58 protein-coding genes and 8 pseudogenes (1 of these 66 running past the window's edge) are annotated in these 57,671 nt (G+C 42.3%); 50 read left to right on the top strand and 16 right to left on the bottom strand.

The genetic code is table 11. The annotated features are described in order from the left end of the window. Window positions 1-487, bottom strand: partial view of a sugar-binding transcriptional regulator gene (locus tag ACQ76X_RS28035; protein WP_438497076.1) — the 5' portion only. 476 nt of this gene lie to the left of the window's left edge; only the first 487 of its 963 coding nucleotides appear in the window; its start codon is at window positions 485-487; its stop codon lies off the left edge, out of view. Window positions 488-1,253: 766 nt separating this feature from the next. Here ACQ76X_RS28035 and ACQ76X_RS28030 point away from each other — a divergent pair. The 15 genes and pseudogenes from ACQ76X_RS28030 to ACQ76X_RS27960 form a co-directional block, all read left to right on the top strand. Beyond that, window positions 1,254-2,198 carry a pentapeptide repeat-containing protein gene (locus ACQ76X_RS28030; RefSeq protein WP_438497075.1) on the top strand — a complete coding sequence of 315 codons (945 nt, stop codon included), beginning with the start codon at window positions 1,254-1,256 and terminating at the stop codon, window positions 2,196-2,198. Then, window positions 2,195-2,725 (top strand): hypothetical protein, encoded by a 531-nt coding sequence (locus ACQ76X_RS28025; RefSeq protein WP_438497074.1) that lies wholly within the window; start codon window positions 2,195-2,197, stop codon window positions 2,723-2,725. Before ACQ76X_RS28030 ends, ACQ76X_RS28025 begins: the two co-directional genes overlap by 4 nt. A 5-nt stretch (window positions 2,726-2,730) precedes the next feature. Next, window positions 2,731-3,147 (top strand): DUF4280 domain-containing protein, encoded by a 417-nt coding sequence (locus tag ACQ76X_RS28020; protein WP_438497073.1) that lies wholly within the window; start codon window positions 2,731-2,733, stop codon window positions 3,145-3,147. 35 nt (window positions 3,148-3,182) lie between these two features. Further along, window positions 3,183-6,242 (top strand): contractile injection system protein, VgrG/Pvc8 family, encoded by a 3,060-nt coding sequence (locus ACQ76X_RS28015; protein WP_438497072.1) that lies wholly within the window; start codon window positions 3,183-3,185, stop codon window positions 6,240-6,242. Continuing rightward, window positions 6,242-6,574 (top strand): hypothetical protein, encoded by a 333-nt coding sequence (locus ACQ76X_RS28010; protein ID WP_438497070.1) that lies wholly within the window; start codon window positions 6,242-6,244, stop codon window positions 6,572-6,574. The genes ACQ76X_RS28015 and ACQ76X_RS28010 overlap by 1 nt, the downstream gene beginning before the upstream one ends. 634 nt (window positions 6,575-7,208) lie before the next feature. Beyond that, complete coding sequence (locus ACQ76X_RS28005) at window positions 7,209-7,349, top strand: hypothetical protein (RefSeq protein WP_438497069.1); 141 nt, start codon at window positions 7,209-7,211, stop codon at window positions 7,347-7,349. Then, window positions 7,337-7,510 (top strand): hypothetical protein, encoded by a 174-nt coding sequence (locus ACQ76X_RS28000; RefSeq protein WP_438497068.1) that lies wholly within the window; start codon window positions 7,337-7,339, stop codon window positions 7,508-7,510. The genes ACQ76X_RS28005 and ACQ76X_RS28000 overlap by 13 nt, the downstream gene beginning before the upstream one ends. Window positions 7,511-7,817: 307 nt before the next feature. Beyond that, window positions 7,818-8,342, top strand: a complete 525-nt coding sequence (locus ACQ76X_RS27995; protein ID WP_438497067.1) for a hypothetical protein — start codon at window positions 7,818-7,820, stop codon at window positions 8,340-8,342. 790 nt (window positions 8,343-9,132) lie between these two features. Beyond that, complete coding sequence (locus tag ACQ76X_RS27990) at window positions 9,133-9,432, top strand: hypothetical protein (RefSeq protein ID WP_438497066.1); 300 nt, start codon at window positions 9,133-9,135, stop codon at window positions 9,430-9,432. Window positions 9,433-9,527: 95 nt separating this feature from the next. Continuing rightward, window positions 9,528-10,046, top strand: coding sequence for an immunity 42 family protein (locus tag ACQ76X_RS27985; RefSeq protein WP_342479902.1), 519 nt, complete (start codon window positions 9,528-9,530; stop codon window positions 10,044-10,046). A 133-nt stretch (window positions 10,047-10,179) separates the two neighbouring features. Further along, window positions 10,180-10,647 (top strand): annotated as a pseudogene (locus tag ACQ76X_RS27980) (adhesin); the annotation flags it as partial. Between the two features lie 5 nt (window positions 10,648-10,652). Next, the gene (locus tag ACQ76X_RS27975) at window positions 10,653-11,177 is read left to right on the top strand and encodes a hypothetical protein (protein ID WP_438497065.1); all 525 of its coding nucleotides are present in this window, start codon (window positions 10,653-10,655) and stop codon (window positions 11,175-11,177) included. A 495-nt stretch (window positions 11,178-11,672) separates the two neighbouring features. Further along, complete coding sequence (locus tag ACQ76X_RS27970) at window positions 11,673-11,813, top strand: hypothetical protein (RefSeq protein WP_438497064.1); 141 nt, start codon at window positions 11,673-11,675, stop codon at window positions 11,811-11,813. Window positions 11,814-11,835: 22 nt separating this feature from the next. Next, window positions 11,836-12,330 carry a hypothetical protein gene (locus ACQ76X_RS27965; protein WP_438497063.1) on the top strand — a complete coding sequence of 165 codons (495 nt, stop codon included), beginning with the start codon at window positions 11,836-11,838 and terminating at the stop codon, window positions 12,328-12,330. Between the two features lie 768 nt (window positions 12,331-13,098). Beyond that, window positions 13,099-13,239, top strand: a pseudogene (locus ACQ76X_RS27960) (MazG nucleotide pyrophosphohydrolase domain-containing protein); the annotation flags it as partial. Between the two features lie 10 nt (window positions 13,240-13,249). Here ACQ76X_RS27960 and ACQ76X_RS27955 read toward each other — a convergent pair. Continuing rightward, on the bottom strand, window positions 13,250-13,909 hold the full coding sequence (locus ACQ76X_RS27955; protein ID WP_438497062.1) for a helix-turn-helix transcriptional regulator: 660 nt from the start codon (window positions 13,907-13,909) through the stop codon (window positions 13,250-13,252). A 168-nt stretch (window positions 13,910-14,077) separates the two neighbouring features. On the opposite strand from ACQ76X_RS27955, the gene ACQ76X_RS27950 reads away from it, so the two are divergent. The 11 genes and pseudogenes from ACQ76X_RS27950 to ACQ76X_RS27900 all read left to right on the top strand — a co-directional run. Continuing rightward, window positions 14,078-15,484, top strand: coding sequence for an MFS transporter (locus ACQ76X_RS27950; RefSeq protein ID WP_438497061.1), 1,407 nt, complete (start codon window positions 14,078-14,080; stop codon window positions 15,482-15,484). Then, the gene (locus ACQ76X_RS27945) at window positions 15,462-15,773 is read left to right on the top strand and encodes a winged helix-turn-helix transcriptional regulator (protein WP_438497060.1); all 312 of its coding nucleotides are present in this window, start codon (window positions 15,462-15,464) and stop codon (window positions 15,771-15,773) included. The genes ACQ76X_RS27950 and ACQ76X_RS27945 overlap by 23 nt, the downstream gene beginning before the upstream one ends. 63 nt (window positions 15,774-15,836) lie before the next feature. Next, window positions 15,837-16,196 carry a HesB/IscA family protein gene (locus ACQ76X_RS27940; protein ID WP_438497059.1) on the top strand — a complete coding sequence of 120 codons (360 nt, stop codon included), beginning with the start codon at window positions 15,837-15,839 and terminating at the stop codon, window positions 16,194-16,196. Between the two features lie 23 nt (window positions 16,197-16,219). After that, complete coding sequence (locus ACQ76X_RS27935) at window positions 16,220-16,507, top strand: hypothetical protein (protein WP_438497058.1); 288 nt, start codon at window positions 16,220-16,222, stop codon at window positions 16,505-16,507. A 236-nt stretch (window positions 16,508-16,743) separates the two neighbouring features. Next, on the top strand, window positions 16,744-18,108 hold the full coding sequence (locus ACQ76X_RS27930) for an MFS transporter (RefSeq protein ID WP_438497105.1): 1,365 nt from the start codon (window positions 16,744-16,746) through the stop codon (window positions 18,106-18,108). Between the two features lie 69 nt (window positions 18,109-18,177). Next, the gene (locus ACQ76X_RS27925; protein ID WP_438497057.1) at window positions 18,178-19,407 is read left to right on the top strand and encodes a macrolide family glycosyltransferase; all 1,230 of its coding nucleotides are present in this window, start codon (window positions 18,178-18,180) and stop codon (window positions 19,405-19,407) included. A 762-nt stretch (window positions 19,408-20,169) separates the two neighbouring features. Further along, the gene (locus tag ACQ76X_RS27920) at window positions 20,170-20,760 is read left to right on the top strand and encodes a DUF3737 family protein (RefSeq protein WP_438497056.1); all 591 of its coding nucleotides are present in this window, start codon (window positions 20,170-20,172) and stop codon (window positions 20,758-20,760) included. A 13-nt stretch (window positions 20,761-20,773) separates the two neighbouring features. Beyond that, complete coding sequence (locus ACQ76X_RS27915) at window positions 20,774-21,991, top strand: MalY/PatB family protein (RefSeq protein WP_438497055.1); 1,218 nt, start codon at window positions 20,774-20,776, stop codon at window positions 21,989-21,991. Continuing rightward, a complete protein-coding gene (locus ACQ76X_RS27910; protein ID WP_438497054.1) occupies window positions 21,988-22,266 on the top strand; it encodes a hypothetical protein in 279 nt (92 codons plus the stop codon). The genes ACQ76X_RS27915 and ACQ76X_RS27910 overlap by 4 nt, the downstream gene beginning before the upstream one ends. Continuing rightward, window positions 22,259-22,702: pseudogene (locus ACQ76X_RS27905) on the top strand (MBL fold metallo-hydrolase); the annotation flags it as partial. The gene ACQ76X_RS27910 and the pseudogene ACQ76X_RS27905, both read left to right, overlap by 8 nt. Before the next feature lie 209 nt (window positions 22,703-22,911). Further along, a pseudogene (locus ACQ76X_RS27900) lies at window positions 22,912-23,224 on the top strand (IS5/IS1182 family transposase); the annotation flags it as partial. Window positions 23,225-23,303: 79 nt separating this feature from the next. On the opposite strand, the gene ACQ76X_RS27895 reads toward ACQ76X_RS27900, so the two are convergent. Together ACQ76X_RS27895 and ACQ76X_RS27890 are read right to left on the bottom strand one after the other, a co-directional pair. Further along, on the bottom strand, window positions 23,304-24,476 hold the full coding sequence (locus tag ACQ76X_RS27895) for an MFS transporter (protein WP_438497053.1): 1,173 nt from the start codon (window positions 24,474-24,476) through the stop codon (window positions 23,304-23,306). Between the two features lie 805 nt (window positions 24,477-25,281). After that, a pseudogene (locus ACQ76X_RS27890) lies at window positions 25,282-25,371 on the bottom strand (Lrp/AsnC family transcriptional regulator); the annotation flags it as partial. A gap of 58 nt (window positions 25,372-25,429) precedes the next feature. Here ACQ76X_RS27890 and ACQ76X_RS27885 point away from each other — a divergent pair. Beyond that, window positions 25,430-26,632 carry an MFS transporter gene (locus tag ACQ76X_RS27885; RefSeq protein WP_438497052.1) on the top strand — a complete coding sequence of 401 codons (1,203 nt, stop codon included), beginning with the start codon at window positions 25,430-25,432 and terminating at the stop codon, window positions 26,630-26,632. 126 nt (window positions 26,633-26,758) lie between these two features. Here ACQ76X_RS27885 and ACQ76X_RS27880 read toward each other — a convergent pair whose 3' ends face one another. Continuing rightward, window positions 26,759-26,986, bottom strand: coding sequence for an aldo/keto reductase (locus ACQ76X_RS27880; protein ID WP_438497051.1), 228 nt, complete (start codon window positions 26,984-26,986; stop codon window positions 26,759-26,761). A 44-nt stretch (window positions 26,987-27,030) separates the two neighbouring features. Here ACQ76X_RS27880 and ACQ76X_RS27875 point away from each other — a divergent pair, with 44 nt between their 5' ends. After that, window positions 27,031-28,155, top strand: a complete 1,125-nt coding sequence (locus ACQ76X_RS27875) for an IS4 family transposase (protein ID WP_438497050.1) — start codon at window positions 27,031-27,033, stop codon at window positions 28,153-28,155. 37 nt (window positions 28,156-28,192) lie between these two features. On the opposite strand, the pseudogene ACQ76X_RS27870 reads toward ACQ76X_RS27875, so the two are convergent. The 3 genes and pseudogenes from ACQ76X_RS27870 to ACQ76X_RS27860 all read right to left on the bottom strand — a co-directional run. Further along, window positions 28,193-28,820 (bottom strand): annotated as a pseudogene (locus tag ACQ76X_RS27870) (aldo/keto reductase); the annotation flags it as partial. After that, window positions 28,757-28,984: a hypothetical protein gene (locus tag ACQ76X_RS27865; protein WP_438497106.1), complete on the bottom strand. Its 228-nt coding sequence runs from the start codon at window positions 28,982-28,984 to the stop codon at window positions 28,757-28,759. The pseudogene ACQ76X_RS27870 and the gene ACQ76X_RS27865, both read right to left, overlap by 64 nt. A 512-nt stretch (window positions 28,985-29,496) precedes the next feature. Then, window positions 29,497-30,177, bottom strand: coding sequence for a GntR family transcriptional regulator (locus tag ACQ76X_RS27860; RefSeq protein WP_438497048.1), 681 nt, complete (start codon window positions 30,175-30,177; stop codon window positions 29,497-29,499). A 205-nt stretch (window positions 30,178-30,382) separates the two neighbouring features. Here ACQ76X_RS27860 and ACQ76X_RS27855 point away from each other — a divergent pair, with 205 nt between their 5' ends. The 11 genes from ACQ76X_RS27855 to ACQ76X_RS27805 all read left to right on the top strand — a co-directional run bounded on the left by ACQ76X_RS27855 (window position 30,383) and on the right by ACQ76X_RS27805 (window position 36,353). Then, window positions 30,383-30,829 carry an OsmC family protein gene (locus tag ACQ76X_RS27855; protein WP_438497047.1) on the top strand — a complete coding sequence of 149 codons (447 nt, stop codon included), beginning with the start codon at window positions 30,383-30,385 and terminating at the stop codon, window positions 30,827-30,829. Between the two features lie 77 nt (window positions 30,830-30,906). Then, a complete protein-coding gene (trxA, locus tag ACQ76X_RS27850) occupies window positions 30,907-31,227 on the top strand; it encodes a thioredoxin (RefSeq protein ID WP_438497046.1) in 321 nt (106 codons plus the stop codon). Between the two features lie 122 nt (window positions 31,228-31,349). Beyond that, window positions 31,350-31,928, top strand: a complete 579-nt coding sequence (locus ACQ76X_RS27845; RefSeq protein WP_438497045.1) for a hypothetical protein — start codon at window positions 31,350-31,352, stop codon at window positions 31,926-31,928. Between the two features lie 12 nt (window positions 31,929-31,940). Beyond that, complete coding sequence (locus tag ACQ76X_RS27840; protein WP_438497104.1) at window positions 31,941-32,576, top strand: methyl-accepting chemotaxis protein; 636 nt, start codon at window positions 31,941-31,943, stop codon at window positions 32,574-32,576. 46 nt (window positions 32,577-32,622) lie between these two features. Then, window positions 32,623-33,192, top strand: coding sequence for a class I SAM-dependent methyltransferase (locus ACQ76X_RS27835; protein ID WP_438497044.1), 570 nt, complete (start codon window positions 32,623-32,625; stop codon window positions 33,190-33,192). Window positions 33,193-33,379: 187 nt separating this feature from the next. Next, window positions 33,380-33,982, top strand: coding sequence for a hypothetical protein (locus ACQ76X_RS27830; protein WP_438497043.1), 603 nt, complete (start codon window positions 33,380-33,382; stop codon window positions 33,980-33,982). Further along, window positions 33,975-34,697: a cytochrome c biogenesis CcdA family protein gene (locus ACQ76X_RS27825; RefSeq protein WP_438497042.1), complete on the top strand. Its 723-nt coding sequence runs from the start codon at window positions 33,975-33,977 to the stop codon at window positions 34,695-34,697. The genes ACQ76X_RS27830 and ACQ76X_RS27825 overlap by 8 nt, the downstream gene beginning before the upstream one ends. An 18-nt stretch (window positions 34,698-34,715) precedes the next feature. Continuing rightward, on the top strand, window positions 34,716-35,273 hold the full coding sequence (locus ACQ76X_RS27820; RefSeq protein WP_438497040.1) for a TlpA family protein disulfide reductase: 558 nt from the start codon (window positions 34,716-34,718) through the stop codon (window positions 35,271-35,273). Beyond that, window positions 35,252-35,518, top strand: coding sequence for a rhodanese-like domain-containing protein (locus ACQ76X_RS27815; RefSeq protein ID WP_438497103.1), 267 nt, complete (start codon window positions 35,252-35,254; stop codon window positions 35,516-35,518). The genes ACQ76X_RS27820 and ACQ76X_RS27815 overlap by 22 nt, the downstream gene beginning before the upstream one ends. A 52-nt stretch (window positions 35,519-35,570) precedes the next feature. Further along, window positions 35,571-35,960, top strand: coding sequence for a rhodanese-like domain-containing protein (locus tag ACQ76X_RS27810; protein ID WP_438497039.1), 390 nt, complete (start codon window positions 35,571-35,573; stop codon window positions 35,958-35,960). A gap of 57 nt (window positions 35,961-36,017) precedes the next feature. Beyond that, window positions 36,018-36,353, top strand: coding sequence for a thioredoxin family protein (locus ACQ76X_RS27805; protein ID WP_438497038.1), 336 nt, complete (start codon window positions 36,018-36,020; stop codon window positions 36,351-36,353). 136 nt (window positions 36,354-36,489) lie between these two features. Here ACQ76X_RS27805 and ACQ76X_RS27800 read toward each other — a convergent pair whose 3' ends face one another. Beyond that, window positions 36,490-37,251 (bottom strand): MBL fold metallo-hydrolase, encoded by a 762-nt coding sequence (locus ACQ76X_RS27800; protein ID WP_438497037.1) that lies wholly within the window; start codon window positions 37,249-37,251, stop codon window positions 36,490-36,492. 164 nt (window positions 37,252-37,415) lie between these two features. On the opposite strand from ACQ76X_RS27800, the gene ACQ76X_RS27795 reads away from it, so the two are divergent. Further along, window positions 37,416-37,826, top strand: a complete 411-nt coding sequence (locus ACQ76X_RS27795; RefSeq protein WP_438497036.1) for an Lrp/AsnC family transcriptional regulator — start codon at window positions 37,416-37,418, stop codon at window positions 37,824-37,826. A gap of 732 nt (window positions 37,827-38,558) precedes the next feature. Here ACQ76X_RS27795 and ACQ76X_RS27790 read toward each other — a convergent pair. Next, the gene (locus tag ACQ76X_RS27790) at window positions 38,559-39,524 is read right to left on the bottom strand and encodes a LacI family DNA-binding transcriptional regulator (protein WP_438497035.1); all 966 of its coding nucleotides are present in this window, start codon (window positions 39,522-39,524) and stop codon (window positions 38,559-38,561) included. A gap of 160 nt (window positions 39,525-39,684) precedes the next feature. On the opposite strand from ACQ76X_RS27790, the gene ACQ76X_RS27785 reads away from it, so the two are divergent. From ACQ76X_RS27785 to ACQ76X_RS27765, 5 genes and pseudogenes are all read left to right on the top strand, one after another. Continuing rightward, window positions 39,685-41,007, top strand: a complete 1,323-nt coding sequence (locus tag ACQ76X_RS27785) for a 6-phospho-beta-glucosidase (protein WP_438497034.1) — start codon at window positions 39,685-39,687, stop codon at window positions 41,005-41,007. A gap of 181 nt (window positions 41,008-41,188) precedes the next feature. Then, window positions 41,189-41,458 (top strand): annotated as a pseudogene (locus ACQ76X_RS27780) (transposase); the annotation flags it as partial. A 337-nt stretch (window positions 41,459-41,795) separates the two neighbouring features. Next, the gene (gene licT, locus ACQ76X_RS27775) at window positions 41,796-42,638 is read left to right on the top strand and encodes a BglG family transcription antiterminator LicT (protein WP_438497033.1); all 843 of its coding nucleotides are present in this window, start codon (window positions 41,796-41,798) and stop codon (window positions 42,636-42,638) included. A gap of 109 nt (window positions 42,639-42,747) precedes the next feature. Further along, complete coding sequence (locus ACQ76X_RS27770; RefSeq protein WP_438497032.1) at window positions 42,748-44,652, top strand: beta-glucoside-specific PTS transporter subunit IIABC; 1,905 nt, start codon at window positions 42,748-42,750, stop codon at window positions 44,650-44,652. Between the two features lie 42 nt (window positions 44,653-44,694). Next, entirely contained in the window at window positions 44,695-46,125 is a 1,431-nt protein-coding gene (locus tag ACQ76X_RS27765) for a 6-phospho-beta-glucosidase (protein WP_438497031.1), read from the top strand. A gap of 176 nt (window positions 46,126-46,301) precedes the next feature. Here ACQ76X_RS27765 and ACQ76X_RS27760 read toward each other — a convergent pair whose 3' ends face one another. Beyond that, on the bottom strand, window positions 46,302-46,643 hold the full coding sequence (locus tag ACQ76X_RS27760) for a winged helix-turn-helix transcriptional regulator (protein WP_438497030.1): 342 nt from the start codon (window positions 46,641-46,643) through the stop codon (window positions 46,302-46,304). A 138-nt stretch (window positions 46,644-46,781) separates the two neighbouring features. Between ACQ76X_RS27760 and ACQ76X_RS27755 the strand changes: the two genes are divergently transcribed. The 3 genes from ACQ76X_RS27755 to lepA all read left to right on the top strand — a co-directional run bounded on the left by ACQ76X_RS27755 (window position 46,782) and on the right by lepA (window position 50,204). Beyond that, window positions 46,782-47,684 (top strand): SDR family oxidoreductase, encoded by a 903-nt coding sequence (locus ACQ76X_RS27755; RefSeq protein WP_438497029.1) that lies wholly within the window; start codon window positions 46,782-46,784, stop codon window positions 47,682-47,684. A 118-nt stretch (window positions 47,685-47,802) separates the two neighbouring features. Beyond that, the gene (locus ACQ76X_RS27750) at window positions 47,803-47,925 is read left to right on the top strand and encodes a hypothetical protein (RefSeq protein WP_438497028.1); all 123 of its coding nucleotides are present in this window, start codon (window positions 47,803-47,805) and stop codon (window positions 47,923-47,925) included. 467 nt (window positions 47,926-48,392) lie between these two features. Further along, a complete protein-coding gene (lepA, locus tag ACQ76X_RS27745; RefSeq protein ID WP_438497027.1) occupies window positions 48,393-50,204 on the top strand; it encodes a translation elongation factor 4 in 1,812 nt (603 codons plus the stop codon). Between the two features lie 352 nt (window positions 50,205-50,556). Here the strand turns inward: lepA and ACQ76X_RS27740 are convergent, their stop codons facing one another. From ACQ76X_RS27740 to ACQ76X_RS27730, 3 genes are all read right to left on the bottom strand, one after another. After that, the gene (locus tag ACQ76X_RS27740) at window positions 50,557-53,037 is read right to left on the bottom strand and encodes an FAD-dependent oxidoreductase (RefSeq protein WP_438497026.1); all 2,481 of its coding nucleotides are present in this window, start codon (window positions 53,035-53,037) and stop codon (window positions 50,557-50,559) included. Continuing rightward, complete coding sequence (locus ACQ76X_RS27735) at window positions 53,034-53,327, bottom strand: ArsR/SmtB family transcription factor (RefSeq protein ID WP_438497025.1); 294 nt, start codon at window positions 53,325-53,327, stop codon at window positions 53,034-53,036. The genes ACQ76X_RS27740 and ACQ76X_RS27735 overlap by 4 nt, the downstream gene beginning before the upstream one ends. Window positions 53,328-53,685: 358 nt before the next feature. After that, window positions 53,686-54,057 carry a GntR family transcriptional regulator gene (locus ACQ76X_RS27730; RefSeq protein WP_438497024.1) on the bottom strand — a complete coding sequence of 124 codons (372 nt, stop codon included), beginning with the start codon at window positions 54,055-54,057 and terminating at the stop codon, window positions 53,686-53,688. A gap of 147 nt (window positions 54,058-54,204) precedes the next feature. Between ACQ76X_RS27730 and ACQ76X_RS27725 the strand changes: the two genes are divergently transcribed. Further along, entirely contained in the window at window positions 54,205-54,645 is a 441-nt protein-coding gene (locus tag ACQ76X_RS27725; protein ID WP_438497023.1) for an OsmC family protein, read from the top strand. A 57-nt stretch (window positions 54,646-54,702) separates the two neighbouring features. Further along, window positions 54,703-55,038: a thioredoxin family protein gene (locus tag ACQ76X_RS27720; protein ID WP_438497022.1), complete on the top strand. Its 336-nt coding sequence runs from the start codon at window positions 54,703-54,705 to the stop codon at window positions 55,036-55,038. A gap of 646 nt (window positions 55,039-55,684) precedes the next feature. Here the strand turns inward: ACQ76X_RS27720 and ACQ76X_RS27715 are convergent. After that, window positions 55,685-56,364: pseudogene (locus tag ACQ76X_RS27715) on the bottom strand (transposase family protein); the annotation flags it as partial. A 703-nt stretch (window positions 56,365-57,067) separates the two neighbouring features. Further along, window positions 57,068-57,610 (bottom strand): cysteine hydrolase family protein, encoded by a 543-nt coding sequence (locus ACQ76X_RS27710; protein ID WP_438497020.1) that lies wholly within the window; start codon window positions 57,608-57,610, stop codon window positions 57,068-57,070. Between the last annotated feature and the right edge of the window lie 61 nt (window positions 57,611-57,671).

Here is a 57,671-nt window from a genome sequence, read left to right as displayed (position 1 = left end):
TTGCGATGCTGTAGACGATAGCATTGACATGATACTTGGTCTCCATGTCACCAGGGCCGCCGACAAGAGGTACAAAATGTGCGGATCTCTGCGGACAATCGTTAAACTCTCCGATAAGGCTGCCCATTGTTCTTCCCCAGGCAAACCCGACCACATCTTCGTCTTTAATCAACTTGCTCAGCAGTTCAGCACCGGCTTTGGCCACAGATTTAATTTTGTCGTTACCGGACATGCTCTCCCTGGATGCGACGATAATCACCTCCTGCAGACCAAATAACTGCTTGAGGCGGTTCTCCATTTCGGAATGGGTACTGTCCTCATCTATAATGTTGATCTGTACGATTCCCTCATCCCGTGCCTTTTTGAGCAGACGGCTGATGGAGGTACGGTAGATCCCCAGACGTTTGGAAATATCACTCTGGGTTAAATCCTCCAGGTAATACATCTTCGCGACCTGAACCAATAATTTCTTCTCTGCTTCATTCATTTGATTAGCCTCACTCTCGTGTACCCTTGCACAAATGTGCTTATTCATTTAATCAAATGTGCATTAACTTGGATTTAGTATACGCTTACAGTTAATTCCCGTCAATATCATTGCCATAATTTTTTGCGATTTTTCGAACCAATTTCTGCAGATGAGCATTCTATATTATTTCTTGATTCCAAAAATGAATGAGAGAAGCAATTGAGAATGCTCATGACAGGCTGTCTAAAAGAACGACTTCAATATTCAATATTAAATTAATGCAGCGTGTCTAATACGTCGGATAGTACAGTTGTGCTACACATAAAACTTAATGATGTGAATGGACAGGAAATTGATAGCTATCTAATTGAGAAATATGCTCCGAACCTGAAGAAACATTATGAGAAATACTGGAACATGATGAAGGACCCTAACGATGGTCTAAACATGCCGAGAATCGTACAGAAGGCAAGGGAAATATAGAAGAGAGGCCAGCTGCCAATTCCCAGCATCATCGGGGCAAGCGCCGGAACGATCGACTGGGGCTTTGGAAACACAACACAAAAATCAAATTATCCAAAAGGCTTATTAGCAAATCTCAAAAGATAAAAGATTAATTTGTGCATTATGGAGAATAGCTGATAGTAAAGAGAATACTTTTGAGCTAATGGAATGAGTGGTTTATAAGCTTGTCACAGACTTCTGAGTAATAAGCAAAAATCTTTACAAGCAGTGGCTGGAAGAACATCCTGTCTATTGGGTGGAGGCAGCAGACGACTTATGGGTGCTTGATCCCAAGCCGGTACAGTCCGTGTACGATGCAAGTTGGGTCTATGGCTATTGGACGGAATTGCGGGGGCATCTCCTAGCCGAGGCACAAGCACAGCAAGTCGCTTTATCCGAGCTTGTGCTGGAGCAGATGATGCTGGGAGCAGCGGTGCATATCCATGCCATGTTGGTCAGTTTGATTCGTCTTGCACTGAAACGGGCGGCAGTTCTGCCGGAGTTTCAGCAGTTGGATCGTGGAGAGACGTTCGAGATTCGTGTCGGGGAATACATGGACTGGAGCGTGTGCGTGTACAAAGAAGAAGACAGATTGCTGGATTCAAGCCTGGTTAGAGACTGGCTGGAGGAAGAACAGGAGCATGCCTACAGCTATCAGGCGCTGACCGGCGTCCAACTGCCGGGTGGAAATTACAGCCATTTCGATTTCCGGTATACCGCTTTTCGCCAGATCGGAATGGAAGGCAGCCGTTTGCATGCTTGTATATTAGTCGGAACGGTTTGGCAGGAAAGTCAGCTTGATGAAACCGACTTCACCTATAGCTTGATCAACGGAGCGGATTTTAGTGGCTGTTCCATGCAAGGAGCGGTATTGGAGGGAGTGATGGGCAATGCCGGGTTCGGTGAGGAGGATTGGGACGGGGAGCCACTTGGTTATGCGGGAGTGAATTTTACAGGTACAAACTTGCAGAAGGCTTCTTTTAGAGGAGCGCAACTTCAAGGCGCTGTCTTTGAGGCAGCCGTGTTGCACAAAGCGTCCTTTGTCGGGACCAATCTCACAAATGCTTGTTTTGTGGGGGCTGATTTGACAGGTGCATCTTTTGCCGGGGCTATGGTGACAAGTGCTGATTTCACAGGAGCGAAGCTGCAAGGGGTGAGCTTTACGGATGGGCAGCGCAGCGATTCGAGGGGAATCCCCTTTGGTGAAGGGAAGTGGCTGCCATGAGAATCTTTCGGTTAACAGTGGATGAACGCGTCAAACATCGGGTCGAGCCTGCTTCCTTAACCAAATTGCAATTGGATGCCCTCTGGGGGGCCGGGGCTCAGGCGGAGGATGAAACCCCTCTTTTTTTAGCTGTACATATGGATCAACGAACGGTATACCCGGATTTTCTGGAGTTTCCTTTGCCGTTGGTGTCCGACCGGATGAGAGCACTATTGGCACAATATATGCCGGGACTCGCATGGAAATCTGCCATATTAAGCGATATCCGGCAAGCCAGACAAGACGCATATTGGGTGCTTCGCCCTCCGGTGGTCGAGTGTCTTTCCCCACAAACATTGTGGTACCCCAATGGTACATTAAAGCATTTGGTGCTGAGACACGGGGACATTCAAGCGCCTGTTTTCCGAATTTCCGGATTGATGGAGCCTTACATATACATCCAGTTGGCGGTAGCAGAAAGCCTGTTGCGCCGGTCTTTTACAGGCATTGGGGTGCAAAGAGTCGAGATGGAAGTCAAGGAGAGGTGAAGAAGGTGAAGGAAGCTCAAGTACAGCCGGGAACGGGGTCCAAACAAAAATATGTAGTTGCAGGCGCAATTCTAAGCTGTAGCTATGGTACACAGCCCACTCGTTTGAAACGGCCGTTCAGCCATGGCGTCTACGTCAAAAACAAAGCGCAAATGAATATCGGAGACTACGTGCCGGGAGTGAACATCCAGTCGTTCGGAAATTGCTTCAGTCCGCTAAATCCGGCGGTGCAGGCCAGCCAAATGGTGGACATCTACGGCGTAAAAAAAGCCCCGTGTATGCCTGTGCTCACGATGTCGTGGCTGAACGGGAAAAGCGACATGATGATCGAAGGCCAGCCCGCATTGATGCAAAACTGCACCCATCAGTGTCTGTACTGCGGTCATATCCGGATTGAAAATGACGGGCAGGAGTTGGATTGACAGCTAGGTTGTTGTGGAAAGGAGAATGAAACCTCATGAGTCTACTGTCAGCTGGGATCGGGTATGAAAGCCTGCGCTTCGAGGGTCCCTTTCAGCCTCAGCTTATCGAGCGACTGCAAATCACAAGAATGATCAACGATCATGCGTATCTGCAGATCAGAGGCGTGCTCCCCGAGGAGCAGGGAGCGAAGTGTATCGGCAAGACCATGGACCAGGAGCCGATAGTCATTCACCAGTTGGATGAGCAGGGACAGTCCGTAAGACGGCTGTTCCATGGGATCGTTATGCGCTTGTCGGTTCATTGCACACGGGGCGTGTATACGTTTGAACTGGAGGCAGCTTCGCATTCGTATCAGATGGATAGTAAGGTGAAAAAGCGTTCCTATCAGGATATCCACCGCACTTATGATGATCTGGTCACCACGCTGGTGCGCAAGTACAGGTACGGAGATGCCATTGATACTGTAAGCAATCATACCAAGCTGGACGCTTTTGTTTTACAATATGAAGAGACGGATTGGGCGTTTTTAAAGCGCCTCGCTTCCCGCTTCGGTTCCGTACTGGTGCCGGAGGTGACCGCAGCCTCGCCCAAGCTTTTTTTCGGCCTGCCGGAAGGCAAACTGCATAAGGTGGAACGGGCTGGGTCTTACCGGGTACGGAAAACATTCCATGAGCTGGACACGGGACAACCGGGAGAACATGCGGGGCCGTATGTAACGTATAGAATCGAAAGCCTGCAATACTATGCGCTGGGCGACCGGCTTACGTTACCCGTCGGATCAAGGAAAGAGCTTGCTGTCATTTCAGCAGTGACACGGCTGGAGGCCGGCTTGCTGCGCACCCGTTATGATCTCCAGCCCGAGCAGGATATCCGGTATGCCCGCTATGGGAACGATAAGGCCGTCGGGATTATGCTGACAGGAAAGGTGCTGAAAGTCCAGCAGGATTACGTACAGCTCCAACTGGATATGGATCCTCAGCAGGACCCGGCTAAAGCCTGTTGGTTCCCGGTGGCCACCCGGTATGTGGCGGAGGGACATACCGGGTGGTACAATATGCCGGAAATCGGGGAGCAGGTGGAGCTGTATTTGCCCACGAATCGTGAGCAGGAAGCCTATGTGACCGATTCACTGCGCCAACATCGCCATACCAATGGACAACCCGATGTGAAAATGTGGAGACATGCACAAGGAAGCGGCGTAGAGATGTCTGGGCAAGAACTGACCCTGTCCACCGCTGGTGAATGTTCGATCACCCTGCATGAAGCTGGCATCACCTTCAGCAGTCCGGGAAATGTGCAGATTCAAGGGGCTAACATCAAGCTGGATGCAGGGGAGGAACTGTCGCTCCAAGCGGGAACGGCGCTGTATCTGAAGGGCGGGGCCAGCAGCATGATCCTGGATGGCGAAACAGATATCCAGGCCCCGGTGATTGATCAGGAAGGTACGGTGAAGGCCCCGGTATTCGTGGCCGACCTCCCTCCTGTACCGGAGCCGCCGCTGATGAGTATCCAGGCGTACGAGGCCGCCCAAGCCGCAGCCCAGGCTTCATCAAGCAGCCCGGCCGAGGCTCCTGCGGCGAAGATCACAAGCCCGGCAGCGCAACAACAAGCGGAGGCCTTGCTGGGAACGGTGTCCAAGCTGTTAGGGGCGATTCCGGCAGTGGCCCGGGTAGCGGGTGTCTTCCTGAACGCTTTCGGAGGTCCTGCGGGCAAGGCAGCAGGTATGATTATGCAAGCCACTGCAGCGATTCCTGTTCGGAGCACGGGAACGAGTCGAGCCGGGGGCGGAGCCGCTGGAGGGGGTCTGCATCCGCTGAAATATTTGGCGAGTCTGGCGCTGAAAGGGTTGATCAGCCAGTACGAACTTGAGCAGGGAAAGCAAGACTACTATAGCAAGTGGATCCTGGGAAACGTGTTTACGAGTGCGCGGAAGTTAGCGCATTCGGGCGGCCCGTTAGAGCTCGTTCAAAACCTGCTGGCAGAATCGAAGGCGATGTATCTTGCCTATCATCAAGTACCCGCAGACCTGAGGCAACGCTGGTGGGGCAATTACAAGAGCTATCTCGCTCAGCAGCCACAGCCAGAGACAGAGAAACCTAAACCTAAGTCCTGGTGGGAAAAAATGTTTGAGCAATACGGAGAAAATGAGATTCTTACTGCAGAAGCCAAGCGAGAATCGGCGCAACTTCAAATGGAATTGGCATGGGATGCTGCCCAGGGGGCCAATGAAACCATTAGGGTAAACCAATCGTTGGGTTTGTATAAGCAACGCGATTATCATCCCAACCATCCGATCGCGGGCAAGGTGGGGGAAATCGCAGGCAACGTGGTCAGTTCGTTGCAAGGAATCGGGGAATTTATCGTCGGCGCTGGAGGAGAATTATTATCCGTGGCTGTATCGTCTACGGGCGTATTAACGCCTTTCGGCGTACTTACAGGTGTAGCATCCACCGGCCTTATGTCTCATGGAGGGGTGTTGGCCTACAACGGAGCCTCCAACCTGGGAGAAAGCTCTGCAGAGCTTTGGCAAATGATAAAGGGGGAAGGGAAGCCTCCTAAGTCTTCAAGTGCGAAGCCGGAGAAGCCGCCTAAGGCTGAGGAGACGGGTGAAGTTCTCCAGTCCAAATCAAGCAAGCCAAAAGAGAAGCCGCTCGAAGCTGAGGGGACGGGAAAAGTTGAGCCAATAAAAGAAGTTGAAATTGTTGATAACACTGGAAAACCGATCGGCGAATTAGATGAAATTGACTTGAAAAATGGTGTTTTCTATGAGGATAAAGCAGCGAAAGGGCTTGATGTCATCAATCCTAGAACTGGCTTACCTACTCAAACACCTCAGCAATTTACGGATAAACAAATATTGGGCAAAACAAGAAAAAGAATTAATAATATTGCAGAAGCTACAGCTACACGAGCTACTAAAAATGGGACTCCAGCTGTACCTTCATTGGATGAAATTAAGGGAATTCGAAAATTCGTATTTAGATTAGATGGAGATACCCCTGAATTAAGACAAGCTGCAGAGAATAGCTTGGAACAATTAAGAAAAGAATTTCCTGATTACACTTTTGATGCATTGTTTGGAGGGAAAAAGTAATGTCAATTAGTGTGATGGTTTTAGAGGCAAAGGATGAGTTCGAAGAGAAGTTTTTCATCCCTGTGGCTACTGAGTCTTTCTTTCAAGAATGTTGGGAGCCAGCAATTGAAGAATTAGCATTAAAATGGACTAAAGCTTTTCCTGTTGGGATCGATTTAATTGAAGAAGATTTTCCATCTGTTTTAGAAGAATTATTTAAAATAAAAGAATGGGCTAAGGGGCATCTACCCGAGGAAAAGAAAATAAAAATTATTGAAAGAATTGAATTGATTGAGACTGAAGTGCCTATCATTTTTAATTATAGAGAAGGAGTAGTGATTTTTATCGGTTAGTATGTTGGTATGTTATATCTTTACAGCCCCACCAATAAGATCATACAATACAATCAACAACCCAAAGACTAAACAATTAACAAACACTTGATAAACTTTCAAAGCTCTTTCCAAATTGTTTTTGAGTAGGAATGAGCTTTTTTGCGTACAGAAAAATAAACGAAGGAGCTGAATGACATGACAAAACAAGTAGAAGTAATAGAGGAAAAGGGAGGCTTAATTGAACAGGCATAAGCAGAGTACGAGGCTATTGTGGAAGCAGTAAGAAGCTATTGTCAACAAGCACGAGATTTACGGAATCAAGCAGACGAACTGAGACGTTCAAGTAGTATCGATCCGCACATAGCGACAGAAGTAAAACATTTAGTAGAACTTTGACCAGTTGTCTAACGAAAAAGACGGACATCCAAGGTTGGAAGCCATCCGCCGTTTAGATGAATTACAGCGTGAAGCATCTGGATTAAGGGAGACTGTACAGCACAACAAAAATGTATTAGCCCGTTAACAGATAGAACTGGAAGAAACAGAAGAGAAGCTATGTTAATGCTAAAACGAGCAAAGGAACAAATACAGGAAACGAAGTTGCTATTGGAATTACAACGAACACAGTTGAGCGAACTGAAGGGGAGCAGCTTTGAGTAGGAAGATAACAAAAGGAATTGCACCATTAGAGGAGATTGCTCAGTCGACAAACGAAGATGGATTTATAGAGATTGTGGATGATGCGGATATTGTTGAACTGGTGATGATGGAGGACTACGAATGGAACAACTAAGACCGAAAGCATTAGAAGTCCGTCATCAGTATGAAAGAGAGTACAGACGGAAGTGGCGACAAAAACCTGAAACCAAAGAAAAGCAAAAAGAGTACGAGCGTAGTTACTGGGAGCGCAAGCACGACAATCCAAAGAATAACATGTGCAGCAACGCCTCTTAGGTAGAGCACCAATTTAAATATATAACCAAGATTGTTAAAACCGAATGAAGAAGCATACGAGCATGTAGTGAAAACACTAGAGAATGTCCATGCGCAGCAAAAAATAAATAGATAAACAGCTTGGAGGCAAAATTTGAATTGGTAGGAAAGGGTACGATAAACAGAGACTCGGGAATACTTAATATATATAGAGGAAAAATTTGACGGTAGTAACAAAACCAAATGGTGAATGGCTTACACTACTTGAGCAAGGTAAGGCAATCGATTTGAATATAGTGTTTATACCATAAAAATGGAGGTCTAAGAAATGTTAGAGAATATTAAAGAACTAATAAGAAATAATATAGATGAGATTCATTTAACTGGTGTTGTACACATAGAGGAAAATGGAAGTGCTGAATTCATTTCTAATACGAATTTTTTATTTTTGGAGTTTGCTGACCAGTTTATTCAGTTTGAAGCAATAGATGGTTACGGGAAGCTCCATATTACAATTGTGAGTTCTCTTAGATATGAAACTGATATTGAAGATGTGATTCCTAGTAGAGCTAAGATTGGTGACGTTATATTTACCAACCCTTTAGCAGAAAATCACGTGGATAGTATAGTTTTTTTTAACTTAGAGAATATGGAAAATGCACTGATATGTGATGTTTTACATATCAAATTAATAAATGGGCAGGATTTATTTATAGATCCTCAATTTACGGGAATTAATATAGGTGGTCTAGAACAAAAACAATTCTGGGAAGAAAATTTTGTGAAAAGGGTTTTACCACGGGTCGGGGTGTATCCAGAAGAAACTTACATTAAAAATGTTAACAGTAAATAGAACGGGCTTAATACGTTTTTTTTGTGTAACGCATATTACTATGGTTTTGAGGAATGGGCAGAAGGCTTCGTGCCTTTCAACGTTTTCATGGTGGGGGCTACCCAGTATTGAATAAACCCAGCATCAACTAATAACACATATAACCCATGTAATACTTGAATAAAAGATTTCGCCATTATGGTTGTACGCACATCAATGCTTTAATTTCATAACCTAAATATTACTATTCCTACACATCAAACAGGTCAATTATCGTCAGATACCACCATAATTGACCTGTTTTTTGTTATCTTCGTTTTCTTGTGTTTTTTCAAATTTACTCGCAACTGCAGAATAGGCCGCCCCGATAGGGAGGATGAAATAGCAATAATCGCATCTTTTAGGGTAGATACCGCCACTACTAAGAGTAAGTGCGGCTAAAACGAAGGATTTTTCATATCGTCCGCAACTTAAAAGAACATTTCAGTGATTGTTACAACCAAGAAAGAATTCTGCTGACGAGCAGTTAACAAGAACAGGCAAGGATATGTTTTAGGCTAGCCGCCTTCCTGACTTCATAGCCGCTGTACGGCGGTGTAATCAAAACATAGAAGGCAGGGATTTAAATGACAGCAAGAACGAATGACTTCTTTTTGATTCAAAACCGCCAATCCTCTGACGGGTACATGGACAAGGTAAGTCAAGAGAGCGAGTTGACATCACTCCACAAGGGATTTACCAAAGTACCGCATAAAATCCATCGTTGTTACGGCTTGATTTGGATCTCGTTACGATTCAAAGGTATTATTACGTGCGATGGAATATCGAGACGGGATATCGATACTTCAAGGAACTGCTCGGCTTTGACCAGTACCAATTGCTTTCTCTTCGCGGCATTGAACGCTTTTGGGCGATCCAGTTCTTGACGCAGAATTTCTTGGAGTGTCAGTGGCAAGAGTGGATGACCCCAACCTCCAAGCTCACGCTGGGTGATGTAGTGCGCCGCATTCGAGAAGAGCATTTCGGGCAAATGATCGTCTATGTGTATCAACAAGCCCTGGAAAAGAAGCCTCTTTTCGACATCCTCCAGTTATTTCGGTTGTCTGCCTAAAGCGTCTAATACCCTAACACACTACAACTCTGTCCATTTCAGGATCTTTCAGGTCGATTTTGCAAGACTCAAGTAAAGTAAAGGAGTAGCCCATCATGTTAATAGGGGATTCAAATAAATTTGCCATTCAGTTTGACCTTAATGCAGACTATGGTGGTTTTTGGATGTTCGGTAAGTTTTGCTATTGGATAGGTGGAATTCGTATTGGCGATTATGAGTCGGGTACATCATTACGAGATGTATTATTTTCACTTGAGTCCTTGGTTAAAGATAATAGCAATCGTTCCAATGAAAAACTATTTAATTTAGATGCTAAGGAGTGTTTCAATAGACTCAATGAAGCCCTGTATGGCGATTCTAACCAATATGACAGCATTTCTATCGAAGAGTCTTGGGCTCGGTTTAACGTCTGTCCGCTCTTGGATATTTTCAACGATTGGAAGATATTCTTAGTAGAGTACAAAGGTAGTGCACGTTTTTTAATAAGGAATTTGAACTCAGTAAAAAAAACAGATGACATTTTAGAATATATTGTTCAGGTGAGAGAATTTGAAACTGAATTATACAAAACTTATGAATTATTAAGCGAAATTTATGAAAACGAGATTAAATAGTACCAACATTATCTTGAAGAGGCTCAGGTATTTTCAAGGTTTCCTTTTGGTGGGGAGTAACCCATTATTCAACCAATAATACACTTAATTCATGTAATAGCATTACAAAAATTTATTCAATTCATTTGTGCGCACAGTGATGTATCTGCAAGGCGGCGCCAGCAGCATGATCCTCCAGGCCCCGGTGATTGATCAGGAAGGTACGGTGAAGGCCCCTGTTTTTGTGGCGGACCTCCCTCCTGTACCGGAGCCGCCGCTGATGAGTATCCAGGCGTACGAGGCCGCCCAAGCCGAAGCCCAGGCTTCATCGAGCAGCCCGGCCGAGGCTCCTGCGGCGAAGATCACAAGCCCGGCAGCGCAGCAACAAGCGGAGGCCTTGCTGGGAACGGTGTCCAAGCTGTTAGGGGCGATTCCGGCAGTGGCCCGGGTTGCAGGTGTCTTCCTGAACGCTTTCGGAGGTCCTGCGGGCAAGGCAGCAGGTATGATTATGCAGGCCACTGCAGCGATTCCTGTCCGGAGCACGGGAACGAGTCGAGCCGGGGGCGGAGCCGCTGGAGGGGGGCTGCATCCGCTGAAATATTTGGCGAGTTGGAGGTTAAAATAAACATGATATTAAATATTACTAATGAAAAATTTGAGTTCGTATATTTGGGTGAGTCCACAATAAACATTGACTATTCATCAATGTCTTCTACTAAATTAGCACTAGATGTATGGGGGGGAACTCTACCTATTAGTGTATTTGGTTTAGAAGCGTATGGATTAACTGAAAACACCAAACCATTCGATGATGATATTTACGTATCGGGCTACTCTAGGCTCACATTTCATGATGTTACTGGTGGAAACATAGAAGTCGAACTATTTAGTAAGGAACCCCCTTACACCAAACTAAGCTGGCCAGATAATAGCTTAATGAAAATAAACAAAACTTGGGGTGAAGTATATCAGGAAGATGAAAGAAATATTTATGAAGTAGAGGGAACTTTGGCATGGCCTTATGGTAGATGTGACTTGTCTATAGTAACAAGATCGAATGTATATATTGAATTAAATAGTGCTAATTTTATACCTGTCAAAGAATATCTGCTTAACACAAAAAAGTACGGATGGAGTAGAGTTTTCACTTAATATTCATGTCGGAAGAAGACTTTTAGTATAAACTTGCTTACAACCCTAACAAAAAGATCGTACAATATAACCAACAAACCAAACACTAACTAATTCAAACACTTGTTAAACTTTCAAAAGCTCATTCCCACTTGAACTATAAGTAGGAATGAGCTTTTTTGCAAGGCTCAGCAGGCCAATAACCCATGCAGCCAAATGCTCTTAGGTAGTACACCCACTCAAACGTACAACCAAGGACAATTTACAACAGCAGGCACGAAACACGAGGCAACCAAATACGAACTTCACAGGGAGGTATGAAGCCATGATGAATCATAAACCAATGACAGTACAGCGCACAGTAGTGACAGGAGAGAGAACGGCACTCAATTCGAAAGTAAGACAACATGGCATAACGGTAAAACAGAAAGAATTGATGTTGAAAATCCAAATCCCGGCCAAAGAGATGGACAAATTCATTATCATGAGCCTAATAATACTAAGTGGTATCTTGATGTGGAAAATAAAGAGTTTTATAATCAAAAAACTGGTGAAAAGGCACCTAGTAAAATACATAAACTTCTTAAAGATAAAGATGTTCAAAAGGCTATAGATAAAGGCCTTAAGTTTTTAGGGGAAGATAATATATTTAAATAAAATTTTGGGAGTGTAATAAAATATGGAGTATAACAACAGAAATATGTCTGATTTAAAAAGGGATTTATTCAGAAATTTAATCAGTATAACAAACAAAAACCTTTTTCAGTTGGAAAAGATAATATATCCCAAAATAGTAGAGGTTCGAGAGTGTTTTATTCTTGATATAGAGGGAGAATTAAAAATTGAAAACATAAATTGGGAAAGGGTAATGAAGTTTCATAAAGATAAAACAGGTTATGAGGCATCCTGTAATGAACTCCGTGTTAATGACTACATTAAGGATATTGATATGACAAGGGATAATATTCTTATTTGTGCACTTCAGATAATGGAGGGGTGGGAAAATCAGTTGGGAAAACGTTTCCCTGGTAATAAATTCCTTATAGTTTTGAGTTACGATGACCAATATGCTACTTTACGCTTTTATAAAGAAAGACCCGAAGAGAAAAATTGGTTAAGTCATAATTTAGAAGGATATAAAGATCAAGCGATTATGGTAAAAGAAGTCTTGTGAAATCAAATGTAGTATTAAGTTCAAGCAACAGGTGTTCTGAGTAAATAAAGTAGTAGACTGAGCATGGACTTGGTGATGACCGGCTGCGTTCGCTGCTGACGGTACTCAGCCGGAAAAACAACTAAGAGCATGAGCTGAAGCTTTTCATGCAGCTCGACGTAGGAGCCGCGTGGTCTGCTCCTGCAGTCTCCGGATAGCTAATCGAGCACCATTGTGTCACTGAACTGCAACCGCCCGGGACCGTCAGATAGGTATCAGTAAAAGCCTGTGAATCACCAGCTTGCCTTGTCAGAAGTACACGCAACAGTATGGGTATGACTTTGTGCGTTATTGTTTTGAAGTATTTAAAATGCAGAACTTGTTGTTTGTGTTGTCCTATGTCGGAAGACAAGAACATAGTCCCATAAGCGCCCGCGCCCAGCGCGGGTTTTCTGTTTTATGGGATCAAGTTCTTGTCCTTTGCCCGGGACAAGAACTTGATCCCGTTGCCGAAAGTGGACAAGAACATGGTACTATTGCCGATGCGCGACCTTGGAAGCCTGCAAGCAACCCCAGGCCAATCAGGAGGTTTAATGAGTGATTGCCACTAAAGAGCATTGCTGCGACGGGAGATTATTATGTTATCGTGTCGAAGGACAAGAACAAACCTGCACTGAATGTTCTGTATCTCTTAGACACCCTCCAATTGTTTGGCCTCTATATAACGTTGAATCTATTTTAAACTCAAAGGGGATTACGACCCAAGGATAAAAAAACCATTTACTTTTTGTGTACAGGAAACATTACAAGAATCGCAACTGGTCAGACTTAGATATATTTGTCCGTATTGGATTTCTTGCTGAGGAAACCGGAGAAGTAGCTCATGCAATTCGTGCATTAGAGATTGGTAGGAACCGTCCAGATGAGGTTGCTCTTTTTGTCACGGCTTATTTTGCCTAACGGTGTAGATGCAGTTTCTTCCTCCCTTTAAAATGTACTCCCCCCGTTCAATGTGAACATTATTCCCTAGAACCGTTTTAAATAAATGTAACTCATTCTTGCATAACCCGCTACATACAGCAGCAGCTTCACAGATCGGACAATGTTTCTCGATGAATAAGAGACTGCCATCATCCTGCGCCTTAACCTCGGCCATATAACCTTCATTGGTTCGAATCTCGGCCAGTTTCTCCAATTTCTCTCTAACATTCGATGCAGCGCCAAGATGCTGAAGATATTGTTCTTGCATATTTTTATTTCGAACATCCAGCAGCTTGTCCAGCCCTTCATTACCAAAAGCTTCTTTCATCGAATTGATGAGACTGATGGATAAATCCGAATATCCGCTTGGGAAAAAACGATTAGCCGCGGGAGTTAATATCCATAGCTTGGTGGGTCGGCCCATGGGACGCGCCTCTTCCACATTCGTAACTAATCCTTCTTCTTTCAGCGCATTCAAATGTTGGCGAATAGCCATTCCAGACAGCGAAAATTGAGAGGAGAGTGTCACAACATCCAATCCCCCCCGCTCCTTTAACAGATTAATGATCGCTCTTCGGGTACTGGTGGAGACATCCTTTTTGATTTGATTCCGGCTCATGGTGCACCTCCTTCTTGAAGCAACTGAATCTACATCACTCCCTACATTTTAAATAAAAATGTTGACAAAGTCAAAGGCGGACTGTAGCTTAGACATTATAAACAAAAATGTTTACTAAGTATCCGGATACGATGTATACATACCAAACTTTCTTGGAGGTCACCATTCATGTCGTCTAATCATCAAAGTATATTCAGCCCGCGTTATTTTGCACTATCCATAGGGATTATCCTGTCAGTGATGGCCGTTGGATTCGAAGGTCTATCCGTAACCACCATTGCTCCTTCGATTGCCGGAGACTTGAACGGTCTTAGCCTGTTCGGGTGGATATTCAGTACGTATCTGCTTGCGCAGATTATCGGAACGCTGGTCGTCGGTCGAATCATAGATAAAAGAGGACCTGCAGCACCATTCACTTATGCGCTTTTGTTGTTTATCGCAGGACTGGTCGCTGCCGCAACAGCAGGCGATATGTATATCATGATAGGATCACGGGCCCTGCAGGGCTTGGGTGCCGGAGCTATGATGACTTGTGTGTATACGGCCATATCCTTAAGTTACCCGGATGAGTTACGTGCCAAAATACTTGGAGCATTTGGTACAGCCTATGTTCTTCCGTCCATGCTCGGTCCATATGTGGCAGGTCTTATAGCAGATCAGTGGTCCTGGCGGTTTGTTTTCTGGGGGATCTTACCTGTGCTGGTTGTTTCAGCATTGCTTAGTTTACCTGCTTTCAGGAAATTGAAGGTGCAGAAGACGGGAGGGGCTAGCGGATCTTCATCCACTTGGATGGCGTTACTCTTAACGATGGGTACGGGTCTTTTCCTGGTTGGTCTAAGTATGCTTCCGGGTATTATGGGATTTGTATTCGTCGTGATTGGCCTCGCATGTATGATATTACAGCTCCGACAATTGCTGCCGAAGGGAACGCTTACGCTGCAAAGAGGTATGCCAGCGATTCTGGCAACACGCGGGTTGTTCTTCGCTGCCTATACCAGCACACAGAATTTCTTGGTATTGGCTCTAATTGATGTGAAAGGAATTACACCTTCTCAGGCCGGTTTAATCGTAGCGAGTGCTGCATTAAGCTGGTGTATCATTGCGTATCTGCAAGGACGATGGGATGCGGCAGATCAGGGCCGTGGACGTCATATGAGAATTATTCTGGGGGTATTTCTGCTTGCTATAGGGATTGCCATCGTCTTTTGGATACCGGTTGTTTCTGTTGCGGTTGCAGTTATGGGTCAGATCATCGCCGGAGTCGGTATTGGATTGGCGCATCCGGTTAGCGGTGTTGTAGCATTTTCCCAAACAGGGGGAGGCGGCGTGGGCCAAACCTCGGCAAATCTGCAATTTGCGGATTCTTTTACACCCGGTGTAGTTATCGGGATTGGGGGTTCCATCCTTGTCGTGTGTCAGGCTGGCGGAATGTCACTGCAATCCGGCTTAATTGTAGCCATGGGCTTCCATCTCTTGTTGATCGTCATAAGTATGATTGCTAGCACTCGGATCTCACCTCAATCCATCAGGAAGGCTGATTCTAAGAAAGAGGGTGCAAATATCATTGTCCACTGAGGATACGGAGAAACTTCTTATAGCCTATGACATCATCGGGTCTAAATGGACTATCCATATCTTATTCACTCTATCTTATGGTCCGAAGAAATTTAGCGAAATGACCCGGAGTATCCCTTCCATTACGCAAAGAATCCTTTCCCAACGTTTAAAGGAGCTTCAACATCATAATCTGGTCAACAGAAGCAGTCTGAAACGCCCTACACAAACCATCTATGAACTTACACCAAAGGGAGTTGCTCTCGCTACATTCATACCCTGTTTAATGGACTGGGGTACCAAAAACTAAATGAATGAAGTGTGCATAGACCAGTCCTGAAGAAATTATTAAGCTTTTATAGGAGGAATGAAGATGAACATTGAGATCAGTGATGTAGCATCAGAGAAAATCGCCGAAATCTTATTAAGCGCAAATACCCGACATTCTTTTCTTAGAGTAGGCGTTGAAGAAGGGGGATGCAGTGGATTATCTTATACCCTTGTCTTGGACGAGCAGCAAACAGAGGAGGATATGGTATTCAATAAAGATAAATTCAGTATATTAGTTCACACGAAGAGTATTCCATATATTGATGGTCTTGAAATTGACTATGAAGAAAGCGGTATGATAGGCGGGTTCACCATGAATAACCCTAATGCAAAAGTTTCATGTGGATGTGGGGCCAGTTTTAGAATGGCCAACTATCGGGGTGAAGTTAAAAAATGTGATTAAACTGCAGGAAGGAGAGAAGAGGAATGATATCGTTTGAAGTATCTGAAAAAGCTATTGATTCTTTTAAGGATGAATGGGGTTTGGAAGAGGCCCAATATGTAAGGATTTATGCAAAATATGCGGGTGGAGGCTCAGATGCTTTTACGATTGGCATAAATGCAAGTGCTACACCGATCGATCCGGCATTGGTTCAATACATCGGAGGATTTCATTTCTTTGTTGAAAAAACAGATGCCTGGATTTTACAGGATGAACATTTTCAAATTGGTTGTAATGAAAATGGTATATTTTTAAACAAAATCTCCTATTGAGCATAGAGACATTTTTAAAGCCGCCTTTGGCGGTTTTTTTTGTTAGTTGAAAAACCCTTTTCGTCATTTCCACTTTTTAAACTTTTAACTTTACAAAGTAGGGTGGTTATTGTATATTTAGACCATAAAAAAGGTGAATTTTACCATAAAACTCATCTATTATGGAGGTGTAGAAGACAAACAACAATCATATTGGGATTTTTGATAGGCAGCACAGGGCGTTGACGATTGGTATTATGCTGGTTCTAACAACCGTAGCTTTCGAGGGGCTGGCTATTACGACAATTGCTGCGACAATGGCACAAAGCTTGCAGGGTATTCATTTATACGGTTGGATTTTCAGCGCATTTTTGTTATCTCAGCTTATTGGAACCTTGGTTATAGGTCAGGTGGTTGACAAGCGCGGCGTTTTTACCTCCATGCTCGTGTCGTTTAGTATTTTTGTGCTAGGAACCGTGGTTGCGGCTGTTTCTTTTGATATGCACATGCTTATTGCAGGAAGAGCCCTTCAAGGTTTTGGGGCGGGAGCTCTGATCACATGCATTTATACCTGTGTAACGTTGCATTATTCGGATGCTCTGCGTACTCAAATTTTAGCGGCATTCTCCATGGCATTTGTCCTGCCTTCCTTAATAGGACCTTACCTGGCAGGCCTTATTGCCTCCTATATGTCATGGCGATTTGTTTTCTGGATTGTTTTACCCCTGATTGGATTGGCATTGAGTCTCACATTCCGCTCTTTCCGTGAACTGCAACTTCGGCAAGTACTGACGGGTCCAGCCCAAAAAGCAGACTCGAAGACTCTTCATGCGATCCTACTTGCCATTGGAACGGGGCTATTACTCACAGGACTCGGTATGATAATCGATTGGAAAGGAATAGTACTAACTTTGGGTGGTTTATTCGTCATGATCCCACAAATGCAAATACTTCTGCCTAAGGGCACTTTTGCGGTGAAAAAAGGATTGCCTGCTACATTGGTTTCCAGAGGGTTGTATGTGGCTTGTTATTTTACAACGGAGAGTTTTGTGATTTTGGCACTAACCGAAGTAAAGGGGTTATCAGCAGACCTTGCTGGCCTCATTGTAGCAGCAGGTTCTTTGAGCTGGTCCGCCGCAGCGTGGTTGCAAGCGAAGCTTGATGTACGAGATCAAGGTTGTGGCCGAAAGCGCAGAGTTATGGTGGGTATCGGGATTATGATCGCTGGGACTGTACTTGTGATCCTAGCCCTTATGTTGTCGGACGGTGGAATTATACTCATCCTGCTCTCGCAAATGATTACCGGCTTCGGTGTTGGATTGGCTAATCCTACAACTGCAGCCATTGCTTTACAACATGCGGCGCCTAGGAAAGAGGGAGAAATGTCTGCGAATCTGCAATTTGTGGATTCCTTCTATATGGGAGTAAGCATAGGAGTTGGCGGCGCTCTAATCGCCTTGTCCGAAACTTTACAGTGGGGTATATCGACAGGAGTTGTGATGGTGTTAACACTCCAATTACTATGGGTCTTATTAAGTTTCTTGGCATCTTTACGAATCACCGAACTCGTTCATCAAGAACATCATCCGATCAGCCAGTCGAAAGAGAACTTTCCCATGTAACGGATGACCATCGCGTCGTTAAAAACATCACGAAGAACGGGGGAAAAATTGCATTGGGAGGTGGATAAAATGGCACGTGTATTAGTTGTCATTACTCCGGCTGAAGGCCATGTGAATCCGTCATTAGGATTAGTTACTCAGTTGATTGACAGTGGAGAGGAAGTTGTCTATGTGTGCGCGGAGGAGTATCGTTCCCGAATTGAACAAACCGGAGCCCTGTTGATAACCTATCCATTTCCGCAAGATGCCTTTTCTCATGATCCAGTGTTGAAACCGCAGGAGTACAATCATCCTTATCAGTTCATTTATATGATGGTAGACGGTATCATTCGGAGGATTATACCCGAGGTGCTTCGAGTGATCGAAAATCAAAAGTTCGATTATTTGATCTTTGATTCACTGATGGGCTGGGGAGGGACTATTCTTGCAGAAAAACTAGGAATTCCCGCGGTATGTTCGATTGCCTCCTTTGCTTTCGTTGATCCGTTGGGGACTGGCGAAGGCATGAATGAGAATGAGAAGGAGATGGATACGAATACGAAGGAACTGTATGAGGCTACGATGAAGATAACGCGGGAGTTAGCGCAAGAGTTTCAAGTGAGTATTCCCGTCATGGAAGAGATTCCGGCACATACAGGTCGGTTAAAGCTTGTGTATACAAGTCGTTATTTTCAGCCACATGCAGAAAAACTGGACGATCGTTTTATTTTCACAGGTCCTTCGATCATACCGCGTCAAGATGCTCAAACCTTCTCGTTCGAGCTGCTTCGTGAACGTTATCCGCATACCGTGTACATTGCTATGGGTACTATTTTAAATAAAAACTTGGATTTCTATCAGCTTTGCTTTGAAGCATTTGGGGATATGCCGGTGAATGTGGTTCTATCTTCAGGAAGATATACGGATATGGAGCCGCTGGCTGATCAAATTCCTCCTAATTTTATCGTCATGCCATACATTGCACAGTTGGATATGCTACAGCATACGGATGTTTTTATCACACATGCCGGAATGAATAGTACGAGTGAGGCGCTTTATTACAACGTTCCGTTGGTAATGATTCCATTAACGTCGGATCAGCCTCTTGTAGCCAATCGGGTACAGGAGTTGGGGGCGGGTATCACTTTAAATAAACTTAACCTCAGTGCAACTGATATGAGAGAGGCATTTTCAGAAGTCCTAAGCAATCCATTATATAAACAGCAGGCTTGCCTCATCGGTGAATCTTTGCGGCAGTCCGGCGGTTATAAGCGGGCCGCCGAAATGATTATGAGTCATATGGCTTTGATTACTAAATAGGATTCCAATCAATAAGGAACTTTAATTTAGAGTAAAGTTATCTCATGTCAAAAACGAACAGAACCCTGTACATTAAAATGACAGGGTTCTGTTCGTAAAAGAGGGACTAGAATAAACGTATGTACAGACAAGTTGTCGGAGGACAAGAATGTGTTCCGCAAAGAACCCCCATAAATTGCGGGATTTTCTTTTTTTACGGAGCAGATTGTTGTCAAAAGCTAATGACAAGAATCTGCACCGATTGCCGAATTAGGCCAAGAATGTGTACCGTACACCGATTATTAAAGTAATGACCGAACCAAGGTTGCTCAAAAAGGGAAATGGAAAGAAAACAAACAAATTAGGAACGCTACGATAGTAATTGAATTTGCTGGAAAAAAACCCTATGTTGGCGGAAAAAGGGACATTTTGTTATGCAAACAGTTGTCGGGTGACAAGAACATAGTCCCATTAGAACCCGCGCCCCGCGCGGGTTTTCTGTTTTATGGGATCAAGTTCTTGTCCATTGCTCGGGACAAGAACTTGATCCCATTGCCGATAATGGACAAGAACATGGTACTATTGCCGATTTGATATGCATCTAATTATTGATCAGTGTTCATCGGTCCCAGCAGTCCCCTGCATCAACGACAGTTGAGTAAATCCAGAAACACATCGATGAATATCTTCTTAACCGTTTTTATACAACCCTCTCTAGCAAGATCCCCACTTGACTTGCCATGACTTCAGGCGGATAAGGCATTCCTTTCGAGAAACTGCAAAGTGGATGCCCCCAAGATATTTAGAGATTTCAGCAATATCAACATCGTCAAAACAATTATGGATACGAATGAAACCTTATGGGACTGTTACAATGTGAGCATCCTTGATTCGGAATTCAAGGGCAACTATTTGTTATTGCATGGCAACAATATCGAAATTAATAACTTCAGATTAGACGGTGATTACTCCTTTCAGCATGTGAAACAAGGGGTGATTAGGAATAGCATGATCCTATCCAAGGATGCACTTTGGAACACAGAAGATATCACGGTATATGATTCCATACTCGAAGGAGAATACTTAGGCTGGTATTCCAAAAAGTTGAGACTCGTAAATTGTAAAATTATCGGGACACAGCCTTTGTGCTATGCAGAAAACCTGATTTTAGAAAACTGTGAGATGATCAATACCGACTTGAGCTTTGAGTATACAACCGTTCAGGCTGAAATCATAAATACCCTGGATAGTGTGAAGAATCCCATTAGCGGCGTCATAAAGGCAGAAGGCATTAAAACATTGGTACTAGACGATCCGGAACTAAACCTATCAAACCTGCAAATTATAACAAATGCTAAGATCGAATCACTTTAAGGAGGCTAATTGTGTGAAGTATGATTTTGACCAAATAATTAATCGGAAACATACAAATAGTGCGAAATGGGATACGGAAAACGGATTCGATACTTTACCGATGTGGATAGCCGATATGGACTTTACAACCGCAGAACCGATTATAAAAGCCCTAGAAGAACGAGCGCGGCATGGGATTTTTGGTTATGCAAGTATACCGGATGCTTATTATGAAGCGGAGGTTCACTGGTGGGAGAGACGCCATCATTTCACAATCCATAAGGAATGGATCGAAGTTAGTACCTATGTTATACCCTCGCTTTCAGCGATCGTTCAAGCCTTTACAGAGGCTGGAGATCAAGTATTGATTCAATCCCCTGTTTACAATTATTTCAATACCTCTATAACGAATAACGGCTGTCATGTCGTCGTCAATGAACTCAAGCACAATGGCGATATCTATGAAATTGATTTCGATGATTTTGAACAAAAGGCTTCCCATGAAAAAGTTAAACTCTTTATTCTCTGTAATCCTCACAATCCTGTTGGAAGAGTATGGAGCAGAGCGGAGCTGCTGCGATTAGCCGAAATATGTTTACGGCATAACGTAGTAGTTGTATCTGATGAAATTCATAGGGATTTGGTATATACAGATAATCATTTCATTCCTTTTGCCTCAACGGGTGAAGAGTTTCTAATGAACTCAATAACATGCACGGCACCTAGCAAAACCTTCAATCTTGCTGGACTTAAAACATCTAATATTATATCGGCAAACGAAGAATTCAGAAAAAAAGTCAACCGGTCACTTAATATTAATGAGGCCATTGAACCTAATGTTTTTGGAATTGAAGCTTTAATTGCCGCTTATAACAATGGGGAAGAATGGTTAGATCAATTGCTAGTTTATCTTGCAAGGAACAGGGATTACATCATGTCTTTTATAAAAGAAAGACTGCCTGACTTAAGGGCTCTACTCCCAGAGGCAACTTATTTAATCTGGATCGATTGCCGGAGTCTTGGTATCCCTTCAACAGAGTTGAGTAAGAAGCTATTGGAAGAAGGACAACTAAGAATAAATGAAGGCCTCATCTATGGCGATACAGGAGAGGGATTTATCCGCATAAATATTGCTTGTCCAAGAGTGCTATTGCATAAGGGACTAGAAAGACTCGAGCAGATTCTAAAATCAATTCACAGCAATTTATCAGGGATCATTCCTGTAATTCATAGAGGGGAGAATCATACATGAAAAAAGCACTTGTGTATTTGCTGGTATTTCTGCTTGTTCTTTCCTTAGCGGCATGCGGAAACAACGGTTCTGAGGAAAGTACTGCGGCAATCAACATACCGAGCAGTACTGCTGGTATTAGTCCTGCTGAAAATAACAATGCCACTCCACTCGTTACAGGTGAGCAGAAAATACTCATAGCGTACTTTTCCCGCGTCGGTAATACAGATTTCGATTCAAATATAGACGCCGTTACCAGCGCAAGTCTAAACCTCCAAGACAGCGTGAAATGTTGAAATATTGAAGCAGAATACAGTTTTCGAGGGTATTCAGTTGATTCAAACAGATGCTCAGCACGGAAGAGGGGAAATACTTAAAGTGGCAGGGAATGTGATGGGGGTTGTCTTTAAACATTCGGATCAAAAGACTTTGTATGTTGCTGGGGATACGGTGTGGTATGACAAAGTACAGGAAGTCCTCGATACGTCCAAGCCTGATATCATCATTCTTAACGGTGGGGATAACCAGTTTCTCCAAGGTGGTCCTTTGATTTTGGGGAAAGAGGATATTTATGAGGTGTATAAAGCTGCCCCAGACGCCAAAATTGTTGTGGTTCATATGGAAGCTGTAAACCACTGGAACTTATCCAGAACTGATCTTAAGAGCTTTATTAAGGAAAAAGGGATGGCTAATATAGTAGTGCCAGATGATGGTGAGGCATACACATTTTAAGGTGAGGTTGAATTGGTTAAAAGAAGAAGGGGCATCTGCCCCCTCAGGCTGTCGAGAATGTCTCGATAGCTTTTTTATGTTCCCGTAATTCCACATGACAGCACGCTAATGTTGTGTAATATGGGTAACTATTTATAGAACGGATGGTGTTCGATAAGTAGCGGTCCAACCGAGAAAAATAGCAAGCCTACGAGTTTGTTTTAATCGAAGATTTAGTGACACAAGACCATGTCACGCCCGGAAATGTCCATGATTGCGTGCCGTATTTGTCACGATTGGATCGCCAGCAGGAACGCTTTGGATTTAACGTCGAAGCCGTTGCGCTCAACTCCGGTTATTTAACCACACCGATTTGCCGAGGACTCCAAAAACGAAATATTTTTGCTGTGATTGCTCACCGAAGATTTCATCCCAAACATGGCATAAAGTACCGAAGGACCGACCGCAAGGGCTACCGGCAGTACGCTTCTGACTCGGAGCATTGTAAGACTTGTCCCTCTGCTGAGTGAGTGTACAGGTTCCATTCTCTTGAAGGTGTTTTGATTTGTCTAACGTTATGGGGGCAGTCCCATTTAGACAGAATGCTCGTTTTTTGAAGCTGTTAAGTTACTCGTTGCTGGTGTTCTTTCTTACCGTGCAAGAAATAGTAGAGAATAGATATTGCAAATATGAAGACTCCCAAGATCGCATACAAGGCACTATATCCAGTTTTTTGAATAACAAGTCCTAGAAGATATGGACCAGTTCCAGTGCCCATTTCAAAGAATATCAAAAAGGTGGAAGTAGCTAGACCAACCCTGTGAGGCTCAACGGCGTTTACTGCTATCGTTTGTGTGATTGATGAAATATTACCAAAGCCAATACCAATCATAGCACCAGCCAATAATAAGGTTACACTGTTGCCTGCAGACCCGAGAAGTAACATCCCGGCCCCATATATAGTGATAGCTGGATACATAATAAAATTCGCTCCTTTTCTGTCCATCAATCGCCCAGTGAAAGGTCGTGAAATCAAGACGGCAACAGAATACAAGACGAAGAAAAAGCTTGCTGCATCAACTAGATCGATCTCAATGGCATAAATATTTAGATATGAAAGAACAGCGGAAAAACTAAAAGTCATTGTAAGAATAATCATAGAAATAGGAAGTGCTTTTGGCTCGATAAAACTAGATATCTTAAGGGTTCCCTCCATCTTCAGGTTAGGGACATTGAAGAAGAAGAGCGCAACTAACAAACTCAAAATTGCTAGCAGAAAACATAGACTGAATATCATGTCAAAGCTTGTATGCTGATTCATATAAAGTCCAATAAATGGACCAAACCCTGTAGCTAGCGCTGTGCTAACCGCATAATAGCCAATGCCCTCACCTTTACGTGCACCAGGTATTATGAGGGCTACAATTGTACCTAACACTGTGCTCGCTATGCCAAGTGCTACACCGTGTAAGAATCGACTGAGTATAAGGAAGGTGATCCCATAATCAGCAAAGTATAATAAGGTAGTTAATGTAAATAAGATTAAGCCGATAATTAGTATTTTTTTTGGTTCAACTGAATTAACAATCCGTCCGGTAAACAAACGACTGATCAAAGCACCGATAATAAAAATTCCAGACACAAGCCCTCCTTGGCTTGGAGATGCATTGAATTCATTTAAAGCAAAAACTGTGATGGTCGCATTTAACAAAAAAAATACTAACGTTAAGAGAAAATTTAAAGTGGAGAGGATAATGAAATTCTTTGTCCACAATTTTTGTTTGGCTTCTTTCATTGTTCCATCTCCTTTAGTTCAAATAAGTTTCAATTAATCCTGAATTTCTTATGTGAATCAACTTTCGTTTTATTTAGCTTTTTTTCTTTTAAATTTAATATTATCCTACAGACAATAGATTTCACATGATAAAAAGTAAGTCTTTATGTTAGTTGACTTGATTTTTGAAAGTCTTAAGACAAATTTGAATGAAGCTCCTTAATATTCTTCCTATTCTTTCAAAAATGAACATGTTGAACATCAGAATCGTCGTAGTGTTTCGTACCTTTCGGAACCGTTTCTCAAAACTTTCGACTGGGATAAATATCCACCGTTTCGTCATTGATACGTACATCAATACTGAAACGCATCTAATCTTCGCCTCGATCCGGATGAAAGTCTATTCACAGAGCCAAGATCATCGCTGTAAAGGATAACGGAAAAGAATTCGAGGGCGATCCGTTTGCAAAGAAAGGGAGCTATAACGTGACAATAACCACTACGAGAGTATTGGTTGTTGGTGCTTAGTCTAAAATTATATATTCACAGAACAATCTCATTAATGCATAACTCCCGTTGAACAGAAGAATTTGGAGAAAAGGCTTTAACTCGCATACTACCCTATGTGTCGATAGATTTGGGCAACTGGCTTACGCCTAATATCTAATTTGTTATACACATCTAGATTATATACTTTCAAAAATTAATTAAAATGACCGAAACACTTGATTCAATATATGTATAAAGAGGCTAAAAACTGATAGACTATATTGATGATAACAATGTAAAAGTAACTCACATTAGGAATGCGATATCAGTTGTTGGAATTAACTTTTATAGAATAGCCCTCTATAACTTCACTATCTTCTGATTTAGCAACACTCATTGCTACTGCTTGTCCAGTCATATGAACTTCAGCTCACCTATTGTGAGATACCTGCAAGAATACAGCTTGAAATAAGAGGAGTTTTCAGATGAAAAAACCAATTAAAGATCAGAAAATGGTAATAATCGTCCTTCTGAGCAACGTTTTCACAGCGTTTCTTGGCATTGGTTTAATTGTTCCGGTTATGCCATCTTTTAAAGATGTTATGGAATTATCCGGTAGCACCATGGGCTATCTAGTTGCAGTTTATGCCGTTGCCCAGTTAATTATTTCGCCTTTTGCCGGTAGATGGGTTGATCGTTTTGGAAGAAAAAAAATGATTATTCTCGGGTTACTTGTCTTCAGTTTATCAGAGTTGATTTTTGGTTTAGGAACTCATGTTTCAATACTTTATTTATCGAGGATACTGGGCGGAATAAGCGCTGCTTTTATTATGCCTGCTGTAACAGCGTACGTGGCTGATATTACTACTAAAGAGGATAGGCCAAAGGCGATGGGATATGTCTCAGCTGCTATTAGCACCGGCTTTATTATTGGGCCTGGGATTGGAGGGTTTATTGCCGATTATGGAATTCGGATGCCGTTTTTCTTCGCTGCTATTATATCATTCTTAGCCGCTATTTCCTCTTCACTTATATTAAAAGAGTCATTATCGAATGAAGAGCGAGAACAACTTTCATCTAATACAATGCAATCTAACTTCTTTAAAGATTTGAAAAAATCAATTCAACCAATCTATTTAATTGCGTTTATTATGGTTTTTGTACTTGCTTTTGGATTATCTGCCTATGAAACGGTATTCAGCTTGTTTTCTGATGAAAAATTTGGCTTCACACCCAAGGATATCGCAAGCATTGTTACCATTAGTTCAATTGTAGCTGTAATAATTCAAATTTTATTGTTTGGGAAATTAGTAGATAGATTAGGGGAAAAAAGGATGATTCAGTTTTGCTTGATCATCGCTTCGGTTTTAGCTTTCGTATCTACAGTTATTACTGGCTATATAGCAGTTTTAATTGTAACTTGTTTTATTTTTTTGGCGTTTGATTTGTTACGCCCCGCCCTAACTACTTTTTTATCTAAAACTGCTGGTAATCAGCAGGGTTTCGTAGCAGGCATGAACTCCACCTACACTAGCTTAGGGAATTTTTTTGGTCCAGCATTGGGTGGTATTCTGTTTGATTATAACATTCATTATCCTTACCTTTTTGCAGGAATAGTTTTAATAATTGGATTAGGTCTTACAATATTATGGAAAGAAAAATCAAACGAAGTCTCACTCCAGAAATAACTGTTTTTAAAAGTTATCACAAAACTAATTCAGCTCGAATATCTCTAATTCAACACAAGTTAACGGGGAAACGTTAGTTGAAAACAGCATGGAGCAGTTTGCTTAATGGCAACTGCTCCATTTTCGTTAAACTATTATCGAAGGTTTCAAAACAAGTACCCATGCAAGTGCGATTTGAGCTGGAGTAACGTTTTTTTCAGCAGCAATCTTCTGTATGAGTTCAACCAGCGTCTGGTTTGCCTCAATATTCTCCGGCTTAAAACGGGGCACAATACTGCGGAAGTCCGAGTTATCAAAAGTTGTATTTTTATCAGGCGTTGATTTTCCAAAAAAAGGGACAAAAAAAACCGCCATTCCAGGTAATGGTAAGTAGGACCAAACCGAAATGAGGCGACCTCATGAATAAACATACCCAATTCTTGGCCGTGTTTAAACAAGTTTTAACACCACAAGAAGTAGAAGATGTCACGGGGCAGACGAGATACGTGGATACAGCAACCAAAGTTACCGTTGGTTTGCTGCTCGATTACTTTGTTAAAGCCTGCTACCGGGGATGGAGCGGCTTCCGTGAAAGTGCCAGATTGGGCCCAAGCTTCGACTTACCCAAGGTTCATCACTCCACCCTCTCCGGCAAAGCCGGTGAGGTCCCTTACGAGATATTCAAACGTATTCAAATGCTCGTCAAGAAGTGTAACCGTAAAACCCGCCGTCACCTGAATCTTTCCAAAGATTTGTTGCTCATTGACTCGACCACAATCACAGCTCCGAACTCCCAAATGTCCTGGGCTCCTTATAAAAAATTTAGAGGCGGAATTAAGCTGCATGTTGCCTTTTCTCATGGCCAGCATTCGCTGGTAAATGTGGAAGAAACGATCGCTAAGCACTATGACGCTCCGTTAGGAGAAGTATTAGCGGACTCTGACTACATTTTGATGCAGGATCGGGCGTATGGAAAAATCAGCAGATTGGATCAATACGTACACCATGGCCAGTCGTTTGTAATTCGGCTCAAAAACAATCTTCATTTGCTGAAGCCACGGAACCTCCGGCGACCGGCAGAGGGAGACATGAAAATTGTACGCGATATTACCTGCTATATCGGTCAGGGGAAATGTCAATCGGTAAAGCGGCACCGAGTCGTTGAATTTGAAAATGACCGGGGTGAAGTTGTGCGGGTCGTGACCGACTTGAGAAAAGAATCCCCTGGTGTCATTGCTGAGATTTACAAAGCACGATGGCAAATTGAAGTCTTTTTTCGCTGGATTAAACAGCATCTGAACGTGCCTTGTCTATTCGGAACTACAGAAAAAGCGGTTTATAGCCAGTTATTTGTGGCCCTTACCGTCTATGTCCTCTTGAGGTACGTTTTTGAGGGAATTCATCGCAACGTGCCTGCATTTGCTCAACTGACCTTTTGGGAATTTATGCAGTATTGGCGTATTTTTAATCTTCCGCTGGAGTGGCAGGTTCAGTTTAGTCTGCTCAGGAGTCAAAGTGATTTCGCTAATTCTTCATTCCCATAATCCGGGAAATCAACACGCCTATATTTTTATCAACTCTCCCGGTAAGGAAACCTTTACCCAGCGGAGAGAACGGAACAAACCCTATTCCAAGTTCCTCAAGCGCAGGCAGTAGTTCATCTTCAGATTTTTTCCACATCATGGAGTATTGGCTCTGAATTGCTGAGAGCGGTTGAACTGCATGAGCACGTCGAATTGTTCTAACACTAGCCTCGGAAGCCCCCAATCTTTACCTTACCTTCCCGAATTAGATCTTGTACAGCTCCTGCAACTTCCTCAATCGGCACATCTGGATCTACCCGGTGCTGATAGTAAAGGTCTATGGAGTCGATTCTCAGCCGTTTTAGTGAGCCTTCGACAGCTTTTTTAATGTGCTCAGGCCGGCTGTCTAAAACGGTTTGTCTTTCACCCTGAAAATCAAATTCGAATTTTTTAGCAATCACCACTTTATTCCGAAAAGGTTGGACAGCTTCTCCTACAAGTTCTTCATTTGTGTACGGTCCATACATTTCTGCTGTATCAAAAAAGGTTACTCCCCGGTCAATTGCCGTATGGATTAGTGAAATCATTTCTTTAGTGTTCGATGCCGGACCGAAACCATGACTCATCCCCATGCAGCCAATCCCGATAGCAGATACTTCCAAGCTGCACAATCGACATTTAAGCATGATTTATCCAGAATTCTGTTCAGAGTCGCTACAATTTTATGCGAAGCATACATGGTTTCTTTTAGCTTTATTCCACAGTTGGGATAATACGTAATTTCCGGTCGGAAATGAACGCGTTTTTCAGGCGTCAGTCGATTTTTAGGTAAGCCTCTGTTTGGTTTCATGATGATCCATCCAGAATTCGTCTTATCCTTTACTACCTATTTTCTGGAGTGTTAGTTTTTTAATCTACCGTAGTTTTTTGGAAGACAAACCCCAGAAAAAAGTAGTGTCGCATAACCTGCGCTCACTTCAAAAGAGGAGTGACAGAGGCCAAAGAAACGTGCTTCGTCAAAGACTGTGAGTGGATATCGTAAGCGCCATAAACCTGCGAGCGTTGACCGAGGGGTATGTCCTGCCGAGAGTGAAAGAGCGCATTCAGGCGAACGGGCGACCTGGGTACATTCAAGACAGTGGAAGAGATTGAAATTTTTTTCTAACTCGCAACTGCCCGGAGGGGACAAGAAAGGAATCTATCCTCTGTAGCGGAAACAAGACCAGCTTGGTGAGTAGCAATAAAGGTGCATTCCTGAAGATGGAGAACTGACGAAGGAAAGCCGTGTAAACAGTTTGACGGGGAGTCCGAGGGAGTAATCCCTCGTCTTACCCTACTTGCTGCGAATAAATGCAGATCTGGTCACGGCTGTCTTATCATGTTAAGCAGTAATGAGACGTCATTGGTAGAGCCGACAGAAATGACTGTTTTTTTGGCATCATCAACGAACTTTCTCATTTGTTCAGCCAAGTCGTTTCTCGTAACGATCACATCCGCATTGTGAATAGCCTGAATCAGTTCTTCGTCTGGGAGCGAGGATATATCGATCGTTTGAATTTCGGCAGAGGTTAATCTCTTGATTTCATCCAGATAAAAGATGCAAGAGCTTGCCTTGCATTCAACGAAAAGATAACGCAGCTTCCTTTTTTGACGCTGGCCAAACAAATGCACATAAGCGAATCCGGACAGTAGCAGGTCGTCAATTGCAAAATTCAATTTGTGGGCTTCGTCAATCATTTGCTCCACAAAGGAAAAATGAGGATTGTTAGCTTTAAAGCGCTGGATTTGCTCTTCGTCGGCAACTTGCGTTCCCCGCCCTTTTTGCATCAGCAGAAGTCCCTCTTCTTTCAATTGTGTATATACGCTTTGAATAGTGTTCCGGTTAATCGACAATTGCTCGGCCAATTGATTGGTGGAAGGAAGCACATCTCCCGAATGGAGTAGACCTTTCCCTATAAGCCATTTGATCTGTTCTTTGATCTGTATATGAATCGGCAAGGGAGAATCGGGATCGATATTAAAAAGCAAGCCTGAGTTTTCCATCTTTGTACGACCCGCTTTCTTGGTTGGTTGTCTATGGATTTGGATATTTACAGCTTAATGAAGAAAATGATAAAAATCAAGCATTCATGCTCTGGATTACTATTTGATGGAGAAGGCTTGACAAATCGCAGAGAAAGATTTATTTTTATAATAAATAACTAATTAACCAATTAACTAGTTAACTAATAATAAGGAGAAGTGAGTTATGGATCAGTCAAAAACGACACTGAAAATGGAATGGAACGGGAATAAAAGTGGGAGTGGGAAAGTCGAAGCTGGCTATCTAAAAACAGAAATTGCTGTTCCCCAATCCTTCGGCGGCACTGGTGAAGGTACCGAGCCGAAGGAACTGCTAGTCACTTCCGCCGCAACATGCTTTATGATGACCCTTGTAGGCATGCTAGAGGCAAGAAATCTTGCTGTAGAAAGCCTGAAGATGCATTCGGAAGCAAGTGTTTCCAAAGAAGAAGGATTCAAGATCACCCATTACCCAGCAATTGTGCTGCCTACTGGTGCGAATGAAGAGGAGATTCAATCGGCTGATCGAACCTTTGCAGCGGCCGACCGGAACTGCGACGTTGGAAATATGCTTAAAAAAGCCGGAGTTCAAATCTACATCAATGGTGATGTCTCATTATCAAAGAACGCTTAAGAGGCCTCATTAATCACTTATCCATTTTAAAGAAATCCAATTATATTAAATAACTAAGTTTCGAGGAGGGAAGTCATATGAGAGCAACCGCTTTGACAAAAGATACGTTTCAAAATCATATTGAATCAGGAGTTTCCCTGGTTGATTTTTGGGCACCTTGGTGTGGGCCATGCCGAATTCAACTCCCCATTGTTGAAGAATTGGCGAATGAGCTAAAGGGTCAAGCTAATATCGCTAAAGTAAATGTTGATGATGAGCAGGAATTGGCTGTACGATTTGGGGTTCGAAGCATTCCGACCTTGCTGCTGTTTAAAGATGGTAAGCTGGTTGAACAAATGGTCGGTATAAATCCGAAATCTGTACTGAAAGCTAAAATTCTAAATGCGGCAGGAAAATAATTTTTGAATAAACGAACGGAGCAAGGAGCCACTCAGTTGGTTCCTTTTTAATAATCAGATTCAATCATATGGGTGGGGTATTCGTTCATAGAAAACGGTAAGACTGACTCAGGAGGAACAAAATGAAAATAAGCACAAAAACTCACGTTTTTATCCTGATATCCATCTTTCTACTGGTTTTGATCAGCAGTGTAAATTTCTATTATGTAAACAGCATGGAAGATGATTCCAATTTAAATACAATCCTTAGCACAAGCATGAAGGCCAAATTGATCAGTTCTCTCCTACTAGTTGTCTCCGTAGTGCTGTTGGGGGTAGTCGCAAAGCTAGTTATGGGTATGATTTCGAAGGATGAAATAGGCAAGATGACCAATTCTATCGACAGTTTGGTTGTAACGACAGGAGAACGGATTCAGCACATAAAAGGAATAGTTTTAGCGTTGTCGGAAAATTCAGAGGTGCTAACTCAAGCTGCTAAGCAAAGCGTAACTACAATCAAAGAGATGTCTGGACAAATCAGGGAAATCAATGAGGGTACCGTAGCCCAGGCACATGGGGCGAAGGAAATGAACCATACGATGGAACTTATGGCTCTAAACATTGGACGGATTGCAGGATCAGCGAACAAACTGGCTGAAGCCTCTCTGCATTCGGAGAAAAATGCGGTTGCTGGGCAGGATCATGTGAGCAAAGCACTTTAGCAATTTGATCGGATATATCTATCCGTTAAGCAACTGGGAGAGGTTGTGGCTTCCCTTCTGGAAAAATCAAAAAGCATCAGTTCTATTACGGATACAATAAACAATATAGCGAATCAGACAGGCTTGCTTTCTCTGAACGCTGCAATCGAGGCAGCGCACGCTGGGGAAGAGGGGAAAGGATTTGCAGTTGTTGCCGCTGAGGTCAAACGGCTGGCAGAGCAAACTCAGAACTCGGCGCAGAACGTGGCCAAGCTTATCAAGGAGATGCAAGATGAAACCTCGGCTGTATTCATTAATATGGAAAGCAGCAAAGCTTTTGCCGAAGACGGTAAGTCATCTATGATGGGCGTAGCCGACAGCTTTGATCATATCATGTTAAATATTAAACAGTTAACCATACAGTTGCAAGAAGTATCATCGGTTACGCAACAGATGTCATCTGGCACTGATGAAGTGGTGTCAACGATGGCAGCTTGGTCTGATACCACAGAAAAAACGAAAGATCTCGCCGAGAATGCGGATTCAACTGCATGGAAGCACTTGTCCTCCACAATGAAGGTTACCGATTCAGCTGCATCGCTAAGTAAATTGGCCGCTGAACTTAAAAATTCAATGGAATCGTATATGAATATAGAACTTAAGCGGTAGAACTGTTGTGAGAAACAGATCAGGAAGAAAGGAAGTGTGTCACATTATGGAAAAAAGATTCAATCCCGAAAAACTTGCAAGGTTAGATAGTCCGGAGAGACGGAAGGCTCTACCACCGGAAACCATTCTAGCTTTATTGGATATTAAGAAAAGTGATACCATATTAGATTTGGGTGCGGGTACAGGGTATTTTACGTTACCGGCTTCGACTCTCTGTCATCAAGTTTATGCATTAGACGTTTCTCCTCTGATGCTGCAGCATCTTCAAGAAAAAATAGCTGAACAAGAAACAACCAATGTAGAACTTTTAGAGGGAGAAATTGAGCAGATACCTGTGGAATCACAAGCTGCAGACCATATTATTGCTTCTTTCGTAATCCATGAGGTGGAGCCGCTGCAAGACGGTTTAAAAGAAATACAAAGAGTGTTGAAGCCGGGAGGTAAAGTACTTTGTATCGAATGGGAAAAGAAGGAGATGGAGCAGGGGCCACCGCTTGAACATCGTTTGCATTCCAGCGAGTTGTCCAAATCTTTCGAAGAACACGGCTTTACAATCGAACAGATTTCATTTCCAAACGAGCAGCATTATGTCATTATCGCTCGTAAACAAGGCTAGAAGAAATGGACGCTCGTGGAACATAAGCAGGTGTTCCACGAAGAGCTTAGACGAGAATGAATTGTTGAGTAAAGATGCGTTATTCTCTTCAGTGAGGGGTGGCTAATTGCATAATATTCAAGTCGGTTCTTTAGTCTTAAACGGACAACTGATATTCTATTTTTGGTTTGGGACAGCGGGCTGGTTGATGTTGCGTTACCAATATCGGAATCAAAGGGTACAAGAGGAAGTGTTGATCCCCCTTACCAACGCGTTCTGGTTATGGATGGTTGTCTGGAAGGCAAGTTATTTGCTATTTTATCCCGTGGAGGTTATTCAGCGTCCGATCTCTCTCCTGTATTATGATGGCGGGGAACGCGGGGCATGGCTGGCAGCTTTGGCAGCAGTGGTCTATATCTGGAAGGCAGCCTCAAAGCGGAATATAATATTTGCGGCTTGGGTCGACAGCTTGATTATATATATGCTGGCGGGTTACTTAGCTTCACGGATATTGTTGCTCCTTACCGGAGCGGAGCTCATATGGTTTCATTTGACAAGCGCAGTATTATCCATTGTACTTCTTATCCTTCTACAGACTACAAGAGCATCAAATTTGCCTGCCGCCAGAAGGTTCGTTTATGTTGTCTGGTTCTGTATCGGACATATTGTACTTTGGTTTTTCATTTCCGAACGGCAACTGTGGTTTTTATCGTTCAACAAGCAGCAGGTATTCTACCTTATAGCCGCCGCGGGTCTGGCCGGAATGGGCGGGTTGACCGATAACAAGGAAAAGAGAGGGTTAGATGAATAATATTAATGTTTTCTCAGCCTTTGCCGCAGGTGTACTATCCTTTTTATCCCCTTGTGTTTTTCCGCTACTCCCCGCTTTCATTTCTCATTTGACCGGTTCATCCGTTCAAGATGGCAAGCTGGTTGTAAATAGGGGGAAGATGATTTTTCTATCCCTTTTTTTCGTCGCGGGTTTCAGCCTTGTTTTTATTACGCTGGGAGCTTCGGCAAGTTTTATAGGCCATTTCTTTGCCCGGGAACGCGATGTAATTCAAAAAATAAGCGGCTTATTGATTATTATCTTTGGCTTGCAAATGGCGGGGATTCTAAATTTCCGGTTGCTGATGTCCGGTAAGACAAGAGAATTCAAGACGAAAAGAAGACGTGGTGCAGTGCGTTCACTGCTTACTGGTATGGCCTTTGGTGCGGGCTTTAGCCCTTGTGTGGGTTTGGCGTTGTCAGCTATTTTACTTCTGGCCGGGTCCAGTGATACGCTGTGGAATGGCGTTGGGCTGCTTACCGTCTATTCCCTGGGAATGGGAGTGCCGTTCCTGCTGATTTCATGGTTATTGACTTATTCTCTGCAATTAATGAAAAAAATCAACAAATGGGTTCCTTTTCTGTCCAAATTGAACGGCTGGTTAGTCATTGGTCTGGGATTTTTGTTGTTTACCGGACAACTGCAGAGAATTAGTGCCTGGCTGGCCCAATATACACTTTTGGATATCAACTTTTAGTGGATGGTGATGAATCAGTTGAGAAAAAACCTGATTGCGATCCTTGTTTTGATAGGACTTGTCGTTTATGGCGGCTACGATTATTTTAAAAAATCACCCTCAGAAACAATACAAATAACGAAGTCAGAAAACAAGCAGTTGAGGACGGGGATCCTGAAGGGACAGCTGGCGCCGGACTTTGCGCTTACGGACTTAAAGGGGACTACAGTTCAGCTGTCTGATTTTAAGGGCAAGATCGTACTGGTTAATTTTTGGGCTACCTGGTGTCCGCCATGTCAGGTGGAAATGCCTCATATGCAGAATATTTTTCAGGATTTCAAGGCAAAAGATGTTGTCATTCTGGGGGTCAACATGACGCTTACAGAAGAGAATTTGGAAGACGTTCAGACCTTCGTTAATGAACAACAACTCACGTTTCCAATTGTCATGGACGAGAAGAGTGATGTTGTGCAAACTTATCAAGTTGTTGCTTATCCCACGACATATTTACTGGATACCGAAGGAGTCATCCTGGAAAAATTTCAAGGGGCGATCAGCTATGAAATAATGGAAAAATATATATCCAGAATCCATTAAGGAAGCTTGATGTAAGAGAACAGGAAGAATGGCAGGAGGGACATATAGCCGGCGCAAAACACCTTCCTCTCGGACAACTAAGCGAGCGTCTCAATGAACTGGATCCAAATCCCGAGACCATTGTGATCTGCAGAAGCGGCGGCAGAAGCGGACTAGCGTGTGAACTGTTAATCGCTAGTGGTTTCAACGCCATCAGTATGACCGGAGGACTTAATAATTGGAAAGATGAGTTGGTTTGTGATTAATCATCCTTCTGTTTCCTGAGGAGGAATTAATAATGAGGAAGGTGAGCTTTATATGAATAATGATCTTTTGTCGAGCTTGTCTATAATCTTGCTGGTCATCGTATTTATGTACATTCGATTTGGAAAGACGAAAGGCTTGAAAACGTTGAATGGAGAAGCTTTTAAACGAGAACTCGAGCAGTCCAAAGAGGCGGTGCTTATTGATGTTCGTGAATCAGGGGAGTTTAAGGGAGGGCACATTAAAGGAGCCAAGAATATCCCTTTGTCTGAATTGAATCTCCGGCTTGGCGATCTCCCAAAGGATCGTGATCTGCTGCTCTATTGCAGAAGCGGTATGAGGAGCAAGAGAGCAGCAAAAATACTGCTGAAGAATGGTTTTGCCAAGATCGCACATCTGAACGGCGGACTTGGCGCCTGGTCGGGTCCTTTATTAAAACGGTAACGTATTTAGGGGTGAAATATTACGACCAGGGTTGGTCAAGTGAAATGAGGTTTCTTAATGAAAGAGGTATATGAATTGACTACGCTAAGGGAAATCGAGGATTTTCTTAAGAATTACGAACTGAGCTTTTTATATATATCCAAGCCCGATTGCAGCATCTGCCACGCACTGTTGCCCAAACTAAAAGAACTCCTGTCCCATTATCCACTTATCCGTCTCGGGCATATTGATGCCAGCAAAGTCGAAGAGGTAACAGGGAAGTTTCTCATTCTGAGTGCTCCGATGATGCTCTTGTTCATCGAACAAAAAGAGTATTTGAGAGAAGATCGATTTGTTCGTTTATCACTGTTGAAGGAAAAGCTGGACCATATTTATCAGATTTATAATGAATAATTCACTAATGGTGACGATTCAGCCAAGGCTGAGTCGTTTTTTGAATACGGTGGGGGGCTATGGCAAACAAATAACAGCTGCCGGAACCTCCGGCTGCTGTTATTTGAATTTATAGGTGAACAGTAATCCTTATATGTTAGAATGTATAAGATTCGCCGTCATCCGGCACTAATACATTAGAAGTAATCCCTTTTTCATTTAGGAAGCTTTTTAACTCTGCTCTTGACAAGGTCCAGTGATTTACTGCTTCCATGTGAACTGAAACAATCATCGCGTTAGGGGCAGCCTTATGCACTTCATAAATATCGTCTTTTCCCATAACCAGAGAGCCGCCTTCTGTGAGTTGGACATCTCCTCCATTAACCACAATGATTTCCGGTTGGTGTGTTTCGATTTCTTCCTGAACATCTTCGTACCATACGGTGTCTCCGGCGACATATAACGTTTTCTCATCTGGATGTTTAAAAACAACACCACAAACTACTCCTACCAGGGATAAGATCTCTCCTCTTCCATGTGCGCCTTTCGTTTTCACTAATTGGATCCCTTCGAAGGATGTGCTCTCGGATAAAACTTCAATGTCTTGGAAGCCGGCTTTTTTGATTTCTGTTGCATCTTCTTCATTTTGTACAAACATTTTTACGTTTTTTGGCAGCACTTCTTTGGCAGCTTCATCGAAGTGGTCATAGTGTAAATGAGTAACAATGATCGCATCTACATCCTTAATTAAATCGTCAAGCGATATCGGCAAGTGAACTAAAGGGTTATATTGTTCATTTTTAGTCAAAGCAGGAAATGGCGGAAGAGTTCCCTTCTCTGCCAAGAATGGATCAACCAAAAATTTCTTACCTGCATATTCAACAACCAAAGTTGCATTTCTTATCAATCTAACTTTCATAATATTAGCTCCTTTTCTTTTGTTATATATTTATTGTACCTAAGAGACCATTTAATTTACATATATAAAATCAGGTCTTTGGATGATTTGACTTTAATTTTGAAAGGAAATAATATTAAATACGTTTGCTTCGATTTTCACGCAATTTCACTGGAGGGATTACCATGGATCAAACCGATTTGCTTATTCTGTCCGAATTATCTAAAAATAGCCGTATCACAATGAGGGAATTAGGGGAGAAAGTGCATATGACCGGGCAAGCAGCAGCAAGCCGTGTTGCGAAACTGGAGGATAATGGAGTGCTTGAAGGCTATACGATAAAAATTAATCACTCCAAATTAGGGTGCTTTATTCACGCTTTTATTACGCTCTATACCAATACGCTTAATCACCAACCGCTGTTGGCCTTTATTAAAATGAAAGAGCCCTTTGTGTTGAGTAATTATAAAATTGGCGGGGATGGATGTTATCTTCTGGAGTGCAGATTTCCATCCAATAAACATGTAGATGAATTCTTGGACGGGGTGAGTGAATATGCGAACTACAAAGTGTCGATGGTTATTAAAAAATCATGAAGACTTCGCTGTCGGAGGACAAGAATGTGTACCGTACACCGATTTATTAAAAGTAATGGCCGAACCAAGGTTATTCAAAAAGGGAAATGTCAAGGAAACCTTAATATACTGGACGGGAGTAAATGTTTAGGGATTCGGCTAACAGGAAGGATTGTTTTTTTACGAAGTTCGCAAAAAAGGCGCTATATAACATTGCGCGCTAGTTAAAATAAGATTTGGAGGCAAACTTCGAGATAGTTAAGATAAGAAGTATAACATATGATGATGCAGGGGCAGTGTCAAAAATAATACGCAGAAACTTTAGTGAAGTTAAAGCTGAAATGGAAAAGGAGGTTTATGAATGTCAATAAATCTTGAAGATAATATTGATAAACAACCAATAGTTCTTATTGTAACAGGGCCCTGCCTTTATCCGCAGGTTATGATGCAGACATAGTTGAAGATACATTCTCTGATAATCATAGCCCCGTCAATTAGACAGTAGAAAGATGATTAATCGGTGATCTGTTCCTCTCAGTGTTCTACTGGGGACAGGTCGCCGATTTTTCGAATTAGGAACAGAATAATCATATACAGAAAACTTGGACATATGGAGAGGGTATGGTTCGATAAATGGAGCACAAAGAAAATGATTACAAATATGTACAACAACATCTTGCCAATGAGAGAACACTTGTTGTTTTGTTACTGCTTCATTAAAATCTTTATGACCTTGCCTATGGCTTTTAGGACTCAGGTGGACTTTCGCTCGATTAATTCAAATTCTAAAAGGTGAAGTTCAGGAGCAGGCTGACCCAGCATATCCAGAATGATAAAAAAGGCGTTCTCTGCCTGGTCATTTGCGGGATAGTGGATAGTTGTCAGATCTAACAGATGAGCAAGCTCGGAATTGTCGAATCCCAATATGCCGACGTCAACTGGAGCGGAGAAACCGGCACGGCGAAGTTCGGTGAGGAGTCCGGCAGCCACATTGTCGTTCGAACAGGCGATAGCATCCGGTCTGTTCTTCTGTTCTATCCACCATCTTGCAACCTCTTCTCCATCAAAAATGGTGAGTTTATAGTGGAAATCTGGAAAGTCATTGGATTTTAATTGATACTTAGCTACAAAATCATTATAGGCTCTGATCCGTTCCGGAGTGTTTAATCCTTTTGACGAAAATACGTTTGCGATCCTGCGGTATCCTTTGGCGTAGAGGTATTCAAGTCCTAGCATATAACCATGATATTGATCCATGAAGACTGAGGGAATCGTATCGCTTACAAGCCGCTGCCAAGTTACAATAGGACCGTATTTGGCATAAGATTCAATTACATTCCATTCGTTGGTTCGAAATAGACAAACCAAGGCATCCAACTGCTTGCTGCGCAGCATCTCAAGCGCTATGAGTTCTTGCTGGCGATCTCCGTTTGTAATAAACAACATCACATTAAACCCATGCTTTTGCGCGCTGGTGTTAAAAGCTTGGATAAATGATGTGGATAAGGTCGTATATGTCCCGGTCAAAACACCAATAATCCGGGTCATTCCTTTTTTAAGGGATTTCGCACTGGAATTGGGTACATAATCCAAATGTTCAATGATTTCGAGAATTTTCTTACGTTTGGTTTCATTTACATAAGGATGTTGATTGATGACACGAGAGACCGTTGTTGTGGACACGCCAGCAAGACGCGCAATTTCCTGAATATTGGTCATTTATTCTCACCTCTTCCTTAGAGCATAGCATACTCAGTCGATATGAATCTAATTTTGCGGCCGCTTCAATATGTAGGGAAAGTGGGCTTGACCTGTAATGCATTCCATAAATTAAGGTGGAGTAGTAGTGAAAAAACATCGCATACAGGAGGCGTTCTCATTGAAAAAAGGATTGAAGATTGTGACCATCGGCGGCGGTTCCAGCTACACACCGGAATTGATCGAAGGGTTTATCAAACGGCATCATGAACTCCCGGTCAGCGAACTATGGCTGGTGGACATAGAGGCTGGTAAAGAAAAGCTTGAAATTGTAGGTTCCATGGCGAAACGGATGATAAAGGCGGCGGGGATCGAATGCGACATTCACCTGACCCTCGATCGAAGACAGGCGCTTGCGGATGCGGACTTCGTGACAACCCAATTCCGGGTAGGGCTGCTGGATGCGCGCATTAAAGACGAGATGATTCCCCTTAAGCACGGCATGATCGGACAGGAAACCAACGGAGCGGGCGGCATGCTGAAGGCGTTCCGTACCATTCCGGTCGTTCTTGAGATCGTCGAAGACATGAAAGAGCTGAGTCCAGAGGCCTGGCTGATCAACTTTACCAATCCGGCAGGTATGGTTACGGAAGCCGTGCTTCGGTACGGGCAGTGGGAGAAAGTGATCGGGTTATGCAACGTTCCGATCATGGCGGTCAAGAACGAGGCAGCTGTGATCGAGAAGGAGGAAAAGGACCTCTTCTTCAAATTTGCCGGCATCAACCATCTTCATTGGCATAAAGTTTATGGCCGAAACGGGGTAGAGCTTACGGCCGAGGTTATAGATAAATTGTACGGGACGGACGCCAAGCCGGAGAAATTGGTTGAGAACATTAAAGAAATGCGGTTCTTGCCTGAACAAATCGCCCATTTGGAGATGCTGCCTTGTCCTTATCACCGTTACTACTACATGACCGACAGTATGCTGAAAGAGGAACTGGAAGCAGCAAACGGAGAAGGAACCCGCGGGCAGGTCGTCAAGCGCCTGGAGGAGAGTTTGTTTGAACTGTACAAAGATCCAAACCTCGACTACAAGCCCAAGGAGCTGGAGAAACGCGGCGGGGCTTATTACAGCGATGCGGCCTGTGAAATCATCAATTCGATCTACAACAATAAAGGCACAAGAATGGTGGTCAATACCCGAAATCGAGGCACGATCAGCGACCTTCCTTACGAGAGTGCCATCGAAGTAACGAGTATTATCACGGCGCATGGGGCGGAGCCGGTCCACTTCGGAGCGTTCCCGCCAGCCCAGCGGGGGCTGCTGCAGTTAATGAAGGCGATGGAAGAGCTGACAGTCGAAGCCGCAGTTACGGGAGATTATGCGACCGCCCTGCAGGCCTTCATATTGAATCCTCTTGTAACGAGCGGCGATGCCGCAAAAGTTGTTCTGGATGAGCTGTTGGAAGCCCATCGCGAATACCTTCCTCAATTCTATAAGTGAGTGTGTTTTAAATATATATTCATTACGAAGGGGCTGTCCCATAAGTCATGAAATGGCTGGGACAGCCCATGTTTTTGGAGTTGGTTAGACGGTTGCGCTTGGTGAGTACGCTCCGCTGCTTAAGCGGAAAAAGTTTCTACACTTTCTTTAAAATCACAAAAAGAAATCGCTTTGTTTGCCAATGGATTTAGAGGAAGATATTCCAGAACATCACCTTGTTCGTTTTGTGAATGCCGCCGTCAATCGACTAGATAACTCCATCTTTGACGCCACCTACCCCAGCGGTGGCCGCGACAGCTACCACCCCAAAATGCTTGCTAAAGTCATTAGCTACGCGTATGCACAGCGCATTTATTCTTCCCGGCAAATCGCCAAAGCGGTACGGGAGAACATTCCCTTTATGTGGATTATACAAGAACGAGCCCGGTCAGTTGACTCTCTGGCTCGTTTTGTATTCTGTTCGAAAGTGTACATACGAATTACCTGTAGCATTCGGATGGAACCGCTATCCGATAAGTGAAAATATTTGTTGGTGTCGGTCAGACACTTGATGATTATTAAAGGGAATATTGGAAATAATGATGATTGCATCAACCGTATGGAAATCTTCTCTCTATAAAAAAATATTGAATAATTAACTAATCATAGATATAATTAAAGTGCGAGTTAAGGATAGTGATTGTTTAATTACAAGCTAGACCTGCTTGCACATTTTGATTAACGTATCTTCGGGACGTTAATTTCATTATGTGCGGGCGGGTCTTTATTTGTATAAAGGAGGGCAGAACATGATTATACGTAAAATTCTTAACAATAACGTGGCGGTAATACGGGATAAATTCGACCAAGAAGTTATTGTGATGGGCAAAGGAATAGCATATCAAAAAAAAATTGGGGATCTGATTGATGAGCAAGTCGTAGAAAAGATTTACTCATTGTCAACCAAAGAATCATTTATTAAACTACAGGATCTTTTAACAGAGATTCCGATTGAATATTTTAATGTAAGCGACCAAATAATAAATTACGCAAAGTTAACTTTAGGGAAAAAGTTGAATGATAGTATATATATATCTTTAAGTGATCATATATTTACAGCCGTGAATCGGTTTCGGGATGGCGTTATTTTAAAAAATGCACTACTTTGGGATATCAAGCGCTTTTACCCTGAAGAATATGAGGTTGGTGTTAAGGCTCTACAATATATCAGTCAGGATCTAGATATTCAATTCCCTGATGATGAGGCTGGGTTCCTTGCTCTGCATATAGTGAATGCCGAAGAAAGAGAAGAGAGCCAAGATATCTATCGGGTTACTAAAATCATTCAAGAAATAAGCAATATTGTAAGGTTTTATTTTCAGATTAATTTTGATGAAAAATCAGTTTACTTCTATCGCTTTATTTCACATTTGAAATTTTTTGCCCAAAGATTAGTTGGCGGGAACATGCATGAAAATGAAAGTGATCAGGATCTGCTAGATGTAATTAAATCAAAGTATAAGAACGCTTTCTTATGCGTCGAAAAAATAGAAAAGTATATCGAAGCTAATTATAGTTACAATCTTACAAATGAAGAGAAACTGTATCTAACAGTCCATATCCAAAGAGTAGTTTACAAAACAAATTCTTAAAATAATTCCTTTAAGGGGGTGAGATGTTACACGCAAGACAGGATGGTGACATTAAGTTGGCCAGACCCTTCAGGATCTATTTATATAATAGTTATGGAGGAGAAAAATAATGGGTAAATATCAAAAGTTAGCTGAAGAGATCGTGAACCATGTAGGGGGATCAGAAAACATTAGTGATCTGACACATTGCGTTACGCGATTAAGATTTCATCTGAAAGATGACTCACTGCCAAATGATGAAGTTTTGAAAAAAATAGAAGGTGTAGTTACGGTCATACGCTCCGGTAGTCAGTATCAAGTCGTTATTGGTAATCATGTCTCAGAGGTGTATTCCGAGGTTACAACGTTTGCTAAACTTAATCATGGTCAATCGGATCCTTTGGCAGAGACTGTAGTTAAAAAGAAAAAACCGTTGGATGCCCTCATTGATATCATATCAGGTTTGTTTCAGCCAATTCTTGGTATTTTATTAGCGGCCGGAATGCTTAAAGGCTTCAATACGTTGTTAAACGTTTTAGGCGTATACTCTTTAGATAGTGGAACTTATACGCTCATCAATGCTATGGGAGACGCTTTATTTATGTTCCTTCCTGTATTTTTGGGCTATACTTCCGCCAATAAATTTAAAGTTCAGCCCTTTATTGGCATATTGATTGGCTTAGCCATGTGTTATCCTGCGATCCAGTTGGATGCTTTGGCTGGCTCCAAAGAGCCACTTTATACCTTGTTCAGTGGTACAGCGTTAAGCTCCCCTGTATATCTGGATCTGTTTGGTATTCCGCTAATCAGCATGAACTATACGTCCACCGTGCTTCCGGTCATCATCGTTGTCTACTTTGCTTCTAAAGTACAACGCATGCTTGATAAAATTGTTCCGGATGTAGTCAAGTTTTTTATGGTACCGATGGTTACGGTATTGGTATCTTTATCTCTGGGATTTTTAATAATAGGCCCTGTAGCAAGCTATGCCTCTGAATTGATTGCGCAAGGAATACTTGCTGCACGGGACGCAAGTCCATTACTTGCAGGTTTTCTGTTGGGGTTTCTATGGCAAGTCATTCTTGTTTTCGGACTCCACTGGGGGCTAATTCCTCTTTATATAAACAATATTACGACGCTAGGTTATGACACCATTATGGCCTCTGTCTTTGCGACCTCTTTTTCCCAAATGGCCATTGTGCTTGCAATTATCATCAAAACCAAGGATAAAAATTTGAAAGCATTAGGGATACCTGCGGCTATTTCAGCACTATTTGGTATAACCGAGCCGGTAGTTTACGGAATTACGCTTCCGCGAAAAAAACTGTTTATCATGAGCTGTATTGTTTCCGGGGTTGCAGGAGGATTTTACGGGCTATACAACCTGAGGGAGTTTACTTTCGGAGGGTTAGGAATATTTGAATTTTTTACAATGATTGATCCTAATGATCCTGGAACAGCCAACATTATGATTGCCATTATTGGGGTTGTTTTTGCCATGATCGTTTCATTTATTCTAACATTTGTAATGTTTAAAGATGAAACAGCGGAAGTCGAGACTCCAAAATCCGAACTGAGCAAAAGACATGTCATGTCCAGTCCGATGAGCGGTGAGGTTATTTCTATTAAAGAAGTAAAAGATGAAGCATTCTCACAAGAAGTTTTAGGTAGAGGGATTGGAATTCGTCCTTCAACAGGTGAACTGGTTGCCCCATTTGATGGCAAGGTTGTCACACTCTTTCCTACAAAGCATGCTGTTGGACTGGTATCCGATGAGGGAATGGAAGTACTGATTCATATTGGTTTTAACACTGTGCGATTAAAAGGAAAACACTTTGAAGCGTTTGTACAGGAAGGTGATACAGTTCAAAAAGGTCAGAGACTGGTTACTTTCAACATTGAAGAAATCGAAAAAGCAGGTTTTTCGGTTGAGACACCAATGATCGTTACAAATACGGATAATTACCTGGAAATTATCGAGACAAAAGAATCCAAGGTGAATGCAGGCGAAGTTCTGCTGACAGGCTTGCTCTAAGAAACGGTTTACAATTACGCGTGTTTGAAGGAGACGATTTATATGGGTTTTAAAGAAGGATTTTTATGGGGCGGTGCTACCTCGGCCAATCAGTCCGAAGGTGCGTATGATGTGGATGGCAGAGGCCTTGCAAACGTGGATTTGAGCCCTACAGGCGAAGATCGGGAGAGCGTTTTGATGGGGAAACTAAAAATGTTTGATTATGGTCATAACTACTATTATCCGGCAAAAGAAGGCATTGATATGTACCATTACTTTAAGGAAGATATTGCCCTGTTTGCCGAAATGGGCTTCAAGGTCTATCGGTTATCGATTGCATGGAGCAGAATTTTCCCTAAAGGTGATGAATCTGAACCGAATGAAGCCGGACTTCAATTTTACGAGGAGTTGTTTATGGAATGCCGCAAGTATGACATGGAACCTCTTGTAACCATTACTCACTTTGATGTTCCAATGCATTTGGTTAAAGAGTACGGTTCTTGGAGAAATAGAAAGCTGGTCTCTTTTTATGAGAGATTATGCACAGTCATTTTTAACCGTTACAAAGGTTTGGTGAAATACTGGATTACCTTTAATGAAATTAATATGGTTCTGGAAGCTCCGTTTCTGGCAGCCGGATTATTTATTGAGGAACATGAGGATGCAGAAGCTGTAAAATATGCAGCAAGTCATCATGAACTGGTCGCTAGTGCTTTAGCGACCAAGATTGCGCATGAAGTAGATCCAGAGAATAAAGTGGGTTGCATGCTGGCAGCCAACGCACCCTATCCGAGAACATGTGATCCGAAAGATGTCTGGAAAGCCAAGCAGGTAGAAAACCAGAGTTATTTCTTCATAGACGTTCAAGTAAGAGGGGAGTACCCGGCTTATACGCTCAAAGACTTGGAACGCAAAAATATTGTCCTTCCGTTCGAAGAAGGGGACAAGGAATTACTAAAACAGCATACTGTAGATTTTATCGGCTTCTCGTATTATTCTTCAAGCGTCGTAAGTGCAGATCCTGAATTAACAGATACGATTGGAGGAAATCTGTTTCCGAGCTTGCCTAATCCATATCTGAAAGCTAGTGATTGGGGCTGGCAGATTGATCCGCTTGGACTACGAATTACGCTGAACAACATCTATGATCGCTATCAAAAGCCGTTGTTTATTGTGGAAAATGGCCTAGGTGCAATGGATATGCCTGACGAGAACGGTTATGTTGAAGATGACTATCGAATTTCCTATTTAAGCGAGCATATTCGCGCGATGAGGGATGCGGTAGAATACGACGGTGTAAATCTGCTGGGTTATACAGTTTGGGGACCTATTGATATTGTAAGTGCAAGTACAGGTGAGATGAAAAAAAGGTATGGGTTTATCTATGTTGATCGGGATGACTTTGGTCAAGGTTCATTTAAACGAACCAAGAAGAAATCATTTGAATGGTATAAAAAGGTTATTGCTACTAACGGGAAAGATCTGGATTTATGATTGGCATTTTTAAGTACTATTGAAATTGGGTGCCTTAGCTGAATCTGTTCCATTATAAATGGGTGATTATCAGAGCGATCTGGTTCATTCGATGTTAAGTAGTATTTAAACGGCCTCAGTCTTAACTATATATGGGACCTGAGGCCGTTACCATACCGAGACATACTTGCCACGGCCTATGATTCTTTTGGATTATTTGCGATGTGGTTCAGGCCCCAATTCTCCATCTGATAAAGTATAGAATGCAGGCTCTTCCCGGTCTCTGACAAAGAATACTCTACCTTGGGTGGGATTTCAGAATACACTTGTCGGTTAATCAGCCCATCGTTTTCAAGCTCACGCAGCTGGCGAGTGAGTGTACGCTGAGTAATATTGGGAAACTCTTTTCTTAATTCATTAAATCGTCTCACGCCAAGAATCGAAAGCCTGTGCAAAATGACTAGCTTATACTTGCCCCCAACCATATTGACCGTATATTCAACCGGACATTGTGAGCAATGTGAGTCTTGTTTATCCACTCTGTTTCTCTCCTTTATTAGGTATCCTTAAGGATACTATATATCCTTCATGTGCGTACTTACATAAATGAATTTAAACCTGTATTATTTAACTATAATCACTAAACTTGTTTTAGTAAGCGGAAGGATGATGAACAAATGGCAATTAAGGATAAAGTATTAGTTTATGGAGCTGGCGGCGTGCAAGGAGGGGCAGTCGCTAGCAAGCTTCTGAAAGAAGGATACGCCGTTCATACAATCGTAAGAAATTCGGACAAGGCAGCTCAGCTTCAAGAGCAAGGCATTACTGCCTTTGTTGGTGATCTATCAGATGCAGGCAGCCTAACTCCAGCTTATCAAGGTGTCAGCAAAGTGTTTCTGGTGTTGCCGGTGGATTTCGACTTGGAGCGTAATCGACAATTCATCCGTAATACCGTCGATGCCGCCAAAGAAGCCAATGTTAAGCTTCTCGTTTTTAATGCCAGCGGTTTCTTTACAGATGATGTTACAGGTGTTGCTGCCTATGATATTAAGAGGGAATTGATTGCTTATGTGAAGCAAAGTGGCATTCCGTCTATCATCCTTCAACCTACACTTTATATGGAAAACTTCCTTATCCCCGGCGTTGTAGACAACCAAACACTGGCTTATCCTGTGCCAGCCGATTTTGCAATCACTTGGATCAGTATGGAAGATGCAGCTGCTTACAGCGTATATGCACTTAACCATCCAGAACTGGCAGGGCAGACATTACCAATCGTAGGACCTGAGGCGCTGACCGGAAATCAACTGGCTGAGCAATTTAGCGCCGCACTGAATAGAAATGTACAGTTTTACTCTCTCCCAGTGGAAGCGTTCCAAGAAGCGTTATCTCCGGTACTGGGCAAGGAATCAGCAGTAGGCCTGGCCGACTCGTACAAATGGCTTGGATTAAATACTCATTTACTTCCCAAGCCAGAGCAAGTCAGCGACGAGCTGCGTTCTGCCACACCGGGCACTCCGCTCAAAGAGTGGGTGAAACAAGCTGTGCAGAATGGATTTTTCACACCCGTCGCTGGCTAATACCGGAAGGGTGATGACGTAATCCCTGAGAAACTGAAGTTAACACAATAACAGAATCAGTCAAAGCTTCATTAAATTCTTGTTGCTGCTTCTTGAGGTCAAAACTCGGATACAGTAGATGGTCTCTATATACGTCCGCAACCTGCTGCCGAAGAGAAGGCAAAGACCACGCGGACGAACGAAAGAAGTGGATCAGCGTCTCGTAACAGCGGCCATTCAGCGAGAGAACCTGGATGACTGAAGGCACGCCCAGACGGTCGGAGCGTAACATGAAGCCGACGACAATCACGACAAACCACTCAAACGTGGCCTGTCTGGAAAAGCAAGAGCGGAAGGGAACTAAAAGATCATTCAGATTTTTGAGCATAGGTCTGGTCAATCGCTCGAAAATGAGACACACTTTTTGTTGTAACCTATTCAGCGATGGATATCCTTTCTTGGGGTAGGAACCTTAAGGATACGAGAGCATTGCTGATTGGGTTATTTTGCTATGTTACGATTTTTCGACAAGAACTTTTGACTGTCCAGTTACTATTGATAAAAGAAATATATATAAGTAAACTATAATTAGTTTCTGAAAACTCTATAAGGAAGTGTTTAGAATGTATTTTCCTACTTTAATTATTATTACGATTGGTGTTGCATCCTAAATAGAGGATTGCAAAAATCCTCTAATCAACTAATAAAACATTAGAGGAGTAATAACCAATGAAAAACCAACAAGAATATATACGTAACTTTTCGATTATCGCGCATATTGACCATGGGAAGTCAACATTTGCTGACCGTATCATGGAGTTGACTTTAACTGTTTCAAACTGGGAATTAAAAGAGCAAATGCTTGATTCTATGGATGTGGAACGCGAACACGGAATAACGGTAAAGTCACGCACAGTACGCGTTTTTTATCAAGCGAAGAATGGAAAAGAGTATCAGTATAACTTAATTGATACTCCTGGACATGTTGATTTTACTTACGAGGTTTCAAAAGCCTTGGCTGCTTGCGAAGGTGTAATTCTTCTTGTAGATGCAACACAAGGTGTTCAGGCACAAACCGTCGCGAATTATCAGATTGCAAAAAATAATAATTTAGTCATCATACCAGTTATCAATAAAATTGATAGTCCAAATGCTAATGTGGAACAAACCCGTCGCCAAATTAGTGAACTAATGGATTTTAACGAGAAAGATATCTTATGCATCTCTGCGAAAACGGGTAAAGGTGTTGATGATGTGTTGGAGTATATTCAAGCTGTTATCCCTCCTCCAGCAGATGTAATTGAAGAACCTTTAAAAGCACTTGTATTTGACTTTCAATACGACCCATATAAAGGAATAATCGCTTATATCCGTTTGTTTGAAGGTTCTTTAACTAAGGAAAAGGCGCTTCTGTTTATGGCTACACAGACATATTTCCACCCTGTAGAGATTGGCGTATTTTCTCCTCATATGCAGTCAACAGATTTACTGTCTGCAGGTGAGGTAGGATATGTAGTTACTGGTTTGAAAGAAGTACAGCAAGTGAAAATTGGTGATACATTAACTTCATCTACCACTCCAACAAATGAACAATTGCCAGGTTATGAAAAATCAAAGTCGATGGTTTATGCAGGGTTTTATCCTAGAGACGATAGACAAAAGGATTTTGAAAATGCAATTCATAGACTATCCCTGAATGACTCATCTTTCCATTATCAGGAGGAACAATCTGAAGTACTGGGGAAAGGGTATCACTGTGGATTCTTAGGTATGCTGCATCTGCAAATTATTCGAGAACGACTTGAAAGGGAGTATGGTGTAACTGTAATTACAACGGCTCCTAACGTTCCGTATCTTGTAAATATGAAGGATGGCACCGAGTTATGGGTGAATAATCCCGTTTACTACCCGTCATTCAATAAAGTACAACTGGTGAAGGAACCGATTTCAGATGTGACGATTACATTACCACAAGAATATATTGGCGATATGATGAAGCTGGCCACAAGTCGAAAAGGAATTTTTATTGATCTAAGTTATCAAGCGGAGCAGGCAATATTAAACTATGAGATGCCTACTTCAGAAATTGCCTATGATTTCTTTGATCAGATAAAGTCATTATCCCGTGGCTATGCAACAATGGCTGTGAAATTAAAAAATTACCGGATCGCGGATTTAATCAAAGCGGAAATTTTTGTGAATTACGTTAAGATTGATGCCCTGGCTTTTATTCTTCACAGAGAAGATGCTTACCGTACTGCATCTGAACTTGTCTTAAAATTAAAGCATACAATTCCTAGAAAACTGTATCCTATGCCTGTGCAAGTAATGGTTGAGGGAAAGGTAATTGCTAGAGAAGATGTTCCTCCATTAAGAAAAAATGCTGCAGTTAGCGGTGAGAAGAATAGCATTTCTAAGAAACAAGCCCTATTGAGGAGGCAAAATATTAATAAGCGAAATTCAGAACATAGCGCAATAGAGCTACCACAAGAAGTTTTTAACTCCATTTTAGAAATCAATAAGAGGACAAACTATTTATAAACCAGATGGCTATATTGTCGGATGGAATTGTGGTCATGTAGGTGGATAACATGTTTTCCATTCACATTTACATGTAATCCCTAGATATGCTGATGAAGATATGACAGGAAAGGATATTTGGTACTTCGTAAAGAATGATTAAAAGTTCGATTAAGCTCCCTCGAAATGATTTAGTTTTCTCACCATTCATAGGCGCATATTTTACCAATGAAGAAGACATTTCGCATCTTTATGTGAGCAGAGTCGAAGTCACTTGTTTGCGGTTGGTTTGACCTTAATCGAGGATATTTTGTGCCGGAAGTTGTGCTTCCGGCATTTTGTATTTTTAACACATGAATTTATGCAAGTAAGATTAAATAAACAGATTAAGACTAGATTGATCTGCCTGACCGAGATAGTAGCCAACACCACTAATTTTCACGCCGTCTATAAGTTCTTCTTCAGTTATTCCCATCACATCCATTGACATTGAACAAGCAACCACTTCAACACCCTGTTGAATCGCAGATTGAATTAATTCTTCCAAAGACGAAATATTTTTATCTTTCATGACACTTCGGATCATTTTCGTCCCCAGACCCAGCATGTTCATCTTTGATATAGTCAACTTTTGACTGCCGCGGGGCATCATGGCTCCAAACATGCGCCCAACAAAGCTTTTGGATACAGGGACTTTCTCCGGCTTTCTGATAACGTTTAATCCCCAGAAGGTGAAGAACATGGTCACTTTTTTTCCGCTTGATGCAGCTCCATTAGCAATAATAAAGGACGCTATGGCTTTGTCGAGATCACCACTGAACACAACCATAGAGCTGCCATCCAGGCGGGAAGGTGTCGCTTCCGTTGCAGCGGGACGATTAGTATCAGGGGTACCTTTTCTTAAAAAAGCTTCAGTTGTTCCCCTCTGTGTCTTACCTACTTTAATTAATTGATTGCCTGACATTTGTGCCCAAGCCAGAATATCTTCATAAAAACCGGGATCGGATGCTGTTACGTGCAGCACTTGGCCGTTTTTCAGCTTATCCATCTGTTGCTTGACTTGAATGAGTGGACCGGGGCAGGATAATCCACAAGCATCCAGTTCAAAATCTGCATGTAATGCGTCTTCTTGTTGCTCAACTATTACAGCTGTTTCTTGTCTAACGTCTGCAGGCGTTGGCACCGGCGATGGCGTTGATTTGCTGGAGGGCGTATAATTGGCCATTTTATATGTCTTGTAGCCACCTGTTAAATTCCGAGCATTATACCCCTTTTGCTGTAAAATTCGTGAGGCAGTATAACCTCTTAAGCCAACTTGGCAATACACCCAAATCTCTTTACTGGGATCCAATTCACTTAGTCGCGAGCGGAGCTCGTCCACAGGAATAAGTATAGAACCAGGAATGTGACCATTGTTGTGCTCGATCTCAGAGCGAACATCCACCAGAATGGTATGTTGAGAATCACGGGTTTTTAAGTCTTGGGGTACAAACACTTTAGTTCTCCCTGTAAGTATATTCTCCGCAGTATAGCCGGCCATATTAACAGGATCTTTTGCAGACGAAAAGGGTGGAGCGTAGGAAAGCTCAAGCTCGGTCATATCGCTAACTGTTCCACGGAAGTGAATAACGGTTGCTATATCATCAATTCTCTTATCCACTCCGTCAGATCCTACAGCTTGAGCGCCCAGTACAGTACCTCTAGTGTCAAAAAGCAGCTTAATGGTAAGAGGGGTAGCACCTGGATAATATGATGCATGAGAACTTGGATGAACATAAGCTACTTGATAGGGAATCCCCAACCTCTGAAGAGTTTTCTCATTGTTTCCAGTAGTTGCTCCCGTCAAGCCGAACACTTTAATAATAGATGTTCCCTGTGAACCTTTATAAGTCACTCCCAAACCGCATACATTATCTGCAGCAATACGTCCTTGTTTATTGGCAGGGCCAGCTAACGGTATAGCGGTCTTGGTCCCATTAATGAAGTCAACCACTTGTATCGCATCACCGACTGCAAATACGCCATCCACATTAGTCTCTAATTTATCATTTACTATGATATGGCCCCTGGAAGTAAGTTCTATTCCGCTATCTTTTAAAAAGGAAGTATCAGGTGTAACCCCGATAGCTAAAATAACCATATCAGTAACTAACATTGTTCCGCTGGCTAACTCAACCTGTATGCTGTCATCAATTTCCTTAAATGCCTTCGCGCTTTCGGAGAAGAGTAGATTGACGCCGTGTTGTTCTAATTCTTGGGTCAATACATGGGACATTTCGATATCGAAAGGCGCCAGAATCTGAGAATCGGCTTGAACGAGGGTAACATTCAGTCCTATTTCTTTAAGATTTTCCGCCATTTCCACTCCGATGAAACCGCCGCCTATAACAATAACGGACTTAGAATTCGCTTCGCTTACGCGTTGCTTTATGCGATCCGTGTCTGCTATATTACGTAAAGTGTAGACTTTGGAGCTATCAATGCCGGGTAAAGCAGGACGTATAGGTTTTGCTCCTGGCGCTAAAATAAGGTAATCATAACTTTCGTCGTAAATGCCGCGATCATTGCTGTTAACGCGGACTGTTTTGGAGACAGGGTCGATACGGGTCACTTCACTTTTTGTACGAATGTCAAGATTAAAACGCTTATACATGGCTTCTGGTGTCTGCACAATCAGTTTGGAACGGTCTTTAATTGAATCGCCGATATAGTAGGGTAACCCGCAGTTGGCAAAAGAAATATGTTCATCGCGCTCAAACATCACAATATGTGCTTCCTCATCCAAACGGCGCAGGCGTGCGGCGGCTGAAGCTCCTCCAGCAACTCCTCCGATAATTAGAACCTTTTTACTCATGATTGATCATCCTTCCCGAAGAAAACTTGAATTAATTGTTTCACTCTGACATCAGCAATGGTGTAGTTGACTTCGAGTCCATTACGTTCAGTTTTGACAATGCCGAAGCTGCGAAGTTTTTGCAAATGCTGAGACACTGTGGATTGCGGAAGATCTAAACATTCCTTCATAAATCCAACGTTGCAAGCCCCTTTTTTCAGAAGTCCTTTAACGATACATAATCGAACCGGATGAGCTAAGGCCTTTAGAATGTCACAAGCCTCATTAAATTGTTCGAAATCATTATCCATACTGGAATTTCCCCTTTGCTTTATATATCGTTATATCGTAATATTACAATATTCAAATTTATAAAGCAAGTTGAAAAAAATTTATGCTAAATCGGGGTGATTTTCAGACAAATTGATGCAACACAAAGAGTTCGACTTGGAAGAGCTTCACTTTATCTTTAAGAAATACTTTAATTGGTATCAAAAGATAAGTGCCTCAAGTGAAGAGGTTTTCTGATTATACAAATATTAGATTTCTACGCCTGACATAATTCAATGGATTTTTTACCGGCATCAAAAATAAACCTGAGGCTAAAACCACTCCAGACGAGATAAGTTGATGAAACACTTTAATAATACCAATTTCACGTTGAAAGAATTAAAAATGTAGTTTACGTTTGTGTTTCTGGCCAAACAAGTGAACATAAGCGAAGCCGGATAGTAGTAGGTCATCAATAGCAAAATTTAATTTGTGAGCTTCGTCGATCATTTGTTCTACAAAAGAAAAATGAGGATTGTTAGCTTTAAAACGCTGAATTTGTTCTTCGTCGGCAACTTGCGTTCCCCACCCCTTTTTCATCAGCAGAAGCCCGTCTTCTTTCAACTGGGTATATACGCTCTGAATGGTGTTCCGGTTAATCGACAATTGCACGGCCAGCTGATTGGTGGAAGGAAGCACATCTCCCGATTTGAGCAGCCCTTTTCCTACAAGCCATTTTATCTGTTCTTTAATCTGTATATAAATAGGCAAGGGAGAATCGGGATCGATATTAAAAATCTAGCATTCTTATGTAGATTACTTGTTCTGCGGAGAATATTTGACAAATTCTAAAGAAGGAATTAACATGTGAATATAAATGACTAATTATCTAGTTAACTAACAAAGGAGATGTTTGTGATGGATCAAGCAAAAACAAAATTGAAAATGGTTTGGAACGGAAACAAAAGCGGGGGCGGGAAGATCGAAGCAGGTTATCTCAACACAGAAATTGCCATGCCCCAATCCTTCGGCGGTAGCGGTGGAGGTACCGAACCCAAGGAACTGCTCGTCGCTTCAGCAGCAACTTGTTTTCTGATGACGCTTGTAGGGCTGCTTGAGGCAAGAAGTGTAGCTGTAGACAGCCTGAAGATGCATTCGGAAGCAAGTGTCTCCAAAGAGGAAGGGTTCAAAATTGTCCACCACCCAACAATTGTTCTAGCTGGCGATGCGACTGAAGATCAGGCTCAATTGGCCGAGCGAACCATTGAAGCGGCTGACCGAAACTGTGATGTCGGAAATATGCTTAAAAAAGCAGGCGTTCAAATCGATATCAAAGGTGAAGTATCCAAAATCGGTTAATAAAGCATTGTGTAGATAAATGTGGTCTGGGCTAATTCTGAGAAATGGGGGAGCTTGATGAAAGAGGTTAAGGAACTGGCTTCGATCCGGGAGGCCGAGGATTTTTTGGAGGAAAATGAATTGAGTTTCTTGTATGTATCCAGGCCCGATTGCAGTACATGCCACGCTCTGCTGCCCAAGCTGAAGGAGCTGCTGTCCAGGTACCCGCTTATCCGCTTTGGGCATATCGACGCCAGCAAAGTTGAAGAGGTGGCAGGGAAGTTTCTGATCCTGAGTGCTCCAACCATGCTCTTAATTATCGGACAAAAAGAGTATTTGAGAGAGGATCGTTTTGTACGCTTCGACGTTTTGAAGGAAAAACTGGACCATATTTATCGGATGTTTAATGAATAATGATTGGCTAAGAAAATAACCTTTAAAGATTTAACCTACATTTAATAAAGGCCAAATCTTATTTAGCTATATAGAATGCGATTAAGAAGCTCCCAAGCTTACTTCAAACACCAAATCAGGTAAAGAAGATCTTCTCTCTGTCTATCCAAATGGAAAAATCCCCTTGATTCTGGATAACAGTCGGATTCAAGATGCTATAGAGTTACAGCCTTTTTGAAAAATTCTATAAGATTAAAGATCTTTATATTGCGTGAGAATCTTAGAACCCTACTGGTTAAACATAAACTACAATTCATGTATGTATGAGTAAGGAATTAGGACAAGAAAATTGATGAGAGACACAAGTATATTGCAGAGGAGATTAAATAATGTATGATACTTGATCGTTCTGCGTGGAGAATTGTTCAGATCAGTATTGCATATGAACTCAGCAAAGAGAGAAACTGTGTCTCATAATTAATCAAGGGTCTTATATTGATCAAGAATAGGAGTGAACTTTCTTATCTAAGAGAGATCATTCCTATTCGTCGTATCCCGCTTATAGAACTTATAAAGAAGTTCCCTTTGAGGTCACCAAGCAGCTTTTTCATTTCCTGATCCAAAAGTACAATTGTGGGATGAGGTGAAAGTTGATGTTTTCAAAAGAGGCTTTAGCTAAATCCATCACCACGGCTTTGGGTTTAAGTAGCATGAAATCTGGATGGGACTTCGCATAATTACGTAAGTCCTCAAGCTTTCGTCCGGGTAACAAATCAAGCATCATCTCTCCCTTGAGGTCATGAATGCCTGTATTGTAGGTATGTCCCTTTTTGATGGCGAAGTCATCAACGCCTAACACCAAACTATGGTTTGCTTTTGCCTGTCCCCAAGCTTGTTTTGAAAGACGTTCACTTTCCATAGGAGTCGCCTCGTTGTGCATCTGTTGCACGGTACTGGCGGGCGCTTGTTGCATACGAGCGCTATGTGCTGCGGTTGAGCCCATAGCTTGTTCGGCAGCTCGTGTTCGAAAGAGGTTGCTATATCGTCTTTTAGATCCAACAAAGTCATACGCCTAAACAAAACTAACCTGACACTGCGAACACTGCATACGGATTGTTGGAACCAATAGGTATACGATCTTCTCAAACACGGAAAGGTGCCTTATGGTACGTGTTTCATTACTTCCTTTACGAATGACGTATTCATCGGATCGACAAATCGGGCATCGCTGTTTGGTGTCTACTGGCGATGCTTCTCTATATGAATTTCATCAGCGTTTATCTGCAAAATCTGTTGGATTTTTAGTTCAGGTAAGTTGAACATTTCATTGATATACTTAGTTTGCATCTGCTCATTCCTTTGTTGTTTGGTAGGACTTACAACATTACAGGATTGGCAGATGTTTTTCTATTTTTATCCTTGGATTAGCTTACGGTGAAGCTCCGATTCACTGCTTTACCCGTTCTGTCCTCTTCCAAGCAGGTAAAAAGAGATCCATATTGGAACTGGAAGATATTTTGACTGGAAGGCGATGGCAGAGTCTATAGAAGAAAGGCTGATTAGCCGAATCGAACCTATTTTCAAGTGAGACACGGTGATATGGAGCGGCAGTAGAGCAAGGCTGACCCTGCGCTATGATTCAGCCCTGTGGGCAGCATCATATATATAGCAACAGCACACTTCACCAATGAAGGAGAACCGTACACTTTTTATTTCACTTCACTTGTATGCAAGGAACAAGAGGGCAAACAAACCAAATGCCGGCTCCAGTTTGAGATAGAAGATATTGTTTCTAAGAGCAGTTACCAGATACCAATCAAATGAAACTAGGAGGGATTGAATGCGGAAAGTTGACCTGTTTTATCTTACTGCTTATAGTAGTTAACTCCCTATTTATAGTCGCAAATATCGCTTTAGCTCAAAATTGTTCTGCCAGTCTTGTTGCGAACAGTGAAGGCATAGGAATTTCAAATTCAATTGCATCACTCTTAATAGCAGAGGATGGTTGGTCAGTAGAATCGAGAAGGGGCTTTAGCGATGTGAGTCGCGTTTATTCAATAATTTCAGTGTGGAAGCAAAGTTTCATGTGATTTATCATTGTTTCTCCAAGGTCAGTAAATGTTGCCACACCTCGTTTATGAGTTGCTGTTTTGAACCCTTCTGCATCTGCTCCTGCAACTGTTAAATAGACACAAATATCTGTACACACCCCAACAGTATGAACTTTATCTACTCCTGAATTTCGTAAAGTTTGGGCCAAATCTGTATTAAAAAATGAATTATAGTTCGTTTTTGACGTATAAATTACATTATCATGATCCTTATTATCTTGAAACCAATCATATAATTCTCCGAACAATTGTTGAGCTTCTGTACCTACAATATTATGTGGTGGCCATAATTCAAAGTGTGGATCATTGGGTTGGTGTTCATCCATTGTTACTGCAACTACATTTCCCTCCGCTAAAAATCTTGTTGCCAAATCTTTAATAAAAGGTACTATCTCTTGTGCAGGCTTACCAGCCGTTAATGTTCCATTATCAGCTACAAAATCATTACTCATATCCACAATTAATAAAGCTTCTTTTGCCATTTTAATCCGACTCCTCTAAATAAAAATGAAGACCTTATCTCAATCGATAAGGTCTATTTAA

Origin of the sequence: Paenibacillus sp. IHBB 3054 (assembly GCF_051594305.1) — a bacterium.
Classification (GTDB): Bacteria; Bacillota; Bacilli; order Paenibacillales; family Paenibacillaceae; genus Paenibacillus_AQ.
This window is presented reverse-complemented; position numbering and strand designations above follow the sequence as displayed.

Coding starts and splice junctions, on each gene's coding strand:
- ACQ76X_RS28025 (WP_438497074.1), top strand. CDS start 2,195: ATGAGAATCTTTCGGTTAACAGTGGATGAACGCGTCAAACATCGGGTC.
- ACQ76X_RS28015 (WP_438497072.1), top strand. CDS start 3,183: ATGAGTCTACTGTCAGCTGGGATCGGGTATGAAAGCCTGCGCTTCGAG.
- ACQ76X_RS28010 (WP_438497070.1), top strand. CDS start 6,242: ATGTCAATTAGTGTGATGGTTTTAGAGGCAAAGGATGAGTTCGAAGAG.
- ACQ76X_RS28000 (WP_438497068.1), top strand. CDS start 7,337: ATGGAACAACTAAGACCGAAAGCATTAGAAGTCCGTCATCAGTATGAA.
- ACQ76X_RS27995 (WP_438497067.1), top strand. CDS start 7,818: ATGTTAGAGAATATTAAAGAACTAATAAGAAATAATATAGATGAGATT.
- ACQ76X_RS27985 (WP_342479902.1), top strand. CDS start 9,528: ATGTTAATAGGGGATTCAAATAAATTTGCCATTCAGTTTGACCTTAAT.
- ACQ76X_RS27975 (WP_438497065.1), top strand. CDS start 10,653: ATGATATTAAATATTACTAATGAAAAATTTGAGTTCGTATATTTGGGT.
- ACQ76X_RS27965 (WP_438497063.1), top strand. CDS start 11,836: ATGGAGTATAACAACAGAAATATGTCTGATTTAAAAAGGGATTTATTC.
- ACQ76X_RS27955 (WP_438497062.1), bottom strand. CDS start 13,909: ATGAGCCGGAATCAAATCAAAAAGGATGTCTCCACCAGTACCCGAAGA.
- ACQ76X_RS27950 (WP_438497061.1), top strand. CDS start 14,078: ATGTCGTCTAATCATCAAAGTATATTCAGCCCGCGTTATTTTGCACTA.
- ACQ76X_RS27940 (WP_438497059.1), top strand. CDS start 15,837: ATGAACATTGAGATCAGTGATGTAGCATCAGAGAAAATCGCCGAAATC.
- ACQ76X_RS27935 (WP_438497058.1), top strand. CDS start 16,220: ATGATATCGTTTGAAGTATCTGAAAAAGCTATTGATTCTTTTAAGGAT.
- ACQ76X_RS27930 (WP_438497105.1), top strand. CDS start 16,744: ATGCTGGTTCTAACAACCGTAGCTTTCGAGGGGCTGGCTATTACGACA.
- ACQ76X_RS27925 (WP_438497057.1), top strand. CDS start 18,178: ATGGCACGTGTATTAGTTGTCATTACTCCGGCTGAAGGCCATGTGAAT.
- ACQ76X_RS27910 (WP_438497054.1), top strand. CDS start 21,988: ATGAAAAAAGCACTTGTGTATTTGCTGGTATTTCTGCTTGTTCTTTCC.
- ACQ76X_RS27895 (WP_438497053.1), bottom strand. CDS start 24,476: ATGAAAGAAGCCAAACAAAAATTGTGGACAAAGAATTTCATTATCCTC.
- ACQ76X_RS27885 (WP_438497052.1), top strand. CDS start 25,430: ATGAAAAAACCAATTAAAGATCAGAAAATGGTAATAATCGTCCTTCTG.
- ACQ76X_RS27880 (WP_438497051.1), bottom strand. CDS start 26,986: ATGGCGGTTTTTTTTGTCCCTTTTTTTGGAAAATCAACGCCTGATAAA.
- ACQ76X_RS27875 (WP_438497050.1), top strand. CDS start 27,031: ATGAATAAACATACCCAATTCTTGGCCGTGTTTAAACAAGTTTTAACA.
- ACQ76X_RS27865 (WP_438497106.1), bottom strand. CDS start 28,984: ATGAAACCAAACAGAGGCTTACCTAAAAATCGACTGACGCCTGAAAAA.
- ACQ76X_RS27860 (WP_438497048.1), bottom strand. CDS start 30,177: ATGGAAAACTCAGGCTTGCTTTTTAATATCGATCCCGATTCTCCCTTG.
- ACQ76X_RS27855 (WP_438497047.1), top strand. CDS start 30,383: ATGGATCAGTCAAAAACGACACTGAAAATGGAATGGAACGGGAATAAA.
- trxA (WP_438497046.1), top strand. CDS start 30,907: ATGAGAGCAACCGCTTTGACAAAAGATACGTTTCAAAATCATATTGAA.
- ACQ76X_RS27845 (WP_438497045.1), top strand. CDS start 31,350: ATGAAAATAAGCACAAAAACTCACGTTTTTATCCTGATATCCATCTTT.
- ACQ76X_RS27835 (WP_438497044.1), top strand. CDS start 32,623: ATGGAAAAAAGATTCAATCCCGAAAAACTTGCAAGGTTAGATAGTCCG.
- ACQ76X_RS27830 (WP_438497043.1), top strand. CDS start 33,380: ATGTTGCGTTACCAATATCGGAATCAAAGGGTACAAGAGGAAGTGTTG.
- ACQ76X_RS27825 (WP_438497042.1), top strand. CDS start 33,975: ATGAATAATATTAATGTTTTCTCAGCCTTTGCCGCAGGTGTACTATCC.
- ACQ76X_RS27810 (WP_438497039.1), top strand. CDS start 35,571: ATGAATAATGATCTTTTGTCGAGCTTGTCTATAATCTTGCTGGTCATC.
- ACQ76X_RS27805 (WP_438497038.1), top strand. CDS start 36,018: ATGAAAGAGGTATATGAATTGACTACGCTAAGGGAAATCGAGGATTTT.
- ACQ76X_RS27800 (WP_438497037.1), bottom strand. CDS start 37,251: ATGAAAGTTAGATTGATAAGAAATGCAACTTTGGTTGTTGAATATGCA.
- ACQ76X_RS27795 (WP_438497036.1), top strand. CDS start 37,416: ATGGATCAAACCGATTTGCTTATTCTGTCCGAATTATCTAAAAATAGC.
- ACQ76X_RS27790 (WP_438497035.1), bottom strand. CDS start 39,524: ATGACCAATATTCAGGAAATTGCGCGTCTTGCTGGCGTGTCCACAACA.
- licT (WP_438497033.1), top strand. CDS start 41,796: ATGATTATACGTAAAATTCTTAACAATAACGTGGCGGTAATACGGGAT.
- ACQ76X_RS27770 (WP_438497032.1), top strand. CDS start 42,748: ATGGGTAAATATCAAAAGTTAGCTGAAGAGATCGTGAACCATGTAGGG.
- ACQ76X_RS27765 (WP_438497031.1), top strand. CDS start 44,695: ATGGGTTTTAAAGAAGGATTTTTATGGGGCGGTGCTACCTCGGCCAAT.
- ACQ76X_RS27755 (WP_438497029.1), top strand. CDS start 46,782: ATGGCAATTAAGGATAAAGTATTAGTTTATGGAGCTGGCGGCGTGCAA.
- ACQ76X_RS27750 (WP_438497028.1), top strand. CDS start 47,803: ATGGTCTCTATATACGTCCGCAACCTGCTGCCGAAGAGAAGGCAAAGA.
- lepA (WP_438497027.1), top strand. CDS start 48,393: ATGAAAAACCAACAAGAATATATACGTAACTTTTCGATTATCGCGCAT.
- ACQ76X_RS27740 (WP_438497026.1), bottom strand. CDS start 53,037: ATGAGTAAAAAGGTTCTAATTATCGGAGGAGTTGCTGGAGGAGCTTCA.
- ACQ76X_RS27735 (WP_438497025.1), bottom strand. CDS start 53,327: ATGGATAATGATTTCGAACAATTTAATGAGGCTTGTGACATTCTAAAG.
- ACQ76X_RS27725 (WP_438497023.1), top strand. CDS start 54,205: ATGGATCAAGCAAAAACAAAATTGAAAATGGTTTGGAACGGAAACAAA.
- ACQ76X_RS27720 (WP_438497022.1), top strand. CDS start 54,703: ATGAAAGAGGTTAAGGAACTGGCTTCGATCCGGGAGGCCGAGGATTTT.
- ACQ76X_RS27710 (WP_438497020.1), bottom strand. CDS start 57,610: ATGGCAAAAGAAGCTTTATTAATTGTGGATATGAGTAATGATTTTGTA.